Source organism: Thalassorhabdus alkalitolerans (assembly GCF_042656525.1).
GTDB lineage: Bacteria > Bacillota > Bacilli > Bacillales > Marinococcaceae > Thalassorhabdus > Thalassorhabdus alkalitolerans.
The window spans coordinates 71,737-129,142 of the sequence record NZ_JBHSOZ010000004.1 but is presented as its reverse complement, the minus strand read 5'-3'; the positions used below and the strand labels follow the sequence as shown (position 1 = coordinate 129,142).

The following is a 57,406-nucleotide window of genomic DNA, read 5'->3' as shown; positions in this document are numbered from 1 at the left end:
AGCACATCCTGTAACATCTGCATTCTCGTTTTTAAAATCCCTTATCAGTCAGAGAAACATAGTCCTACGTAAACATTTTTTCTAATTTATCTTTTAGGGTGATTATGACTTACATCATCACCTTCTTCTCATCCACCTGAGATGAGTGTAAGTGTAAAAACTTCCTCACTTCTTCTACTGTGTACCCTTTATCCCTTGCCTTCACAAGCAGCTCTAACCATTCTCTCCTATCAGGTGTTTGATTTTCCAGGTGGTTCTTGCTCATTTTTCATGCACATCCTTACTTCCTAAATATGAACCCTCTTCAAGCAGATAATCTTGCATAATGCAAACTGTATAAATTAACGAGACATTTAAGCATTGGGTAGAAATCAGAACTTTTGACGCACTCCTATACTCTTGGATACTTCATACTATACAGGGGTCCCATATGTAATTCTGTAGAAAGCTGTCACCTAAAATGTTTTTTTATTTTCTTTTTCTAACAAAATTCCTCTTTATACAAACTTCTTTGACTAGCAATACATGACAGCTTATCTGTTTTAAAGAACCTCTTTCTCTCCGCGTCTGGTCAAAAAGCACTGCTACAGGTCCTTGAAGGCGCAATTTCCCTCAAAAGACAAGCAACCATTTGATGCATAATACCTACGCAAATAGACTGCTGAGATAACTTTCTCAACAGCCTTCTTAAAGCTCATTTCTTTATCTTCGGGAGTTTCCTACTAAGAAAGAAAATTGTTTTGATACGACGTTGATTTCCACCGGTGTCTCAGCATAAATTTCACCGTCCATGTCTACCTTTTGAGGGACAGAGGTATCTAAATGCAGCGAAGAAGCCTGAAAATGTACTACCTGTGATTTATCCTGGTTCCATTCAAAGGTTCTTTTTGCAACTAGGAAATCCTTTAATAACGGGAGTCCTGCCTCGTATACAATAAAAACATCAAGAAGACCATCAGCAGGACTTATCGAGCCTCCTGGAATTTCCTGTCCGCCAAGATACTTTCCATTAGCAATCAGTATCATCACAGCTTCGTCTTCAACTACTGTTTCACCATGTTTTAAAACGAAAGAAAAAGTATTCCCCTCTGTTAAATGCTGGAATGCACTTAAGTAATAACCAGCTTTACCAAACAGATTTTTAATATTTTCATTAACACTTTCCGAGGTATCTGATACCAGCCCAACCCCTAGAAAATTAGTAAATACCCGATCATCTGCCTGTCCAACATCTATATTTATAGGCTTGCTGTCATTCATTAACGCTTCAGCAGCTTTTTTTATATTTTGAGGAACATTCAAAGATCTGGAGAAGTCATTAGCCGTCCCGCCTGGCAGCACTCCGATCACAGGGGAAGGGTTAATTTCCTTTAAGCCATTGAGACATTCATGAACAGTGCCATCTCCCCCATAAATCAGTATAAGCTCAACCTCGTTTCCATGCGCCTTGCATATTTCTTCTCCCTCTCCTTCTTCTTCTGTTTTAACTATGACCAATTCTTTTATATGGAGCATGAAGGTGGAGATCGCTTCGTTAAGCTCATTTCCTATTTCTTTTTCACTTACGTTCCCTTTATACACAAGCAGGGCTTTTTTAAACATAACCTCCACTCACTTTCTAGGAGTATTCTTTATTCATTCGTAATATTATTAAGGTCATACCAGTATATCGTAAATAAACTGGGGATTACTCATTTTCCCCCTTGATATAATAAAAAAACACTCTATACCCAAAACTGGGGTATAAAGTGTTATTGGTTATTGATCTTCCACTTATTGAATTCTAAAAAATCTTTAAATTCTTCTTTAGACACACCAGATTCCATTGCCTCCTGAACAAGCTTCATCCACTCACTATCAAGCTCTTGTTCCATTTCCTCTGTCTCTTCCTTGAGTAAAAAATCTATTGGAATGTTTAATTGTTTGGAAATTTTCTCTAAAAACTGAATGGAGGGGTTAGTTTGGATGTTCCTTTCTATTGCGCTTAAATATGACTTGGCAACGCCTGCCTTTTCAGCAAGCTCTGTTAATGAAAGGTTCCTTTCTAACCGATATTTTTTTACGCGGTCACCAATCATCCTTCTAGTCTCCTTTATATATCTAGTCATGTTTTATATTATACCATCGAAATGATATATGTATGTTATAGTGAACAAAAAAACCAAGAAAGACCTAGTAAAAAGGGATACCTTACCAATTATTTGTGAGTCTTAATTTCAATATATCACAATTATTTCAATATATCTTTACATACGCCAAAAAAGCAGAAAACTAGTTTTCTGCTCTCCCTTAACAAGAATTACCTGTATGATTTTTTTAAATGTCTGCCAGTGGTTAACATAATTATATTCAGCTTCCATTCTTCTCCATTACACTCTTTTTTCATTACGTTTTCTGCCTTTATCAGGAGAGCTTTAGTTACTTCTCTTTTATCCCCTATAAATAACCACGCTTCTTTTTGAGAAATATTATGAGAATTGTCTTCTATATATAAGGTTACTTCTTCATTTAGCTTTAGTTTTTTTGAAACATGAATGGTGTAGAGAACCGGCAAAAAATTCAGCAGATAATCAGTGAAGGCAGCTGTGGTAAGTAAGTATGCTTTATGACTTGAAAAACAAGCAGAAGGGATCTGCTTCCAATAAAAATTAATATTGTAAAGTACTTTTTTTATCGTTGTTTTTGGATTGTCCAGTATTGTTTCTATTATGCATTCAGCAGCTGTTTGAATAGAGAGTTCCGTAAGATGTGTATCTAAAACCAGATCCATTCTCCTCATATCCTTTTACCTCCACTTTTGTTATTTCACCGCTCCTCCTTCATCAGTGGGCATTGCTCACAAAAGGAATCACAATGAGAAAGAGCTTTATATATCGAACACCAGGACCTTTTGGCATAACAAACTGGCACAGATTGTTTACTTGCTTTCTCTTTCAGTTTTTTAGATAAGTTGTGGTTAATAAAGTCTGTTAATACAAGAATTAATTCAACGTGCTCCGGTATTTCTCTTTGCACTTGCTTAACCTTTCTCCCGTTAATATGTATGATGTTTTTAACTCCCAGCTTTTGCAAATGGTCAGGGATGGCACCTAATCGATCTGCCCCTACAATCATTAAAGCCTCCACGCTTCTCACTCTCCTTTAAATGAAATCTATTCTCAATTACATTCTAATTGACAAAGATTATCAATGTCAATTAATTGTTTGGTTTTATTGCCGCCTATTAGAGGAATTAAATTATTACCTTACCTTTTGTTCCAAGGAGGAATAACATTGGTTTACTCTTTACATGACTTTCAAGTGAAAGCAGTTTTTTTTAACGAGGACGGCAATATTCCTAACAATCCTACACTGCCTATGCTCTATTACCCGATGGTGTTAGACGAAGATGATAGCATTATGGAAATTTTCGAGAGAAATAATTGGAGGAACAGCTGGACAGGCAGTGTTCTCCCTTATCACCATTATCACAGCAATTCACATGAGGTCCTGGGAGTACAAAAGGGCACAGCCGCTATTATGTTTGGTGGAGAACACGGGGAAGAGATGCACGTAAAAAGAGGAGATGTTGTGATTCTCCCTGCTGGATGCGGGCATAAAAAGCTGAAAGCAAGTACAGATTTTGAAGTAGTGGGGGCTTATCCAGATGGAAAAGATTATGATATGAAAACCCAGAAAGATCCTGTAAGTCAGGAAGTGTGGAATAATATAAAAGATGTAAAACTGCCGAAGGCCGATCCAGTCTTTGGAAAGGATGGACCTCTAATTGAGCGTTGGCATCAAGATTAAAAAAGGATGTCTTGGTATTCAAGACATCCTCTGCTTTTATTATTTTAATTATACACGAACTACGTTAGCAGCTTGTGGTCCACGTTGTCCTTCAACGATCTCAAATTCAACCTCTTGTCCTTCATCTAAAGTTTTGAATCCTTCAGATTGAATAGCAGAAAAATGGACGAATACATCGTCTCCGCCTTCACGCTCAATAAATCCAAAACCTTTTTCAGAATTAAACCATTTTACTTTGCCAGTCATGTTAACGGCCTCCTTAGATAATAAAAAAATTGCTTCAGTGAATACCAGGAAAACAAATCTTTTTACGTCCTTACTGAGGCCGATAAAAACTGTTTTACGATGTTACTCACTTTCGCCTTCTTAAATGTATCACACGAAGGAAGCGATTGCAAACCTAACTGGAAAATTTTTAATGTTGATGAATCCTCCGTATGCCAAGGGTTCTGGGATTTCGACTTCACTTATCCTCCCTGTATTCTACTGAGATGGATTTCCTCGTTTTCTATCGTTCGCTGAAGAAATCTTTAGCAAGAGGGACAACATAGCCGCTTCCACCACGACCTTCTACTTGCTCCAGCATCATGGTTACCATAAGGTCTTTATTTTCATAATCAAACCCGACAAACCAGCCTAACTGTTCCCCATCTTCATCGTCTAGCGATTGTTTTAATTCAGCAGTGCCGGTTTTCCCTGCGAGAGGCATTCCCTCTTCATAAATATCATGGGCGGTTCCACCTGAGTCCTCCACCACAGCAATTAAAGAATTCAGAATGGTTTCAGCTGTTGTTGGAGATATAATATCTTCCTTCCAGTATCTCCCTTCATCTCTTTTAAGCAATGTTGGTTCTATCATGCTTCCATCGTGAAGAAAGGCTGTATAAACAGCAGAAAGGTGCACTGGGTTTGTCAGTACTTCTCCTTGTCCATACCCAGTGTCTGACAATAAGGCTTCGGCATCTATTCCATCATTTGAAAGTCTTGAAGTATAAACCGGATACTCGAAAGGAAGAGTTTCTTCAAAACCAAAGTCTTCTATACGGTCTTGAAAAGCCTCTTCACCTATTCTTAATGCTTGCTGAGCAAAATAAATGTTATCAGAGTAAAGCATTGCCCGGCGTAAATCGACTTCCTCTATATCCTCATTCACTCTCCTTACACGATAGCTTCCCCAATCTTCTCTTTCCTGCCAGTGTTCACCTTCAATGGTCATTACTTCTTCAGGATGTAAGGTTCCTTCTTCAATGCCTATGGCTGCTGTCACAGGCTTAAATACTGAACCGGGTGAATAACGCTGGCCAAATCGGTTTAAAAAAGGTTCATCTTCATTTTCCTGCCACTCTTCCCACTGCTCGCTGCTAACACCGAGGCTCATGAGGTTGGGATCATAGGATGGTGTATTGTACATGGCTAATACTTCTCCTGTTACAGGATTCATAACAACTCCCGTGCCTGTATCTCCTCCCAGACTGTCCGATAGCTGCTTTTGCAAAGTAGCATCAACACTCAACTCAAAGGTCTCACCTGCTTCTGCCTCTTTCTTTAACACAACCTCTCTGACCTCGTCATTTTCATTTAGGATTTTAACCCTTGCTCCGACTTCTCCTCGAAGTTCTTCTTCCCATACCGCTTCCAGACCGGATTTACCAATTCTTGAGTTTTCGTGGTAGCCTTTCCATTCCCTTTCCTCTAATTCCTCAGCAGTAATTCCTCCAGTATATCCAGTTAAGTGGGCAGCCATTTCTCCCATTGGATACTCTCTTCCTTCTTCTGTACTGATTCCAACACCTGGAATATCCAACAGTTCACTTTCACGGTCATCTTCTACAGGTATGTCTTTTATGGGGACACTTAAATGGTCCTCTACCCAGCTTTGATTTAAGAGTTCCTCAATTCTTTCCTCTGTAAGGTCCAGGACACCTGCCAGCTCTTGAACTCCCTGGTCTTGATCTTCCATCCGTTCAGGCACGACATACACGCTGGCCACCTCACCATTTACAGCAATCCCATTTCCATTTCTGTCAAGGATTTCACCCCTGTCGGGTGTTTCAATCTCAGCTTTCACCCGCTCATTTTCTGATTCAAGCCCTAAAAACAAATGTTCATAATCCCAGTCAACAAACCAGGATATACCATCATCTCCCTCTTCCTTTACAAGGGTCACTTCACTCTCGTAAGATAGGTCACCAGCTATGGTCTCCATAGTAATAAATACAGGGTAGGTCAGGCTTTCCATTTCTCTAAGCTCATCGTCTTCCAGTTCAAGGCTTTCATAAGTAAAAGACAGATCCTGTTGCTCAATACTCGTATGTATGTTACTTGCATAGGCAGTAAATTCATCTTCTGTTAACGCCAATTCATTGCTGCCATTTGCTAATTCATAGATTTCCTCATACTCATATGTTTCATGGGCGTGAATGTAATCATTTAAAAAAGACTCAGGATCAGGTACATCCTCTGAGCACGCCGCGCATAACCCTATTAAAATAGTAAACATTAAAAAACGGCAGACCTTCAACGTTATACCTCCTTTTTTTCCATTTCTCGGCTTATTTTAACATTTTTCTACTATTTGTTGTTAGATAGGTCTCTATTTTATGTACGAGGAAAAGAAAAGAGCTGATCTTTCCCTCTTTTTTGCCGACTACAGTGAAATAGTGTTAAGGAATTCTTTGAAGCCTGGGACTTTTTCCATATCTTCTTTTTGAATCACTTCTATCATTTTCATTACGATCTCCTGATTTACATCCTCTCTATGTTGAAAGGGGATAAGCTTTAGTGAACTTTTTATTTTTGGCTCAAAGCGATATATAATTTGTTGAATAGCTTCCTGGTCACTTTTTTGTGCTTTTTCTACTAGACGATAGATTTCAGTCATTTCTCTTATCTCCTTCCTTTCGAATATCAGCTCTCAATTCATACATTGCTGCTTCCCATTTTAATAATCGATGTTCGAGACGCAACAGCAAGAACAACGATACAATGATGGGAAAGCCGAAGTTGGCTAGTGCATGAATGAGCATAGGAACCTCCTCAACCACCCCAATACTAACACCCCCTTTTAATTGAGACCTTTAATTTTTTTAATATCCTATTTCTCTTTTTTGAGATTGCCTGTTGAGAAACACTCAGCCTTTTTGCAATTTCTTTATCGGTATATCCGTATGCATAATAGTCTCTCAGCACAAGTTTCTCTTGTTTTTCCAATTTCGACAGTCCTTCTATTAAAGAAGTAGAGGATACTGCGTCATCCAGATTCTTTGAATAATCAAATACACGCTGGTTAACATCCGCATTTTCATCCTTTACAAAGTCTATAAGCAAAAGCTCACCGTCTTCTTCGTGGCCAGCCTTCTGATGCAAGTATAATGCGTTTCTCTCTCGGTGCTGCTTTTCTTTTTTTCCATGACCCAGAGCTGTCCAATAAATGCATTTGGATAAATATTTAGTAAAACGAAGCTCACCATAATGAAGCTGAAATTCCTTATTTAATTTACTTTCATTTTCTTTTGTCGGAAAACAGACTGCTTCCCTCAATAGCTCCCTTCTCTTGACGTCATTTATAAAAGATTTCAACACCGGATTTTTAAATGCATTTTGGTGTTTGTATTGAAAGGCCACCCATTGTTCGCATGCTGCTTCATTACAGCTTGCACATGATCTTTCTTTCATCTTTTCATCACCTCTCTTTACTATTTAAAAGTCATTTCCCAATAAAAATTACAACTCTTGAGAGAACGTGTGTTCTTATTTTATTGTAAGGTTTTTTATTTTTCAAAGGGCTAAAGACATGGGAATAGTTTGCCGACAAAGCTGGATGCAAAAAAAGCCCTGTTATTCCGAAGATATCGAAATAACAGGACCTCTTATTAAAACGGTAAAAAGTCAGATAAAACTGCTTTTTATCTCCCTTCTCTATTTTTCTCCACATTCTCCTTATTTATAAACTCCAGTATATTATATAAAGTAGTTAAAACGGGTGTTTCTATCCCAAGCTCTTTACTTTTCTCCACAAAGTAACCACAGAGCGGATATACTTCCATTGGCTTTCCTTTTTCAAAGTCCTGTAGCATGGAAGTCTTATGGTTTCTTACTGTTTCCGCACTTTTGAAGACATTTCCGGCCGATTTTTCCGAGACAGGATACCCTTTTTTTTCACTGATTAAGGCAGCTTCTTTCAAGACACTGTCACAAGTATTTCTTAATAAAGGGTCGTCTAATAGGTCACTAACCTTTGCTCCTGTTATAGCGGATAAAGGATTGAACGTAAGATTCCATAAGCTCTTTTCCCATTTCTTAGCCATAATATCTTCTGACCGTACACAGCTGATCCCTGCCGCTTTCCATTCATCCACAATGTTTTCAAGTAATTGATTGTTATCCCGATCCAAAGCACCAAGATGGAATTTATGAGGCCCATGCTGAGCTACTTTTCCCGGCTCTCTTATACTGGCAGACAAATAGGCCGAGGCTGGAATGATCTTATCTTTCCCGAAGGCCCCAGACAACTGTTCTTCATTGCTGACTCCATTTTGAAGAGTGATAATCCGTGTGTCCTTATTCAAATATGGCTTCACCTTTTCAATGATACTGGCCATCTCTGTACCCTTCACGCCCAGTATCCAGGTATCTGCAGAAGAAATGTCGTGCATATCACTGCTAAACTCTCTATCTACCGTAAAGGTCTGCTCATCTCTTTCTACCGTTAGCCCTTCTTCTTTCATGGCTTCTAAATGGCTTCCGCGGGCAATAAAGGTTACGCTTCTGCCAGCATGCTGCAGTAATCCACCAATAAAGCTTCCTACTGCTCCTGCACCAATGACGGCATAGTTCATTCTTATCCCTCCATTATGTATAATTCCTTCTATACGATTCGTTTATAAAATAACAATATTATATCCAGCACCTACCTGTACAGTCTAATGAAATATAAATACTGTCCATGATTGATAAAGAGATAATTAGGCTATAACACTAGAAAGAAACATTCTGGGCTCACTGGGGGGACTTGCTAAATGTATCTTAAATACGCGCGCTCTTTAATGAAACGATTTGCTGACCATGATTTAATAAGTTTAGGTGCCCAGTGCGCTTATTTCCTGCTCTTATCTTTGTTTCCTTTCCTGATTTTCATTGTTACCCTTCTTACTTACCTCCCATTTACATTTCAAGACGTCTACAATCTTCTGGAGGAAGATTATGTACCTCCTGAAGTGCTAGGTATTGTGGAGAATCAATGGGAAGTATTAACTGCCCACCAAAACACAGGGCTATTATCTTTTAGTATTATTTTTACCATATGGACAGCTTCTCTTGCTTTGAATTCAATTTTGCGAACGTTAAACCTTGCTTATCATGTCACAGAAAGAAGAGGAATGGTCAAAGCCCGTATCGTTTCCATTTCTTTAACCATAAGCATGTTTTTGGTTGTTCTAACCGCCCTGGTAGTTCAAGTAATCGGGAGCAACCTCCTCGAATACATCGAAATAGAGCCGGTCATTTTGGACTACGATGTTCTCCGATGGCTGGTAAGTTCAGTCATTTTGTTCATTGTCTTCTCCATTTTATATCTGGTTGGTCCAAACACCAGGCTAAATATAAAAGAAGTGTATACAGGAGCCATATTTGCTACAGTAGGGTGGCAGTTAACCTCTTTGGGGTTTTCCTATTACCTCAATAACTTTGCTAATTATACCGCCACCTATGGAAGTATTGGAGCTGTTATCGCCCTTATGGTCTGGTTTCACCTTTCCTCGGTGATCATTTTGTTTGGCGGAGAAATAAATGCTGCAAGAAAAGAAGATTTCACTTAAGCTTTGGCTCGGACAGCTTCGTTTTCACTGCTGCCTGTTTCCGCAGTAAAGAATGACCGGGCAGCTGACCAGCTGCTATAAGCGTACAAAACCTCCCCATTTACAACAATGAGGGCATAAAAAAGACAGGTTAAATGGCACCTGTCTTTTTAGCCGGCATTTCCACGCACGCTCACCACTTTGGCTGATATATTCAAAAAATCAGAGAGCCTGTTCATATAGGCAAGCACTATCTCATTAATTTGTTCTTCCTTATGTAGGGTTGTAATTTTTCGTTCAATCCTCTTGGCAATGCTGGCGCATAGAACCAGCTCCTGGGCCGGAGCAGAAAAAGTGACAGAACCATTCATTTGTCTGACTTCCTTTTGATACGTATCAATTAATGTTTCCAGCTTATCAATCCTATCCTTTTTTACCTTGAATACAGCTGATTCCCTAATATTAGATAAGTCACTTGCACAATCAAATATTTCATGCTGAATGGCAGTCAAATCGTCCCTTATATCCAAGTGCTCGGTCTGTGTCAATAGAGAAACAGCACGGCCTACAAAGCAATTGAGTTCGTCACAGCTCCCGTAAGCTTCCACGCGCACCGAATCCTTGGCTCTCTTACCACCTTTTACTCGTGTCATCCCTTCATCTCCAGTACGGGTATACAGTCTCATATCGCCCCTCCTTTACTGGCATTCTCATTTTTTTTCATAACATTAATCAATTTATCAAGGTCTAGATACTGCTCGATTGCTTCTGCAGCAACTTCATATTGATCCTCTCTGATTTTGGTGTAAGAAACCTTTTCTTGAACAGGAATGCCTTTTTTGATACGAAGCTGGTTTAGCCACCAGGTACGCCAGTCATCGTTATGGAAGACATGATGAAGGTAAGTACCGATTATTTGACCGTCTTTGGCGTAAACACCGTCGTGATTTCCATTTGCTTCTACCATGAACGGTGGTTCGTTACCACGATCCACTAGGGTACTTCCTAAATGGATTTCAAACCCGTCTAACGGAAAGGATTGCCCAGAAGCATGCGTGAACAAGCCTGGCTTTCTCCTCGTTGTTTTTGTGCTGATAAATGAAGTAACAAATGGCAAAAAAGATAAACCAGGCTCTTCTTTCCCTATTACTCCTGTTTCTGTCCCCTCTTTGTCTATCAGTTTCTCACCCATTATTTGGTAACCTCCACAGATACCAAATAAGATCCCGCCTTGTTCAACATGCCCTTTAATCAGATCTCCGACTCCAGTTTGAGTAATCGCATGAAGATCAGCAAACGTACTTTTTGTGCCTGGCAGAAGCACCACATCAGGATCTCCCCAATCTTCAGGCTTTCTTATGATTCGCAAAGAAAGATCCTTTTCTGCCAATAGGGGCTCAACGTCTGTATAATTCGATAAGTAAGGAAAATGAACCACTCCTATATCTAACTGAGCACCAGGCTTATAGCCTCTTTTTTCTATTTCAGGCAAGGACAATGAATCCTCTTTTTCCATGGAAATTTCTAACTTAGGAAAGACATGAACAGCAGATCCCGTTTTCTCCTCAAGCCATTTTTTTCCATCAATAAAAAGTTCAGGATCCCCTCTAAAACGGTTAACAATAAGACACTCTACCCTTTGTTGGTGTTCAGGCGGAAGAAGTTCCATTGTTCCAACAAGACTTGCAAATACTCCACCTCTCTCTATATCCCCAACTAGTATGGCTGGCACGTCAGCAAGCTCTGCTGCCTTTAAATTCGCAAGGTCTTTGTCCATTAAATTAACCTCAGCCGGGCTTCCCGCTCCTTCCATAATGATATATTCATATTCGTTTTTTAACTCATCTAAGGATTCTGCCATCGCCCCCTCAGCTACGGAAAAAAAATCTCTTCTATAAGACTTGGCAGAAGGATTCCCCATGGATTTGCCCTGAATCAAAACTTCAGCCCGGCGGTCACTTCTCGGCTTCAATAATACCGGGTTCATATGCACGGTTGGTTCCACTCGGCACGCCTCAGCCTGCATCCCTTGTGACCTTCCAATTTCGTGGCCCGATAACGTAACATAAGAGTTATTGGACATGTTCTGAGCTTTGAAAGGAGCCACTTTATAACCTCTGTTAGAGAGTGCTCGGCATAAGCCAGTTACGATAAAACTTTTACCAGCATCTGAGGTGGTTCCCCATACAATAATTCCTTTCATAGCATTTCTCCTTTTAAGCGTTAAGCCTTATACTATTCATCTGTAATAAGCACACACAAGCAGCTGTATTACTGAGGTCTTCTCTACAGCAGAAGACAACCATTCAAATGTCTACAAACTGTTTAATGTGCTTTTCCATGCTTGACATACTGATACAAAACGGCTTGCTATGGCAGGATTCGAACCAAAATGTATATGGGTATATCCTGCTGTAATATTCGAACGATGGTATCCCTCATTCTGCTCTTTTCGAAATGCCACTGCTCTATATGCGTGAGGATAGTCCCCCTTAGGATTTAAAGTAGAATAATGAAATTCGTGGCCCCTTGCTGTTTCCCCTGCTTTAAGAATCATCGTGTCTTTCGCTGCTGTAATATCCCGGTATCCAAGAGCAGCTCTTTTCTCTTGCATTTCTACGTCGGCCGGTATTAAACCCACCATAGAATGAACCTTCCCATCAGTAGTAGTGATTGTATCTGCTAAATACATATATCCACCGCATTCTGCAAAAATAGGAAGACCCTTTTCACCCAATTCTTTTATTTGTTCCTTGGTCTTTTTTTGCTCCGCCAGCTCTGCTGCAAATTCTTCAGGGAACCCTCCGCCGATATACAGACCGTCAATCTTCTCTGGTATACTCTCTCCTTGCAGCGGGCTAAATGGTACTATTTCTGCTCCTTCTTCCTCAAGAAGCTCAATATTTTCCGGATAATAAAAATTAAACGCAGCATCGACTGCCACGGCAATTCTCGTATTTTTGCTCTTACCTTTAGAAGAAAACAACAAATTAGAAGGATGAACATTCTCGCACTTACGAGCAAGCTCCATAAGCCTCTCAATATCGACCTGTGCCGATATCACTTGGCTTAATTCCTCGAAGAACCCATCAAGCTCTCCTCTCTCTATGGCGGGGATCAAACCCAGATGCCGTTCAGGAATTGACGGAACATCACCTTTTTTTAAGTAACCCAACACCGGAATTCCGCACTCTTTTTCAATAGCAGTTTTACATAGCTTGTAATGGCCTTCACTGCCTGCCTGGTTCACTACAACCCCTGCAATATACACTTGCGGCTCAAGATTCTGAAACCCTTTGACTATTGCAGCAGCGCTCCTGGCCATACTGCTTATATTTACCATCAGGATGACCGGCGCTTTTAACAGCATGCTGATTTCCGCTGTGCTGCCCGTGTTCTCGTCCGGTCTTTTTCCATCATAAAGTCCCATTACACCTTCGATGATTGAAATATCGGCCCCTTGGCTGCCTTTCACAAACACATCGAGCATTTTCTCCTTATCCAGCATCCAGCTGTCCAGGTTTCTGGAATTCCTGCCTGTGATAGCAGTATGATAGCTTGGATCAATATAATCAGGCCCACACTTAAACCCTTGCACGTTATATCCTCTTTGCTTTAAAGCTCCCATTAAACCAATTGAGAATGTAGTTTTCCCTACACCGCTCCCTGTCCCTGCAACGACGAGTCTAGGCTGCATCTTTACACCTTCCTTTGTAATTCTTTCGCATGATGCTGTGAGATTCCAATGGAAACTGTAACATTTCCTGACTTTTTTTTCTCTAAAAACAATTCATCCGTACCGGCTGACAGCAGTGCCGCTGGTTCGCTTACCCCGTAGGCCCCTGTATATTTATATACAGTCTCTGAAGGATTCTTCATTGGCTGTTTGTTCAATTGCTCTGGTGAATAATACGTAAACGACCAATTATTATCTTTACATACCTTTTGAAGGCCTTCCTCATCTTTCTTTAAATCAATTGTGGCGATTCCATTAACAGAAAGAGAAGAAAGTTCAAGCTCCTGTAATGTTTCATCTATGACTTGCTGTATTTCTTCTGCACTTGTCCCACGGTTACAGCCCACACCCAGATGAATTGTCTTTGGCCGGTAAATAACACTTGCAGATAACAAGTCCTTATAACGGTCTGCACCCAGTACTCGGTGGGTGATAAGTAAAGCTGCATGAAAGGTTTCCCCCAGCGCCTCTTCACATGAATGAACAACCTTCATATGAGAAGGCAATTCTCTGTTATGCTTCCACCAACCCTTTTCCCCTGATTCCTGAACGATTACAATAGGCTCTTCATTTACTACCGAAGCACTGACAGGGGTGACATGAGTAAAATCCTCTATTGTCCACCCATATTCCCGGCCAAATATATCTACTGGTATTGTTTGCTGAACATCCGAGGCTGTTGTAATAACCGACTGTGCTTGTAATTCTCTTGCCACCACTTTTGTCAGTTCATTTGCCCCTCCGATGTGGCCCGATAAAACGCTGATCACATACTCGCCTTTGTCATCAATAACCACTACAGCAGGGTCCACTTTTTTATCTTTTACGTGCGGGGCGATCATTCGTACAACAGCCCCTAGCGAAATCACAAACACAATCCCGTCGTACTCTTTAAAAAAATGCTCCATTTGCAGCCGCACAGAACCCTCAAATAAAGTAATTCCAAGCTCTTCTTCGTCCCCTTTGGCATGTTTCTTCATGTAATAAACATCTGCATTTGCCATTCTTTTTTTCAGCTGTCTCACATGCTCAATTCCGTGCTTGGTGATGGCCACTAATGCTACCTTATCCATCAGCCTTCACTCCCTTACGATAGCCATGAGTAAATGTTTTATCATATAACTTTGACTCAAACTTTCCTTCTCTGACTAACTTCCTGTCAGCAGCTCTGCTGACAATTACCATAGCCTGCTTTGTTATTCCTGCACTTCTCATGTCTTCATGAAGGCTGCCAAGTGTAGTTCTTACTATCTTTTCATCAGGCCAGGTTGCTTTGTAGACTACCACAACCGAATCTTCTTCCCTCCAGCCTGCCTCAATAAATTCTCTGACGACTTTTTTAATAAGGGTGGCACTAAGAAATAAAGCAATACTGCATTGGTGAGATGCAAGGTCGATAAGTTTTTCCTTGTCAGGCATAGGAGTCCGGCCTTCGGCTCTGGTCAAAATAACCGTTTGAGTAAGCTCCGGGACAGTCAGTTCTATGTTTGCGCTTGCTGCAGCTGCAAATACAGAGCTAACCCCCGGCACGATCACCGTATCGATTCCTTTTTCTGACAGGCGGTTCATTTGTTCTACGATCGCCCCGTAAACGGTGGGATCCCCTGTGTGAACCCTGGCCACACTCTCTCCATTTCGAACAGCATTGACCATTACCTCAACCATTTCATCTAAGTCCATTCCGGCACTTTTTAGTACTCGTGAACCCTCTTTTACCTCTTCAAAAAGCTTTTTGTTCACAAGGGAATCTGCATATAAGATGAGGTCTGCAGAGTCAATAATTTGTTTTCCTTTTACTGTAATTAAGTCAGGATCCCCTGGCCCGGCGCCTATAATATATACTTTAGGATTCATCCTGCCACCACCTTCTCTTTTCTGACCATCATTAGTGTTAAATACTCCAATTCTGCCGTGCGCAGTTCGCGGATATCCTTCCATATATACTCTTCTGAGGAAGTGACCTTTGTAGCCACAAAAGCCTGGTCAATTAAATTCATTTCTTCAAGAATTTCAATCATCATAGGAAGAACCTTTGCCACTTTTATGAAGACCATCCCATCATGCTTCCGTAAAGCTTCTTTCATTTTTTCCCGGTTATCATTGGCTGGAATGACAGCCGTCCATTCATCTCCATCCGCAAGAGGAACCATTACTTGTGAAGCCATGGCATGAATAGAAGAAATACCAGGAATGGAGGTGATTGTTACTTGTGGGTACTCTGCCCTCATTGTGTTTAAGAGATGAATAAAAGTACTGTAGAGCATCGGATCTCCCTCTGTCACGAACGCTACCTTATGCCCTGCTTCTACTTCACTATAGATGGTATCAGTGATTTTTTTCCATTCCCTTTCTAAAATACTTTGATCCTTTGTCATTGGAAAAACGAGTCCCAGTTTCCTGGTCTCTTCCGGAAGAAAAGGTTCAACAATTTGGTGAGCATAGCTTTTAGCCCCCTGGCGTTTTTTAGGGTAGGCAATGACGTCTGCTTCTTTCAATGCCCGGTAGGCTTTTATAGTTAACAGTTCCGGATCTCCAGGACCGACTCCAACTCCAATAACGCTTCCTAATCTATTCATTCTTGTCCCTCCTTGTATTTGGCTGTAATGATGTAAATGGGATTCAGGCTGTCAAACCGGGTCATATGTAAAATAGGTTTACTGCGGGAGATCTGAGCCAGCGTAATATCTGTGGTGAAACCATTTTTATTAAAAATAGAAGTTGCATTTCCAAGATTCTCGATAGTCACTGCATTCAAAACGATGGTTCCGCCTGCCTTCAAGCGTTGGCAGCACACACCTAGAAGAGCTTCCATGTCCCCTCCTGATCCTCCGATAAAAATGGCATCGGGATCTGGCCATTCATCTATCCCTTCCGGAGCTTTTCCGTGTTGTAAATGTATATCTGTCCTGAATTTCTTTGTGTTCTCCCAGGCATTATTGAGATCAGCTTCATTTTTCTCGATTCCATAAACCATTCCATATTTTGCAATCCTGGCCGATTCTATCGCTACAGAAGCCGTACATGTGCCAATATCCCACACAATACTGTGTTCATGAAGTTCCAAAGCAGCAATGCTTAGGATTCTCACTTCTTTTTTTGTGATCAGCCCTTTATCAGGCTTTCTTTGAGAAAACTCGTCATCAGGTATGCCTAAAGTCCAGGCTGGTGATGAATGGGTTTGTTTTAATACAACCACGTTAAGGGAAGAGGCCTTATAAGAAGAGAGCTTTTCTAAGGAAAACCATTCAGTTTTCTCTTCCATTCCTCCTAAATTTTCACCTACAAATGCCTTATACTCGGTCATCTGATAATCCAGCAGATAGTCTGCAATTCTTGAAGGAGTATTCTCTTTATCAGTCAAAAGCAAAATTTTCTTTTTACCATTAATCTTTTGGGCGAGCCCTTTCATCGTACGCCCATGAACACTAATTACTTCGCAGTCCTGCCAGCTTTCTTTCATTCGGGCAAAAGCAAGCTGTATAGAACTTAAAGAAGGATAAATTTCAACATCACTCAGTTTTTTTGCGAGGTACCCTCCAACCCCAAAAAACATAGGATCCCCCGAAGCAAGAACCACCGTTGATCCTTCCTTCTCTTTCAGTGTTTCTATGACAGACTTAAGGCCGCCTTCTAAAATCAGTTTTTCCCCTTTGTGTTCCGGAAAGTTTGCTAGCTGTCTTTTTCCTCCCACAAGAATGTCGCAGGAAAGAACCCAGTCTTGATAGACAGGCAGCAGCCCTTCCCTCCCTTCATCTCCTATTCCAATCACTTTTACAGTCATCCTATATCCTCTCTTTCCATATTTTTTCCTCAATACCAGCCTTCTTCAGCCTTGTTAAAGCAAAAAAGGATAATAGGGCGTTGATAGAAGAGGCAATGAGTAAAGCAGGAACCATGCCGGCATAAAAGGCCGGGCTAATCAAAAACCAGAAGGGAAGAGGCGCGAGGATTGCGTTGCCAAGGATAAAAAAAACAACGCTGATCTTATGCCAGCCTTTTTTATAGAGGGAAGAAAATATATACACCAGCACCGCCATTTCGGCAGCTATTACTATATGAAAAGGTCCTAGAGGCAATCCGCCAAAAAAACTTGAAGCAAGATGGCCAAATAATCCTACTGCCGCCCCAATGCCAGGACCCATTATTCCCCCGGCAATCAAAGCTGCTGTACTATCCAGTGATACACTGGTGAGGATAAAAGGGACCTTGACTGCGGCTCCAAGGACTGATAACGCCACAAACATTGCGATCAAAGTCCAAACCACCGTGCTTTTCTTTAACTCTGACTGTTTTATAACTTTATGGCTCACCTGCGTAAACTTCCCTTCCTAACAATTCGTTTTTCATCGTAATTAAAATGACTTCCACTTCCATATTCCCTCTCACATGTTTAAACCCGGCTTTGGCAGCATCTTTGCACAAGTAAGAAAAAAATGTCGTTAATTCTCTTTCCTGCATCATTTTGGCCACCTCTGACGCCGTGTTGGCTTGTAAGACGGAATTCTTCAAATCTTCATCTGCCCCTGCCTTTCCTGCCATTTCAGCAAGATAACCAAAATCCACTGGGGCGCTTTTAGAATGAACCATCATTATTCCTTGCGCTACCTTGGAAAACTTCCCGATCATACCGACTAATGTTGCTCTTTTCATCTTCTTGGCTTTACATTGTTTTAAAGAGAACCCGACAAAGTCACCCATTTCTATAAACGACTCTTCCGGTCTCTCTGAAAAAATTTCTAACGCGTATTTCTCGCTCCGCCCTCCTGTTGAAAGCACCGCATGCTCGCATCCCCCTTCTTTTGCAACGCTCACAGCCTGAGCAATACTTGCCCGAAAAGCAGCAGTAGAAAATGGAACGACCGTCCCTCGTGTTCCAAGGATTGAAATGCCGCCTATAATTCCAATACGGCTGTTCATCGTTTTCTCAGCAATCGTTTCACCCTCGGGGACGGAAATAGTCACTTCAGCCCCTTTATGGGTAGTTTCTCCAAGCACCTCTTTGGTAATTTCAGTCAGCATTTTCATAGGTACCGGATTTATTGCAGGTCTTCCCACTTCTACAGGCAAACCAGTTTTTGTTACACGACCGACACCTTTTCCTCCCTCAATAACAATTTCATCAGCCCATTTTACAGTGGAGACAATTTCAGCTTTGTGCGTTACATCCGGGTCATCTCCTGCATCTTTGATCACTACAGCCTGCGCCTCGGTAGGAGAAAACGAGACACTTTCCATGTGAAAAGTAACTCGTTCACCGATCGGCAGCGTAATTTCCACCTCTTTTACTTCAGTTTGTCCTGCTAAACTGAGCAACGCCGCCTTGGTGGCCGCTGTGGCATTAGCACCTGTAGTATATCCATGCCGCATATCTTTAGGATCTTTTTTAGGCTTTGTTGATTTCATTGTTATCCCTGCTGTTCAGCAATGAGCGATAAAGCATTCACTGCTGCAACTGTAACCGGGCTTCCTCCTTTTCTCCCTAAGTTTGTAATAAAGGGAATATCCAATTTGGCCAGCTCTTCCTTTGATTCTTTTGCAGACACAAAGCCCACTGGCATTCCTACAACCAACCCTGGCCTTGCTTCCCCGTTCTTAACTAATCGAATAAGTTCAAGAAGGGCAGTCGGAGCGTTTCCGATCGCAAAAATCCCTCCATCTGCTTCTTTTATCGCTTTTCTCATAGAAATAATGGCTCTGGTTGTATTTAACTGTTTTGCTTCTTCGATAACATCCGGATCTGAAATATAGACATCAACTCCACCGCCAAACTGCTCTAACCTTGGTTTGCTTATTCCAACCTGTACCATCTGCACATCAGCAACAACTTTTTTACCCTGACGGATAGCATGAACTCCTGACCTCACTGCATCCGGATGAAAACGAACGCTTCTTCCCAGCTCAAAGTCAGCTGAAGCGTGTATAATCCGCTGGACAACAGGATACTGCTCTTCCGTAAAAGAATGCTCTCCTATCTCCTCGGTAATCATTTCAAAGCTTTTTCCTTCTATTTCTTTAGGCTGAACCGTTAACGGTTTAAAATCTGTGGAGAAGTCCATTTTTCTGTTCCCCTTTCATAGGAAGATTCAATTTTATTTAAAATTTCTTCAGTTGTGCTCCCTTTGTCGCCATAGTAAATATCAGGTCTTTCTATTAAAATAACTTCAATTCCAAGTTCAAGGGCGGAGGTCACTTTTTCATCGAATGAACCTCTTTTTCCGCTTTCTTTCGTAATCATTGTTGTAATGCCAAACTGCTCATAAAGTGCTTTATTTAAGTCTTTAGTGAAAGGACCCTGCAAAGCGATAATGTTCTTTTGTTCTACCCCAAGCTCCTTGCATTTTTCCATGTTTTCTATTCTTGGCAGCATTCTGCACACAAGTCTTACCCCGTCCAAACCTATCAATCGTTTGGCGAATATATCCAGGGTCTTGCTGCCCGTCGTCAGCATGATATTGCCTCCACGCTTTGCTGCAAATTCTGCAGCTTCTTGGTAACTTTCAACTTTAACTACTAATTTATCGTAAGTATTGATAGAAGCACGCTCATATCGTATGTAATGAAGTCCGCTGTTTTGTGCAGCTTCTATCGCATTCTTGGAAGCTTCTTCAGCAAAAGGGTGAGAGGCATCGACAATTAAAGAAATTTCTTCTTCATAAAAAACTTTTTCCATGTTTTCTACGTCAAGTCTTCCTGTACGTACTTGAATATCTTCTTTTTCCAATTCCTTTGCTGCTTCTTCTGTAACCACTGAGGCAAGAACCTTATAACCGTCCTTTTTCACTTTCACTGCCAGTTCTCTGGCATCACTTGTTCCGGCTAAGAAAAATATCATGAGCGGGCCTCCTTTGTTTAGTGGGAGTGTTCATGATCATGGTCATGGTGATGACTGTGGTCGTGATCATGGTGGATATCCATATGCTCTAAAGCGAATAAACGATATTGACACATGTCACAGTTTAATTTCGCGTTACCACCAACAGCTTCTTCAGCCCGGTCGAGTAATACCTTCTCCAAGCGCTTGTGGAGGCCAATTGGGTCTGTCATATAAAACTCCTGCTCTGTATATTTTTCTTTAAAGGCTTTCAGTTTGGCATCCATTCGGTCCATTAAGATACCAGCAAAGAAAAAGTAAGGAACCATCAAAATATTACTTGCTCCCAGACGAATGCATCTCTCCACGCCTTCCTCTACTGTGGGGGTTGTCACTCCAATAAAGGATACTTCTACCGCTGCCATCTCCAGCTTTTCTGAGAGAATTCTAGAAAGCTTGAACAGTTCACTATTTGCATCTACATCACTGCTTCCTCTCCCAACCAATAAGATAGAGGTATCTTTGTTATACAACGTTTCTTTTTCCACTCCAGCGTCAAGCTTTTCTTTTAACAGCTGAAACATTTCTTCGTGAATCCCAATCGGCCGCCCGTAATGAAACCGGATTAAAGGATAAAGCTTTCTTGCTTTATCAATCGCTTGGGGAATATGAATCTTAGAATGTCCCGCTGGAAAAAACATAATAGGTACTAGCGCAACCTCAGTCGCCCCTCTTTTTACACATGTCTCAATGCCCGAAGCAAGCCCCGGAGAAGCAAATTCCAAAAAACAAGTCTCCACAATCGGAGCAGGCACCTTTTGTTTAAGATTATCTACAAACTGGATGATCCCTTCATTGCCCTCTTTCTTCTTGCTTCCGTGTCCGATAAACAGCACAGCTTTCATATTTTCTCCCTCCTTATTCACATGGATTATCTACGATAACCGGCACTGGCATCTCTTGATACTTAAACCCTTGGATCTCCTGCACTCTCTTAAAAAACTTATGGAACCTTTCATTAGGCAGTCCTTTTTCCTTGTACTCATCTACAACAGCTGTAATGAGGGGAATTAACTTGTCCACTTCCATCCCCTCAGCCACTGGCTGTGCTACATGCGCATTTCTGCCCGTCGTTTTTGCTCCTAAAAATACATCAAAAGCTCCTCTTCTATAAATAATGCCAATATCATCAGTAATTGCGCCGTAGCATGCCATGCCGCACCCATTAAAGCCTATGTTCATAACTTTGGGAACAACCATTCCGCCTAGAGCTTCTTGTAGTTCTTCAGCATATGGGATTGAATCACGCTTCTCACCGTCACAAAAATCACAGGCCTTTACGTGAATCACATTACCTACCGGAGAAACGAGCCAGCCCGCTTCTTTAAGCTCTTTCACAATTTCCTGTGCACGATCTGTTTCAAGGGATACTTTGAAGTAATGGCTGGGGGTATACTCTACCTCACCGTCTTCCCCGATTACTTCTGTCAGCTGAAGAAGCTGTTTTGAGCTTATTTTCTTGTTTGCTGTTCCCGGAGAAACCGCAAATTCAAAAATCTCTGTTTGCTTAAATGAGATAGAATCTTCTGATACTTGTTTGTTTTCTGAATAAGTGGTGCCCAGCTTGCTTAACGCTTCTTCTGCAAGACCTTTAACATTTATACTTTCGGCAGCTTTTACCGTCTCTTCTTTTCCCCCATGCATCGCCCATGGCTCTGCCTCACTTCTTAGTCTCTGGGCAGGTTTTAACTTTTGTTTCTCCTCGCCCAGGGTATATTTACGCTGGTAGCCTCTTGGGGTAATCATTTTGCCGTCATAATAAAATGTAGAATTATTTCCTATTACTACTGTTGTAAGCATGCCAATCTCATGGTCAAGCATGTGCTCCAAATCAGTCATCACTATGTTCTGCCGCTCTCTATATGCGCTTTTTACAAGGCCGACAGGCGTTTCTTTATCTCTATACTTCATTAAAATCCTTTGTGTCTCTTCTATTTGTCTTGTTCTCTTGCCGCTTTTTGGGTTATAAAGTGCAATGACAAAATCAGCCTGGGCGGCCGCTTCCACTCGCTTTACTATTAAATCCCAAGGGGTTAGGTGGTCACTCAAGCTGATCGTACAGGCATCATGCATTACCGGCGCCCCTAAAAGCGAGGCACAAGAATTGATTGCAGATACCCCAGGAATGATTTCTACTTCTACGCCTTCGTCCTCTTTCCATCCCTTTTCAATTAACACTTCATAAACTAATCCCGCCATGCCGTATAGACCAGCATCTCCGCTGGAAATGACAGCCACTGTTTTTCCTTGCTCAGCCTGCTTGACTGCTTCCTGTGCTCTGCTTACTTCTTCAGTCATTCCCGTCCTTACTATGTCCTGATCGGTAAGCAATGGTTTAATTAAATCTATATATGTTTTATAGCCAATAATAGAATCTGACTCAAGAATTGCTTCTTTTGCACGATATGTCATTTGTTCTTCACTTCCTGGGCCGAAACCTACGACAAGAAGTTTTCCTTTTTCATTTGTCACACTATCACTCCTTATATAGAATAAAGACGAACGCACTGCAAAAGGCTCTATTCCATTTGGTCTCTTTCAGACTGCTTATAAAAGCTGCACGCATCCCCCAGCCAGGATATATCGTACAAGCACTCCTTGAACAGAGAATTTACTAAAAGATTTACCTCTCACCTACGCATACACAACTAAACAGCAAAAAAGCGCCCCTAACCTGCATGTGGAGGTTAGAGGCGCTCTTCCGGCATAATATAAACGGCTTTTTAACAGCCCATAATTAATCGGAAACCTGCTCTAACACCCCCCCATGACCCGTAGGTTACTGGTGTTGTTGAAAAAGGCAGGTCTCCTGGCTCTTGGTTTCCATCTATTTCTTCCTTCCCATCGATTTGTACCGACAGTGGCAGCAAAACAGACAACCCAATTACAGTGGCGGGACCGCGCCGGCTTCACACCGGTCTTCCCTTTTAAGAAAACTGTTAGAACAGCTTTCACCTTTTCCCCTAATATTCTTCTCCTTTAAAGCTATCTGATCCTCCACTCTCTGTCAATCTCTTTTTGGCTTTCTATCCGCTAAGGAATTTATCCTTTTCCATTCTATTTTTGTTTGTGAGATTAAAAAAGAAAAATTCAGGAATAGAGTAGGAGAACGAATTAATAAGAGAAAGGGAGGTCACTAATTTGGCACATCAACAAGAAACCGGTACATCATCAGAAACACCTTTAAAAACAAATGGAAAGTCAATTACAGCCCTGGTCCTTGGTGTAGTGGGACTCGTATCTTCTATTCTGATTCCGTTAGCCGGCTTTGCTCTAGGGTTGGTTGGCCTTATTCTTGGAATTTTATCAATAAGGGAGATTAAAAGAAGAGGAGAGTCCGGAAAGGGACTCGCAATTGGCGGTATCGCCTGCAGTGTAGCAGCTCTCGTTCTAACAGTGATACTCATGGCGCTCGCTGCAGCTATGCTGACGCTATAGTCCTCCTTGCTGACACAGTAATTAGTAGTATTTGTGATATAAACGTTTAGATTGCCCAAGGATGGGAATTAGAGGATCATAATTACTTTAAGGAGGAATATAAGATGGCAGATCCAAAGAAACAAGCTGAAGAAAAACTTGACAACATGTCCGAAAGCAAAAAGGAAGACATTTTAGAAAGCTTTAGTGAGTTCCAGCAATACCTTAAAGGAAAAGTAGAAAAAGGTGAATCTCTAGGCCTCAGTGAAGAGCAAATGGCAAAAGGCGCTGAGCGTGTAGCAGAATACCTCAAAAACCATGAATCACCTAAAAATACAGAAGAAAAGCTATTACAAGAGATGTGGCAGGTAGCTGAGGATGACGAAAAGCATAAAATGGCTCACGTCCTGGTAAAACTAGCGAAGAAAGCTGGTTAATGGCAAAGTCACAGCTATAAAAAACAAGCAGTTCTCTGGAGGTACCAGAATGCTGCTTGTTTTTACATATATTATTCCTTTATCTACAGGTAATTTTCAATTCTTTTTTTCAAATTTCTTGCACTTTCAAAGGGGCTTGGTGCAGAAGCAATCGCTGAAATTATTGATATGCCGTCGCTTCCTGATTTCATCACTTCGTCGATATTATCTTCATAAATTCCACCAATCCCAACAATCGGTGTCTTGATCCCCATTTTACGAAACAGAGTGATCACTTGAGGACCTGTTTCTTCAGCAGCATCGTCTTTAGAACCTGTCGCATATATAGGCCCTAAACCAAGGTAATCAGCCCCGTCCTCGGCGGCTTCCAGGCCTTCGTCAATCGTATATGCAGAAACCCCCAGAATTTTATCACCCATCATTTTTCTTGCTTCTTTTGCTCCAATATCTTCTTGTCCAATATGAAGACCGTCTGCATTAAGTTGCACCGCTAAATCAATATCATCATTAACTATAAAAGGAATTCCATTCTGCCGGCAGATCTCTTGCAATTTACGTGCCAGCTCTTCCTTTTCAGCACCTGCTTTTGAACCTTCTCCTTTTTCACGGTATTGAAAAAGAGTAATCCCGCCTGCGATTGCTTCCTTTACTACTTGTTCAGGAAGCTGAGTAGTATTTTGACTGCCAAATATAAAATATAATTTTAAGTACTGTATCATCTCAGCTCTTGTTATACGTCCCAAAGTTTCCCCACTTCCTTTTTGGTGCCAGGCACCTTGCAGGTTACGTAACAAAGAAAACGTGAATGACGCTGTTGCTTAAAGAAAATCACAATTTTAATGTTACAGCCCGCAGTGGTGCCAGGCACCTTTTGTGAATGTGAATCCTCCTCATACTGATAATTGTTATTTCAATAGATCGGTTAACTTAAAGATATTGAAGCTAAGGAATCGACTTCCTTTGAAGTTATCTTATAAAGCTGATCCAAAAAAGCAATCTGAAAGCTGCCTGGACCCTCACTTTCCTGAGCAGCCTTTTCTCCTGCTATTCCGTATGCAGCAAGAGCCGCCGCTCCCGCAATTAAAATGTCCTTTTCAATTGCTGCAAACGAACCAATCACTGAACTTAATAAACATCCGGCACCCGTGATTTTCGTAAACATGGGTGTCCCGTTATTTACAATATAGGTTTTTTCCCCATCTGTAATAACATCCTCTTTCCCCGTCACACAAACAACGGTATCGAGCTTCCGCGCAGCCTCTTTGGCTAGTTCAAGTATGTCTCCCTCTCCTTCTTCAGCATCTACTCCTTTTATTTTCCACTCAAGTCCTACCACATTTGCCACCTCTGCTGCATTTCCTCTTAGAAGGGAGAGATTCAGTTCTTTTACGATCCTTTTGGATGCTTCTGTTCGATATGGTGTGGCTCCCGCTCCAACGGGATCAAATATAATTGGCACCCCCTGCTGGTTTGCTGCGTTACCCGCATGTATCATAGCCTCGACCTCCTCAGCAGATAATGTACCAATATTTAAAACGAGAGCCCCGGCAATCCTGGCCATATCAGCAACCTCTTCCTTGGCATACGCCATGACCGGAGAAGCTCCTAAGGCGAGAAGTCCATTGGCCGTAAAATTCGTGACTACTACGTTTGTAATGTTGTGAACGAGCGGCATTTCCTCTCTCATTTTTCCAAGAAACCTTCCCCAACCTGATGGTTCCATACTATCCCTCCTCCTGTGAATTCTGTATTTATTCCCTTACCCTTCTTTCTTTATGCTCAATATTCCCTAATCTCCTCTTTAATCTTTTCGCCAAGGTGACGGCCAGGTTCATCGACCATACAGAGCACACGATCTCCTGAAGCTAACTGCTGAACAGGGACAGAGTTCCCTTCTTCACCGGCAAGCTGCACACTATCAGCATCTTGCAGTGTTGCCGAAATGATCTTGTTCTGCACCCTGCATTCCACTCGAAGTAAATCCCTTTGTTCTGCCTTCACTCTACCAAGCGGCACAATTCTCGGTTCTCCTGATAAGGAAAAAACCGGTGTCTGCTCCCCTCCTCTTAGCTCAGATAAGTATTTTGTATTCTCTCCCTCATAAATGTACTGATGGACCGCGCCGCAATTTACACGGAACGCACGGGAGGGGTAGGTTTCTGTTTTTCGGTTTTCCGAAAGCACTAATATGTATCCGTCCCCAGTATTCCCAACCAGCATTCCTTCTTCAGGAGACAGCTCGTCTGCACAATCTACACATACTCTAGTGCCCTTTCCTACAGCTTTTATACTTATCACTTCGCCAGCTATATACTCTACCTTATTTTTTTTGCTATTCAATTCGTTCCCTCCTCATTTATTACCTTTAACTAAAATAGTATAAGGTTACACGGAAGAGAGCAAGAATAGTAATGGGTATGATAGGACTATTTACTCACTTGTCAAGGGAGAAAGCCCATTATCATTATTTTGTATTCATCCTCAAAGCAGACTTGCCTATCCAACCCTTCTGTAGAGGAGGGGCATTCCCAATGGGGGAGCAGGCTATCAGCTGCCTCTTCTAAACATGGATTGACAGAACCCTTATGACTAGAGGAAAGAAGTGCACCCTTGTCTACTTTTAATCTTATATTTCCCCTTATGATATTTTCCCCAGTTCTGTAATTTTCTTTGCCATTGTACAAAAAAGCACCCTACAGATTGACTTATTAAGTCCTGCTCTATAGGGTGCTTTAAGTTTCAGGAATTAAATCCTTTCTTCCTGAATCCTCTAATATTTATCTAACTGACGATATATTTCTGCTAAAACTTTCTTAAGAGGAACTCCATGGTGCAGAGCTGCTTGCTTGATATCCTCAAACTCTGGAGACCTTTGATAAACCTTGTTTTTCTCATAACCATTTTTAATACGAATATCACCGTAAATGGTATCTATGTGGCTTATACTTCGTGATAATGCTCTTCGCTGCCAAAGAGAGGAACGGACTCCAAAGGTAGAAGTTTCCTGTAACAACAACTCTTCCAGTCGATTTGCTTGCTCTTGTTTGGAAAGGACGGTGATTAGAGTCCCAGGCCGGTTTTTTTTCATTTGGATAGGCGTGTAATACACGTCTAAGGCCCCGGCTTCAAATAAGCTCTCCATCACATATCCCAGTACTTCTCCAGGCAAGTCATCAATCTGGCATTCTAACAGGACAACCTCTTCAGTAATCCTTTCTTCCTGACTCTCCAGCATGATTGCTCGAAGGATGTTAGGGTGTGAATCAAAATCCTTTTTTCCTGCTCCATAGCCTATTGATGATATAACATAGGGAGGCAAGCTTCTTACCTCACTCACTAAAGCATGGATAAAGCCTGCTCCAGTTGGAGTAGTAAGTTCCCCCTTTGCCTCTAAAGGAGAAATAGGGATTCCTTTTAATAACTCCGCCGTAGCAGGGGCTGGAACAGGATATATCCCATGGTCTATCTTTATCAGACCGGTTCCTGTAGGAACGGGTGAAGAATAAATCGTTTCTATTTCAAGATCTTCCAAAGCCACGCAAACTCCGATGATATCAATAATTGAGTCCATTGCTCCTACTTCATGAAAGTGGACCTTTTCAGGGGGTATTCCGTGGATTTTCCCTTCTGCTGCAGCAATAGCTTCAAAGACTTTGGTACTTTGTTCCTTTACTCTCTCTGAAAGACTGCTTTCTTGTATCATTTTCAAGATATGAGAGGCATGACGGTGACTATGGGCATGATGATCTTTGTGATCATGAGCATGGTGATGATCATGATGCTCTAATTCTTGTGAAAGCGAAATATCTAAAAGCGAGGAAGAAATCCCGCACTTATTCACTCTTTTAATCGTTAAATCAAATTCTCCAATAGGAAGTTTTTTTAGCTCTTGTTTCACATACTGCAAGCTTGCACCAGCGTCTATTAACGCTGATAATGTCATGTCACCTGAGATCCCTGATACACAGTCCAAATACAATGTTTTCATTTTACTTTTCCTCATTTGCTACTTTTAAAATTAAGGCAGCCTGGTATGCTGCTCCAAAGCCATTGTCAATATTGACCACACTCATACCGGAAGCACATGCTGTCAGCATGCCTAATAAAGGTGTTAAGCCTTCTAAATGAGCTCCATACCCTACTGAAGTAGGAACAGCGATCACAGGGCGTTTTACCAATCCAGTAACCACACTTGGTAACGCACCTTCCATACCAGCCACTACAACCAGTACACTAGCTGTTTGTAAATATTCACGATAAGAAAGTAATCGGTCAATGCCTGCTACCCCTACGTCATTAATTGCTTCCACTTCACACCCCATCCACTGAGCTGTCAAAAGCGCTTCCTCAGCTACAGGAAGATCGGAGGTCCCTGCACTAAGCACCATTACTTTGCCGCGATATAATTTTTCAGGCTTCCCTACACTAAAGATACGGGAAACAGAATGGTAAAAAGAATCAGCAAACGCTTCCTTTAAGTCAGCTGCTTTTTCTTCCGAAACCCTTGTGACAAGAACCTTACCATGGCGTTCCACCAGTTTCTCAGCGATTAAGGTAATTTGTTCAGCCGTTTTCCCTTCACCATAAATGATTTCAGGATAGCCCGTCCTCTCTTCTCGATCATAATCTACTTTAGAAAACCCTAGGTCTTCATACATGATGGCAACCACCCTCTAAGTTGTTTTAACTTTTTCCAATACTGCATTCATGCTCCCGCTCTTGTACCCTGACAGATCTAACGTGACATATTTAAAACCTAATTCTGTTAATTCCCTTTGAAGAGTTCCATGCATTTGTAAAATTATAGACATATCCTCTGGCATGACTTCAATTCTTGCCATCTCACCATGCATTCTCACACGTACTTGCCTGACTCCGTAATCCCGAATGATCTCTTCTGCTTTGTCTACCATTTTAAGCTTTTTGATCGTGATAGTCTCTTGATAACTTATTCGGGAAGCTAAACAAGCATAGGAAGGCTTATCCCAATTTGGTAATCCAATTTCCCGTGCTAATTCACGTATTTCCTGCTTATATAACTCAACTTCCTGTAGAGGTCCGCGCACGCCATGCTCACGAGCTGCAATGATCCCGGGACGATGCTCACCCATATCGTCTGCAATCAGTCCGAAGACGATATTACTATAATTTTTTTGTTCTAAAAGAGGCTTTAAATTTTCAAAAAGGTTATCCCGGCATAAATAGCAGCGATCGCTTTTGTTTTCTGTGTACCCCGGTATAGCAAATTCGGAAGTTGATATTACTTCATGCTTTACATCTAATTTTTTTGCTAATTCCCTGCAATCTTCCAATTCTCTTTGTGGGAATGTTTCTGAGTCCGCAGTCACTGCTAATACGTTTTCTTTTCCGAGGGTATCACGAGCAACATACAAAAGAAATGTACTATCAATACCACCTGAGAAAGCAACTACTACCCTTCCCATCTCTTGTAGAGTTTCTTGTAGTTTTGTAAGTTTAGTGTAGGACATACATCTTACTCCTCTCTAATATAGGGGATCGTTAAGGGGCCTTGTGGTAGAACAGCCACGCTCATATCCTCTCCATATGTTGCTGTAAGGTTTTCTAATGTTGCTTCTATATCATTACAAGGAGTTAACATCGCTTGGTTAATTTGCTCTTTTGTCAATTTAGAATACACGTGAACATCCGACCAAACTTGAATGACTGCTTGCTTTTGAACTTGCCACTGATCGAACATTTTAAATGCAGGGTCGTTAATCATATCTAATAACTGTTGCGGGGTCTCAGCTAATGTAAATATTTCTGCAAAATTCCCGTGATTTGGGATGCCGTCAGAACACTCCGCTGCAACGATTATGGTGCCGCCTTTTTTTACGATTTTTTGTGCTGCGCTCATTCCTTTAACAGCCTGATATAAATTCTGATCCAGCGGATACCCTGAATTCGAGGTAATCACTACGTCAAATCTTTCTTCACAAGGAACCATAGCATGTTCTTTCGTATACTCACAGCCTTTTTCATGAGCTGGGAAAAGGTCTCCAGCAAAGACTTCAGTAATCTCTTTATTTCCATTTAAGGTGACGTTAAGGAGAAAATGTGGTGGACACATACGGTTGATTTCTCTTGTCATCTCTTGAACTGGATTATTATCCATATTACCCCAGGTTGCCTTTGGATCTCCAATCATTCTTGCATTATGAAAGGTCATAATCGTTTCGATTCCTGCGATTCCTGGCATGTTTCCCTTGGGACCTCCTGAAAAACCAGCAAAGAAATGTGGTTCTATAAAACCTGTCGTAATACGAAAATCCGCCTCTACATATTCTTTATTTAAATATACTCCACAGCCGAATTCACTCTCTCCGACATACGATAATTCCTCTTTAGCATGGCAATGATTATTAACAATGCGAATGTTATTAACCGTCCACTCACCAAGCATTTCAATAAACTCTTCTCTTGTTTGGTCACGGTGAGTACCCGTCCCATTTATTACTACAAATTGTTCCAATGGTACGTGAGGAAGCTCCTCGATTAGGGCAGGAACAAGAATATGATTTGGTGTTGGTCTGGTAATATCACTAATCACTATAGCAACTGAATCAGTTGACTTTACCATTTCTTTTAAAGGAGGGGTGCCAATCGGGCTTTGTAATGCATCAACTACAGCCTGCCTTTGATCTTTCTTTCCTTCTACATGTTTAGGTTCAATAATTTTAGCATGATCTGGAACCTCTACCTGAATTTCTCCTTTTCCGTAAAGCAGTGAAACGTCCATTTGTTACCCTCCTATACATCCATTTTTGTGCTTGTATTTTTTGAATCATTTATTTCACTTGTCACATCTTCTTCTGTACCAATTATACCTCTTTTCCGTTGATAACGATCAACAATTATTACAGCTATTGGACATAATATAGCCGTAACAAGAACGGAAATTGAAATTTGAGCGGTGGCTAGAGGTACAATGTCTTGATAAGCAGCGGCTTGAGATTGACTCATTCCCCCTGCTGCTGCAGCTGTGGCCGCGGCGGCGGCGATAGCTGCTGGCGTACCTACCGCATTTCCAGCCGTAGATGCTTCTGCTACCGGAGCAATATAACTTCTTTCTTTAAATAGCTTAAAGACGAAGATTCCGGTTAAGCCAGTTAAGACCGTTGTCAAAAGCCCTAAGAGAATGCCCGCCCCTACTACTTCCGGGTTGAAAAATAAAGCAAAATTCATTCCGGCGCCCAAGGCAAAGGCAAAGAAAGGAACCGGCAGAATTTCCCCGGGCTTTAAGAAAGATCGTATATCTTCGTCTAGATTACCTAACAACATGCCTATACCAATTGGCAGCAATACAGCCAAGAACGTAGCAAACGGAAAGGTAGCCCCTAAGAGCCCCAAAGACATCATCGTAAAAAATGGACCGTCATTTATGGACAAAACTGCTACCCCGCCAACGTCAGAACGATTTCCGTACTGACTTGTCAAGGCGGCGTACATTCCCCCGTTGCCATTGGTCATTGCTGCAATGATAGCGACCGTTGATAAGCCTAGTAACCCTTCCATTGGATCAAAAAAGTATCCGAAAGAAATACCTATTACAAGACCAGTAAGATATTTAGAAGTAGTTAGCAAAGAACCTTTTTTTAATGCTTTCCCGCCAAGCTTCAAATTCATTTGACTCCCTGCACAAAACAAGAACAGTGCGATTAAGACAAGAGCCCCATCTTTGAATAACTCCTGAGAGAATCCACCGATCCGTAAAAATTCATATGTACCGTCTTCTGTCTGGGGGGCACCGATAAACTGTAAAAACCTCACTATAAAAGGAATTTGCAACTGATCTATAGTGTTTAATAAAGCCCCTAGCATTAACGGAACAATCATTAATCCACCAGGAACCCTTTCTATTGTCTGTTTAATCTTCATAATAAACTCCCCTCTTTGAATAATTGTAGAAATCGCTTACAAAAAATCTTTATATTTCTAGTTCTTCTACATATTCGCTTCTATCACTATTGACATAATAGTGGAAACTTTTATAATAATTGTGACAAAAACTATTTAAAAAAACAACAATAAATAAGAAAGCGTTTAAATTTTAAACAGTTTGTTACTTTTGGGAGATTGATGATTGATATGCCAATAAAAATTGGGGTTCTAGCCCCTTACCCACACTTAAAGAAAGTGATCCAAATGGAAGCTGCCGCTGTCTCAGACATAGAGGTGGAAGTTGTAGTGTGCGATGTAGTGGATGCCGTACAGCCTGCCAAGAGAATGGAACAAAATGGAGTTCTGGTTTTAATCAGCCGGGGGGCTACAGCTGACACCTTACGAAAACACGTAAAAGTACCCATTATAGACATTGAGGTTTCTGCTTACGACATTCTAAGAACTTTATTACTAATCAAGGACTCCGAAGAGAAAATTAAACTAATCGGTTATCCAAGTGTCTGCCAAGGGGTTGTAGAAGTTTCCAAGCTTCTAGATATGCAAATCCCATACACGGAAGTAAGAACATCGGAGGAGGTAAGGAAAGCTGTTAAGGATGCATGGAAGAATGGATACAACACTATTCTTGGGGATGCTGTTGCATTGAATTACATAGAAGAATTCACCCTGCAAGGTATAATGATTACTTCTGGGAAAGAAGCTGTCCATCAATCATTAGTCCGGGCCAAAGAAGTGGCTCAAGCCATAAATGAAACGAGGAAAGAGGTTTCTTCTTTTCATGCGCTTATTGATACCCAATCCGAAGGAGTCATTATCTTTGAGTTAGATGGCACAGTGAATTTTGCTAACAGAGAATTCTATTCTCTGTTTTCCTTAGACTCTGCCATTCACTCTGTTTATGACCTGGGACAAAACTACCCAGGGGTCTTTAGGAGGATTATAGAAGCTCCTCTTTCAATGAAAACAGCGGAGGTTAATGGCAAGAAACTCCTTATCGAGGTGCTATTTTTGGAGGAAAGCTCTTCTTATTTTGTGGTAAAATTCACTGAAGAAAATAAGTATTATATTCACAGCGATGAACTTTCTCTTTCTCATCTTCGTTCTACTATTTTTTCCTTTTCTCAGCTGTGCCAGGTGAACCAAAAGGTACGTGAGGTAATTAAACAATTAAAATCCAGTGTACATAAGCCAGTATTGTTACTTGCCGGTGAGGAAGGTACAGGTAAAAAGTCTTTGACTAGTGCTTTTCATTACTATAAAAATGGGTACACTGAAGAGCAGTGGGCAGTTACTATTGGGAAAGTGATCAGCGAAGGTGAGTTAGGTAAATTACACGCCACCATACAAAAATTAAAAGGCACTTTTTATATCCGAGGGTGGGAGGAATTATCTCCTTGTCAAATAAAGAAGCTTGTCAAGAGCTTTTCCTGTTGTAAGGAAAACACCGCTGTCTTCTCTACAAATAACTGTAACCTCTCTGAACGTATTACTGAAAATTTTGATATCTCCGTACATCTCCCTCCTTTAAGGGACCAATTAGAAACCTTTGAGGAATATACACGCAAGTTCATTGCTCGATATAATAATTTATACGGAAAACAAGTGGTGGGCCTTTCCGAGAACCTATTATGTACATGGAAACAAAAAGAATGGAAGAGTAACCTGGCAGAATTAAACGAAGGCTTAGAAGCAGGCGTATATAACGCCGAAGGTCCATATATTCAAAAAAAAGAAGCTCTGCATACAAAAAAGGATATGTCACTACATTCACGTGACAACATAGATTTAACAAAAACACTGGTGGAAATAGAAGAGGAAATTATCCGTAAAGTTGTAGAAGAAGAAAACTATAACCAAACACGGGCGGCAAAGCGACTGGGAATAAATCGAGCGACTTTATGGAGGAAATTAAAAAATATATAAGCACCCCATATGTAATTAAATCCCAGCTAAAAAGCTGGGATTCTTCGTTTATTGTTGTTTGCCGCTTTCAATTTCTTCAATCATCAGGGAAAGTTCAGTCCAGCGTTCAATGGTTTTCTCAAGCTCAGCTTCCACTTCTGCCTGCTTTTTCATTGATTCTTGTATTTTGTCAAAATCACTGCCGGCTTCACCTATTTCTGCCTCAAGCTCTTCCTTTTTCATTTCCAATTCCATAATTTTGTCTTCAATCTGGTTCCATTCCTGCTGTTCTTTATAAGAGAGCTTTTTTCTCGACTGCCTGGCTTGTTTCGGGGCGTGTCCTGCCCCTGCCTTTGTCTCTTTTTGAAGGGAAGCTTCCTTCTTTTGGTTATTTATATAGGCAGAATAACTTCCCTGAAAGCGTTCAATTTCTCCGCTGCCGCCTTTACAAACTAATAGGCGGTCAACGACCCGGTCTAAAAAATACCGGTCGTGTGATACGGTAATTACCACACCAGGAAATTGATCCAGGTAATCCTCTAATATGCTTAAGGTCTGAGTATCCAAGTCATTTGTCGGCTCGTCCAAAAAGAGGACGTTGGGCTCTTCCATTAAGACACTGAGTAAATACAAACGTCGTCTTTCACCACCAGAAAGGCGGCGGATATAGGTCCACTGCATCTCTCTGGAAAACAAAAAACGTTCAAGCATCTGTTCTGCTGTGATCACCTGGCCATCAACAGTGTGAACTACTTCTGCCACTTCTCTGATGTACTCAATCAACCGAAGATTTTCATCCATTTCTTCATATTCCTGGATGTAGTATCCTATTTTCACTGTCTGTCCAAAATCTACTTTACCCGCCTGGGGCTGCGTGCGGTCCGCCAGTATATTTAATAATGTAGATTTCCCGGCTCCATTAGGGCCAATAATCCCCAGTCGTTCTCCAGGCACTACTAAATAACTAAAATCTTTGACTAGCGGCTTCTGGTCAGCTGCATAGGAAAACGTAATATCCTGTGCTTCAATGACCTGCTTTCCCAGGCGAATCGAACCGATGGAAAAGTCGACGTCTTTTATGGCCTCTGGCCCTTTTTGTTCCTTTAGGCCTTCCACTCGTTGCTTCCGTGCCTTTTGCTTTGTGGTTCTGGCCTTTGCTCCTCTTTGCAGCCAGGCAAGTTCTCTGCGCAGTAAGTTCTGTCTTTTTTCTTCACTTTTTTGTGTTGCTGCTTCTCTTTCAGCTTTCTTTTCTAAGTAAGTCTCATAATTCCCTTCATACGTATAAAGACTGCCATTTTCCAATTCAAAAATTTGATTAGTGACACGATTGAGGAAATAGCGGTCATGGGTAACGACAATTAATGATCCTTTATATGCTGCTAAGTATCCTTCCAGCCACTCTATAGACATATTGTCCAAATGGTTTGTCGGCTCATCCAATATTAAGAGATCTGCAGGCTGGATCAACGCTTTAGCTATGGCAACTCTTTTCTTTTGGCCCCCAGACAGAAATTTCACTTTCTTATCAAAGTCTGAAATACCAAGCTTCGTTAATACCGTCTTTGCTGCTGTGTTCGCATCCCAGGCATCAGCTTCGTCCATTTTTTGCTGCATACTCATTACCAGCTCTTGAGCACTTTGCTTTTCCGGGTTATGTTCCAGCTTTTGTAATGCTTTTTCATACTCTCTCATGACTTTCATCATGACAGAATCACCGTAATATATTTGTTCTAAAACGGTCAATTCAGGATCTAATTCAGGTTGCTGGGGAAGGTATTCGATCTGAAGAGAATTGGCATGAAGCATTTCTCCTCGTTCAGCACTTTCTATTCCTGCAATTACTTTAAGGAGTGTAGACTTTCCAGTTCCATTAACACCTAGCAAACCAATTCTTTCGTTCTCCTTTATGGAAAAGGAGATATCATTAAACAACACTTTTTCACCATAAGTTTTATATAAGTTCTCAACATGTAAAACGCTCATCTCTTATCAACCTTTACTATCTGTATTACTTACATTGTAAACTATATTTAGAGAAGGCACATAGCTATCAGCCACTAATCAAAAAAACTCTCTATATTGCTTCATTATATTTGTAATCTTACTCGATAAAAAGGGACTCTCCTTTCACTGGAGAGTCCCTTTTACTTATGCTTTGTTATCGTCTTGCTTTGCGGTCTCGGCCGCCTTTACGTCCTTGCTTATCAAACGAAAATTTATTATTTCTCCCTCTGCCTTTGTTACCTTTGTTATTTCCACTTTTACCTCTGAAAGAGCTTTTCTTCGGCCGCAAGGAGGCTTCTTCTGTCAGCTTGATGTTTTTGTCGTCCGGTTCCTTCGTTGCCATTTTTAATGCTGCAGCTACGAGTGTTTCAGCACCGTATTCATCAAGCAGTCCTTTTGCTGCTTCATCCAGGTCCTCATATCCGCCTTTTCGGACAGTTTCTCTTAGTTGGTCAATTGCCTGCTGGTAACGGCCTGCCATTGCTTCCGCGTAGGTTGGAAGACTTTGACGCTTCATTTTACTTTTTGTAGTCGCCTCAATGTCTTTTAGGTGTTCCATTTCACGAGGGGTAACAAAGGTAAATGCCACTCCTTTTTCCCCCGCACGGCCTGTCCTGCCAATACGGTGGACATAGCTTTCAGAGTCCTGTGGCAGGTCAAAATTATAAACATGGGTGACGCCAGTTACGTCTAGCCCTCTTGCCGCCACGTCAGTTGCCACCAGAATATTTATGGTGCCTTTTTTAAATTTACGAAGTACTTTATCCCGTCTTTCTTGCCTTAAGTCACCATGAATACCTTCTACAGCATAACCAACCTGGCTGAGAGCTTCTGATAACTCATCAACTCTTCTCTTTGTGCGGCCAAAGATAATGGAGAGTTCAGGAGGATCAATATCAAGCAAATACCTGAGCGTATCAAGCTTCTGTTTTTCAGGAACTTCAATATAACGCTGTTCGATACTGGATACAGTCAGGCCCTTGCTTTTAATAGCGACCACTTCAGGGTCTTTCATGAAATTTTTCGTAACGGATTGTAATCTCTTTGGCATGGTTGCTGAAAAAAGAAGGGTCTGCCTTTCTTTTGGAACTTCCGCCAAGATGGTTTCAATATCTTCAATAAAGCCCATGCTCAGCATTTCATCAGCTTCGTCCAATACAATCATTTTCAAGGTCTGTGGACGAATAGTTTTTCTTCTCATGTGATCCATAAAACGTCCTGGTGTTGCCACAATAATTTGCGGTCTGCGCTTTAAAGCTTTAATCTGCCGGCCAATTTCTTGTCCTCCGTAAATAGGTAAAGCTTCTATTCCTTTAAAACGACCGAGCTTATTTAACTCTTCAGCAACCTGATTGGCAAGTTCCCGGGTAGGAGCCAGCACCAGGCCCTGTGTAACCTTTTCTTCTGTATCAATGTTTTCAAGAAGCGGAATCCCAAACGCTGCTGTTTTCCCTGTACCCGTTTGGGCCTGACCTATAAGATCTTTTCCTTCTTTAACAAAAGGGATAACTTTTTCCTGAATCGGTGTAGCTTCAGTAAACCCCATTTGTTCAACTGCTCGAAGAATTTGTTGATCTAAATTTAACTCTTTAAATAATGTCAATAACATCTATCTCCTTTAATCATTTATATTTCACTATAGGATATCCCCGTTATGATGAACCTTAAAAATACTTCTTCGTGTATTCATATCCTCAACCTAACAAAAGGTATATGTGTGAATTTCTATTTTTTAACGAACCAATCAACTTTACCACATATTGTATTGCAATGCTACTTCTTTCCTTATAAGATGCTTTCTGCACTTATCAATAGAGTGCCCAAAAACAATTGATATAAGCATATAACGTTACTTACTATCTAAAAGAAAAAATAAACAGGAAGAAACTCCTGTTTATCACTGGGCTTTTTTTGCTTTATTCTTCTGAGCCTTCAAGGATCCAGGTGATGAATTCTTTTCATGTTTGCTTGGGAGAGCCAACCCGTTTAACCCATTTCCTAAAGACCCGTACACCACCGCCTTTTTCGGGTCAATCAGTTCATCTTTTTCAAAATAAACACGTGGTGTTTTCCATAGAAGGGCCAATGCTTTTTGCATAGGCATTTCGTGATAACGTTCTGGCCACATTTCCTTGATTTTTGCTTTTACCAGCGGATAATACTTAGGGTTAACACCTGGGAATAAGTGATGTTCTGTATGATAAGAAAAATTAAAGTGAAGAACATCCACCCATTTTGGAACGGTAACCGTTAAGCTGTTCGCCAGTGGATCATTCACAGGCACTAAAGGGTTCAGCCTGTGATTTGTAGAAATATATGCCATCACAATAGCATTTGCAATAAGGACAGGTATGACAAATGCAAACAGCCACTTCAAAGGTCCTATCCATAACAATAACCCGATCCAGCTCGCCCATGGTAAAACAAACTGAAGCCATACTGCTGGTTGTTTGCCAGGTTTGAAATCCTTTATATAAGAAAAAAACATTTTGATGGAATGTGCTGTGAAAGTAACAGCTAATGAAAGCATGCTGAAAAAAGCACGGACGACAAAAGGAAGACGGTAAATTAAGCGTATTAGCTTACTTTTGTTGTAAGCTTCTACCGTAAACCAGGCATCCGGGTCCTTGTGTTCATCCTGAGTATGACGGTGATGCTCAATGTTATGCCATTTTTTCCAGAGTCTTGGTCCCGTAGTTAACGGCCAAAAAGCGACAGCGCCTAATAAACTGCTAATCATTTTATTTCTTACAACCGTTCCATGGAGGATTTCATGTCCCAAGAAACCCATCGCGGCAAAACATGCACCTAACACTCCAGAAATCATTAAATAAATCCATAAATTCATATCATAAAGACTAATGGTCATAATGCCGGCAATGCTGATTAAAAGATATGCCAGGCCTCCAAACAATCTCATGGGAACTGGTTTAAATGCCTTTTTAGGTAAATGCGGAGTCACACGGGCAGCGTACCACCCAAACGTTTTATATTGATTCATTCATTGTCCTTTCCTAAACAAGCTATTGATAAATTGTAGTAGTTTATACTATTATCCCTCATACCTCCAAAGTATACCACATTAATTAAGATTTACAACCAATTGTTATTACCAGGTACCAATAGGGAAAAAGACGAAAGAAGATTTTCATTCTCAAGAGAAGCAACCGTGGCAGTACCTGTCAAAAAGCCAGTACCCCTTTCAATGACCTTGTAACTAGAAAAGGGAAGAACTTGTCCTCATCCCTCCATCATGGTAAATTATAGAAATGAAATTTAAAAATCCTGAAAATAAGGTGAGAAATATATGACATATATGAAAGATGAAACCCTGTTAGACGCACTTTTTAAAGCTTTAACTTTGAATTTAGATTCAAACTTTATCCACTTATTAAAACAGGAGGCTGATCGCAGGGATATATTGCTTAATCAAAGCTGCAAATTATCTTCTGCACCCAAATTTAAACAAGAGGGATAGCTTATGTAGAGCTCCCCCTCCATCTGCCCGAAAAAGCCCTCTTCCTTTTTTCATACCTCTTTATTCATCCACGATGTTTCCCTTGTAAAGCTTCTTTCTTACAATTTTAATTTTGAGCCTGCTGCTTATTTTCTTTAAATCCTGTTCTTCTCTTTTCGTTACTAACGATACAACCGTACCACTTGCCCCTGCTCTCCCTGTCCTGCCGGCACGGTGAGAATACTGGTCTGCATTTCTAGGCAGGTCAAGCTGAATAACATGTGAAAGTTCCTTGATATCCAGCCCGCGAGCTGCTACATCTGTAGCCAGCAGCAGGGTCGTCTCTCCATTACGAAAGCGTGTAATCGCATTTTTTCGTTCATCCTTGTTTGAATCCCCATGCAAAGCTTCTGTTGAGACCCCTCTGTAAGCGAGCTTATCGCTCATTTCTGTTAACTGCTCTACGTTGTTTACAAAGGTTAATGCTCTAATATTTTCCGTCCTTATATACCGGCGAAGAATATCAATTTTCTCTCTTTGTTCACATACAAAATAGATATGATTGACCTTTTCAACCTCTTCTTTTCCTTTACTAATTCTTAGCTCTTCTGCTTCTCCTAACAGCTCCTTAGCCTTTTTGGCTGTACCCGTTGAGATGGTGGCAGAGGTAAACAGAATTTGTGTATCTTTTAGGGAGGCTTTCCTGATCTTTTGCAGCGACTTTTCGTGTTCCTGAGTGATCAATTGATCTCCCTCATCTAATACCAGAGTCGATACTTTATGCATTTTCAGCTTTTTTAGCTCAATCAGTTCCAGTACCCTCCCAGGAGTCCCTACCGCTACATGCACAGTTTTCTTTAATTTTTCAATTTGGCGTTTAATATTAGCCCCGCCTATGAAAGCTGCCCCCTCAATACCGCTCCCTTTTGTCCATTGATTTAGCTCTTCAAGAACTTGCATCACAAGCTCCCGGCTTGGAGCAATAATCACTGCCTGTGTATTTTTCATCTCAGGATCTATTTTTTGTAACAGAGGGATAAGATATGCGATGGTCTTTCCTGTTCCGGTTGGTGCTTCAACAACCATATTCTGCCCTTCCAAGAGGGAAGGAACGGCTCGTTCCTGAACTTTTGTCGGAGCATTAAATCCCGCTTCCTTCCATGCATTCTGAATAAAAGGGGAAGTCTTTTCCAATAAAGGCCATGTTATACTTTGTTTGTCGTCCATAGTTGTTTCCTTTCTTTTCCATACTACTTGTCTTTGTTTAAATTAAGCTTAGCTAATGCATCTGCCAAAGCTGGATTTGTAAATTCCTCTTCTTTCTTCTGCTGCTTCTTCAGATATTTATTAACGTCTCCTTTTGAAGCTTTGCTGGTTTTCTCTTTTTGCTTTCTTTTATTAAAGGCTGACAATTTTTCCTTGTGACCGCATCTGCAGACAAAGATCTGCCCTTCACCTTCTCCTCTCAATTCAAGCTTCTTCCGGCAATTTGGACACCTTGCGTTTGTCACTTTCGCCACGTTCTTTTTATACCCGCAGTCCCGGTCCTGACAGACATGCATTTTTCCTTTCTTGCCTTTCACTTCAAGCAAAAACTTTCCACATTCCGGGCATTTGCTGCCTGTCATATTGTCGTGCTTGAATTTCTTATCGCTTTTCTTAATTTCTTTAACTACGCTGCCAGCATAACTTTTCATTTCATTAATAAAGGTTTCCTTTGGAAGCTTTCCTTTTGTGATATCTTCCAGCTTCAATTCCCATTCCGCAGTCAACGCAGGCGACCTTAATTCCTCCGGCACTAACTCTAGAAGCTGCCTGCCTTTTGAAGTAAGCACAAGGTCTTTTCCTTTCTTTTCGATTAAAAAACTGTTTAATAGTTTTTCAATAATATCAGCTCTGGTCGCTACGGTTCCAATGCCTCCTGTTTTCCCTAATGTTTTAAGCAGCTGTTTGTCTTCTCCTGCCATGTAATGTGCCGGATTTTCCATTGCTGACAGCAGTGTTCCTTCATTAAATGGAGAAGGGGGTTTTGTTTCTCCCTCTGTTTTTGTGACCTTAAGCAGAGAAAGAAGCTCCCCTTTTTTCAGAGAAGATACGTTGTGAGAGGAGATTGTTTCTCCCTTCGTGGTACCGGGCACATCCTCATACACTTTCTTCCACCCCTGAGCTGTCACTTTTGCTTCTTTCCCAACAAAATTTTCGTTATTAATTGCAGCTTTCACAGTTGTAATTTCCTTTTCATGAGGTGGAAAAAATACTGAGATAAACCTTCTTACAACTAAATCATAAATGTTTCTTTCTTTAGCAGTGAACTCATCCACAAAGGGGGGTTCCTCTGTTGGAATAATAGCATGGTGGTCTGAAACCCTAGAGTCATCTACAAAAGATTTATTCGTCTTAATCGGGCTTTGTAAAAGGATATTGACATATTTAGCGTACGGCTTCACGCTGCATGCCTTCAACCTCTCCCTTAAGGTTTCCACAATATCTGAAGAAAGATGTCTTGAATCCGTACGAGGATACGTAAGCACTTTGTAGTGTTCATACAGCCTTTGCATAATGGATAAGGTTTCTTTAGCTGAGTACCCGAACACTTTGTTGGCATCTCTTTGAAGCTCTGTTAAGTCATAGAGCTGTGGAGCATGGCTCTTCTTCGGAGATACCTGAATATCAGTGATCAAAGCTTTCTTTCCCTGGATTTCTTTTATCACTTTCTCTGCTTTCTCTTTATGAAAGATTCTTGTCTCACCATTATTAAGGTCAGACCAGGATAAAGTGAATTGATTGTCTGTTAACACTGTAATGCCGTAATAGCTTTTAGGAGTGAATGCTCGAATCTCCTCTTCCTTTTTAGCAATCATTGCTAATGTAGGGGTTTGGACTCTTCCACAAGAAAGCTGCGCGTTATATTTTGTAGTTAAAGCACGAGTAGCATTCATGCCAACATACCAATCGGCCTCAGACCGGGCAACAGCGGAAGCATATAGATCTTCAAATTGCTTTCCATCTTTTAAGCTGTTAAACCCATTTTTGATCGCCTTATCGGTGACAGAAGAAATCCACAAACGCTTTAAAGGCTTTTTCGTTTTGGATTTTTCAATGATCCACCTTGCTACGAGCTCTCCTTCTCTTCCTGCATCTGTAGCGATAATGATCTTGTTTACATCGTTACGGTTCATTTGCGTTTTCACAGTCTGAAATTGCTTTCCGCTCTGTTTGATTACCACAAGCTTTAATGAAGGGGGAAGCATTGGCAGGTCATCAAGATTCCAGGTTCTATATTTCTCTCCATAAGCTTCAGGGTCTGCTAATGTCACCAGGTGTCCTAAGGCCCAGGTAACAATATGATCCTTTCCCTCAAAATAACCATTTCCTTTTTTATCACAATTTAATACTCTTGCGATATCTCTTCCCACTGAAGGTTTTTCTGCTAATACGAGCGCTTTCGTCATCATTGTTTCCTCATTTCCAATCTTATTAACGATAAAAACTATTATGGTCTTTGTTTTTCAGATATGCTCTATGTATCTTACCCCTCGCATCCTTATCATTCAAGGGGCTTGCCATGAAACTTCTTGTCTTTGTCCATTGTTTTCAGCATCTTTTTTTATATTCCTTAATACACTGTAAATGCAATCAAAAGGAGGTGCTGGCATGAAGCCTGCTTTCACTAAGCCAGTAAATAAACGGCTCATCACAGTAAACGGAAGTGCAGTCATTACCGCTCCTCCAGACCGGGTCAACATACAGGCAGGAGCGATCACCGAAGATGTGAGCCTTGAGCAAGCTCAAAGGGAGAATGCAGACATTATAGCCGCTGTAACGCAATCTTTCCTTGAACTGGGCATAGCGGAAGAAAATATACAAACGATACAATTAACAGTTTTGCCTATGTATGAATTCGTAGACAACGTACAAGTCTTACGCGGATATCAGGTTACCCATTTGCTGGAGGTTAGCTCTGATGATATAGAGGCAGCCGGTATGCTTGTTGATACCGCTGTCTCGCAGGGAGCAAATTATATTTCCAGTATTAATTTTTCCTTAGCTGATCAAACACCCTATTATCTTGAAGCACTATCTCTTGCGATGAGTAACGCTTCAGAAAAGGCCGCGATACTTGCTGATACCATACAAGTTACTCTTTCAAGAATCCCTAATCACGTTCGAGAGCTGCCTGTCGGTATTTCACCATTCCCTCGTCAAGGAATGTTTATGGCTCAAGAAGGAGTTCCTACTCCTGTGCAGCCTGGATTACTGCAGATTCCAGCTTCAGTTGAAGCTTCTTACACTTACTTTAACCAGGGGGAACAAAACATTTTGCAAAGAAAATCCCCTCGCGTGTAAAAAGGAAGCTACTTTAAAGCTATGTAAAATTTATTTTATTTCAGTAAATATTCCCCCTCCTCTTTCTGATTAAAGTATATTTTTGATAGATGAAAAGGAGGGGCCACTTTGCACAAAAATGAAATACTGCTTAAGCTTTCATGGCGCGAAAGGGAAGTCTATCTCTATATGCAAGAAGCAAAACTTGCTTTGAAAAAAAGAAGCTTTTGCTATGAGCACTACCTGGAACTCCTCTCCCTTACTTCTCCTCCTGTGGAATCCGCTTCCAGGTATTTTGGAATTCCGAGGGAGGATATCATTATAATAGAAAAAATTATTTCTTATAAGATACGTTCTTCCCTCATGCATTCAGAAGAATACAAATAGGCTGTTCCCATGGGAACAGCCTATTTCATCTATATCCGTAAATTTCATTTTTATTAATACACTGGTTCGTTTTCTGGCGGCTTAGGTTTTCTCACTAGAGCCATTATTCCTGCTATCAGAAATAATATTGCAGGTACAAAAGCAAACCCAAGCGTTCCAATTCCAACAATCACTGCAGTTATCAAAAATAATATCCCAGCAAGAATTCTCCTTTTTCCTCCTCTGATATTAATAACAGCAATGATTCCCAAAACTGCGCCTAAAATACTGGAAATGATTATCGCCCAGCCAAATGTTCCAAGCATACCTATAACCATGTTTACTTCTTCCGTTCCCATAGCTGGATCCTGAGCCATTTCTTGAGACAACTGCTGTTGAAATTCTTGAGAGTCCATAAAGGTAGTTAATGTGAAACCCAGAATGGAAACCAATCCGCTTAAAACCACTCCAATGATTCCTAATGTTACTTCACCTGTTCTTTTCATAATGATCCTCCTTTGCCTATCCATGTAAAACATACGCCGAGAAACCCTATTGGTTTCAACTATACCAATATTTCTATTATTCTTTCCATTTCTTTAAATTTATTTAATAAAATATTTTTTCTGAAAAATGTTGTTTTTATTAGTTTACCGCGTTAAAATATCAATTATCTTTAGCTCGTTACACAACAGGAGGAACAAAACATGCTTACCTTTTTGCTCGCTATCATTTTGCTGGTCGTTGGATATATATTTTATTCTAAGTTCGTGGAAAAAGTTTTTGGAATAAATGATAAAAACGAGACTCCAGCCTATACAAAAAACGATAATATGGATTATGTGCCTATGAGCTGGTGGAAAGGCAGCTTAATTCAGCTATTGAACATAGCAGGTCTTGGACCCATTTTTGGAGCCGTTACAGGGGCTCTTTATGGTCCTGTTGCTTTTATTTGGATCGTCATTGGATGTATATTCGCCGGAGCTGTCCATGATTACTTTTCCGGAATGCTTTCATTAAGGCACAAAGGGGCTCAATTCCCTACACTTGTTGGACGTTATTTAGGAAAGACCATGCAATCAGCAATAAATATTGTTTCTATTGTCCTTATGATTTTAGTAGCCGCTGCCTTTACAGCCGGGCCGGCCCAATTAATTGCTGAGCTCACTCCTCTTACTTTCTTAACTGCCATTATTATTATTTTTGCATACTTTCTACTTGCTGCGGTACTTCCGGTTAACCGCATTATCGGTAAGGTGTACCCGGTGTTTGGAGGCATTCTGATCTTTATGGCTGTTTCCATTGCCATCGCATTACTTTTCTCTGAACATCAGATTCCAAACCTTACTGTCAGCAATCTGCATCCTCAGGATCTGCCAATTTGGCCTTTGTTAATGGTTACTATTTCCTGCGGGGCTATCTCAGGATTCCATAGCACCCAGAGTCCCATTATTGCAAGGACTCTAAAAAAAGAGTCAGATGGAAGAAAAGTTTTCTACGGAGCAATGATTGCAGAAGGAATTATTGCAATGATTTGGGCTGCAGCTGCCATGACCTTTTTTGGTAACACAGGAGGACTTCAAGAAGCCTTTGCTGCAGGAGGACCAGCTGGAATTGTAAATGAAATTTCAACCAGTCTTCTTGGAACACTTGGTGGAATATTAGCTATTCTTGGCGTTATCATTTTGCCAATCACGACCGGGGATACGGCTTTACGATCTTCCCGTATGATGCTTACCGAGCTTTTTAGTTCGCTCTTTAAAAATTTATCAGGAAAATGGAAAGTGGTTCTTGCGACCATCCCTGTCACCATTCCATGTTTCCTGCTGTCTACCATTGATTATACATTTCTATGGAGATATGTCGGGTTTACAAATCAGACAGTAGCAACCATTATGCTCTGGACAGCCACCATGTATCTTCTTACCAATAACAAGCTGCACTGGATTACCGGTATCCCTGCTCTATTCATGACCGGAATGGTCTCCACCTATGTGTTTTACGCTCCGGAAGGCTTGAATATGGATTATTATGTATCTCTCGTAATTGGTGCAGTCATTACCGTTTTCGTCTGCATATGGTACATCCGCAAAATTGTATCCAACAGGAAAAACCGCTCACAAGATTCGTATACATCAGCGGCATAGAGAAAAAGATCTGCTCCCTTTGACTTGGGGCAGATCTTTTTATTTGGCAATCTTTAGTATGATCTTCAAAAGGAAGGGAAGGACCAAGAACAACACCATCACTCTGATCACGTGAAGACTTGAAACAAGTGTTGGTTCAAGCTGCAGTGCAAAAGCCGTGGAAGCCATCTCAGCGGCCCCTGCCGGAACGGTGCTCAAAAGACTAGTCATATAAGGAAGCGGTGTAAGGAGAAAGAAAATGAGTGCCAGACACAAACTAAACAGAAAAAATAACTGAATAACCCCCACACTTGGAAGGCCAATCAACTTTAGGCGATGAAGCGTAACCTTATCAAATCTAATCCCAATCATGGCCCCAATCAGACCTTGGCCAATGCCTGCTATGTAAGAGGGCGATTCAAGAGGGACCAGAAACTCACCTACTAGAAAACCGATAAATATAGAATACAAAAGAGCTCCCGCGGGGATTTTGACCTTTCGATTCAGAATAATAGAAAGAGAAATGACAACAAATAGAATAGGAAGCAGTAAAGCAAGATTCGTATAAGACCCGTTTACTTGAGCTTCTGTTTCTATTACAGGGTAAAAAATGCCAGCTGCAAATGGTATGACAAGGACAAAGAAGGTAATTCTCGCTGTGTGAAAAGCTGCAACGATACGGTCATCTGCCCCGTATTCCCTGCTGACACTGATCACTTCTGATGCTCCCCCGGGGACACAACAAAAAAAGGCTGTTAATATATCCAAGTCTGTCCATTTATACATCAGCCACCCGAATAAAAGACCTGCAGCCAAGGTCAAGCTAAGCGTTACTAACAATGGAAATAAATAAGTATGTAAGGTAAAAAACAGTTCTTGATCCATCATAAAGCCTATACTTGTCCCAACCATTGCTAGAGCCATTTGAAAAGGAAGGCCTTCAAATGGAAGCTTTTTATAAATAAGACCAATTATGATGCCGAAAAGAAGGGATCCAAGCAGCCACCCAGCGGGAATCCCTAAATATGAAAAAAAACCTCCTGCAATAAGTGCAAGGATTATATATATGATTTGCTGCCATATCATAGTGCTCACCCTCTTTACCTTCCAAACACAGTGTTTCCGCGTAAAAAGAGCCACTTTAATAGTGACTCTTACTTCCGGTTCTTAAGATACTTAATAAAACGTATAACAAATGGTGCGAAAAGAGAAATAGCAGCCAGACTTAGAAGAGCTAAAGAAATAGGTTTTGCAGTAAATATTGCCCAGTCCCCGTTTGAAATCTGTAATGCTCTTCTCATATTTTCTTCCATAATTGATCCTAATATCAGTGCTAGAATCAGGGGTGCTGCCGGAAACTCGTAAAGTCTCATAAACAAACCGATCACACCGAAAATTAGTACAAGAGTAAGGTCAAACGTACTAAAGCTGAGTCCATACACCCCTATCATACAAAATACTACAATAAGTGATAATAGCATAGCTCTTGGTAAATTGAGTATTTTTGAAATAAAAGGTATTAACGGTAAATTTAGTATCAGGAGAACAATGTTTCCTATATACATACTGGCGATAACACCCCAGAAAACATCTGGCCTGTCTTCGAGCATTAATGGTCCTGGTGTAACTCCCATGACAAGAAGGGCTCCGAGTAATATAGCTGTGGTTCCTGAACCTGGGACCCCTAAGGTAAGAAGCGGGACAAAGGAACCACCTGATGCAGCATTATTTGCAGCCTCTGGAGCTGCTACACCCTTAATGTTTCCTTTTCCAAACGTATGACCATCTTTTGCAATTCGTTTTTCCATACTATAGCCAAGAAATGAACCTATTGTTGCTCCTGCTCCTGGCAAAACTCCTGTAAAGAAACCTAAAATGGAACTTCTTCCGATTGGTCCGGAAATTTCCTTTACCTCTTTTTTAGAGAGTTTTAGAGAACCTAAATGATTTTGCTTTTTTGCTTTTCCTCCTCGAAGAAGCATAACAAAAACTTCTGCTAAAGCAAATACACCTAAAGCAACAATTAAAAAGTCAATTCCCTCTAACAATCTTACATTATCAAAAGTATATCTTGGAGTTCCTGTCTGGCGATCAATACCTATGATTGCTACCATGACTCCAAAAACTGCTGCAATTAGGCCTTTAACAACCGACTTATCGGATAGGCTAACCACTGCAGTCAAACCAAGGACCATTAAAGCAAAATACTCTGTAGGGCCGAAAGCAACAGCCACGGTGGATAATAGGGGAGCAATAAACATTAAGCCTACCACACTGATCGTTCCCCCAATAAAGGATGCATAGGCAGCAAGGGCGAGAGCCTTTCCTGCTTTCCCCTGCTTTGATAAAGGGTAGCCATCAAAGGACGTTGCAACCGTCCCTGCAACACCTGGAGCATTTAATAATATAGAGGAGGTAGAACCACCAAAAATAGCTCCATAATACACACCTGCCATCAGAATTAATCCTGAGGCTGGATCTAACCCGTAAGTGATAGGAATCATCAGTGCTAGAGCACTAATAGGTCCAAGCCCTGGGAGCATTCCTATTACCGTCCCCGCTATTACCCCGATAAACACAAACATTAAATTTTCCGGCTGAAGTGCTACACTAAAACCATACATAAGTAAATCAAAAGCTTCCACTGGTCAAGCACCTCCTTTCTAAAACGGCAGAAAACCAGGCGGCAAAAATACACCCAGTGCTCTTGTTAATATAAAATAAAATCCAATGCTGACACTTATAGCAACAATAAAGTTAATTAGGTGTTTTCTATATCCGTAATATAGTGTCATAAGAAAAATAAATAGCATTGTGGTCAGAACAAATCCCGCTAATTCTAGAAGAAAAATGTACAAAAGGACACCGGTTATCGTCACAACCACTTGTACTTTCGGATGCATCCACCAGGATTCAGACTGATCTTGGGTTGGTGTTGTAACATTTTCCTCTGTTTTATCGCTTACCGAATCCTCCCCATCCTTTCCCAGGTCTTTTGTTTCCTGGGTTTCATCTTCTGTTTCTTCCTGAGGTATATCTCCTTTGTCCTTTTCAAAAAATAATAAGACGGAAAGAAACAGCATAGTGAAACCTAGTACTTTTGGAAACAAATCTGCATCTACTGGTCGAGGTATGGGATAAATTGGTATTTGAAAAGCGTAAAAAGTATAGCCAATTGATAAAATAAAAAGAATAATTGCTATTACCTGGTTTGCCCTTAAAGTCTTAAACATCTTTCCATCACCTCTCTGCTCCTAGGTGCGTTACTTTTTATTCACTTTCTGTCATTTCGGTTTACACTCTATGCAGTTGACTCAAATCGTCTATTGGTTGATTAAAAAAGAGGGTGAATTGAAAGACTAAGGTCCTGCCACCCACCCTCTTTTTATTTAGTAGTTTTTAATAATTACTCTTCTACGATGCCAATATCGGTAAGGACATCCTCAAATTGCTCATATTGCTCATCTAAGAATTCACCAAACTCATTGCTGTCCTGATAGGCGTCAATCCACCCATGACTTTCTCTTGTTTCCTCCCAGGACTCCGTTTCCAGCATTTCTGCATACATATTTTCGTAGTATGCTACGGCGCTAGCCGGCATTTCTGGCGGCCCCATGATTCCTCTCCAAATATCAAACGTATAATCGATACCCTGGTCGATATAGGTTTCAGCGTCAGGCATACTATCAAGAGGCTCTTCTGAGGATACGGCAATCGGACGAAGCTCGCCTGCTTCCACTTGTCCCATCGCTTCCCCTACACCAGTAGACACCACATCAACGTGTCCTCCTAAAAGGTTAGTCATAGCCTCCCCACCGCCATCAAACGGCACGTAGTTAACATCACCTGCATTCAACCCTGCTTCAGAGGCAGCACCGGCAAAGGAGATATGGTCCATACTTCCAGCTGAAGAGCCTCCTCCTACACTTACAGATCCTGGATCTTCTTCAATTGCATCGAAAACATCTTGAATAGACTCAAATTCAGAATCATTTCTGACAAGGACAATTGAATAATCCGTGATTAAACGAGAAACTGGCGTAAAGTCATTATGATCGTATTGTGAAGTCCCGCTCAATGGCACTAAGATAATCGGCGGACTTGCTGCAAACAGTAGGTCATCACTCTCCGCCTGAGCTGCAATTTCAGCCCATGCGACCGCGCCCCCGCTTCCAGGTACGTTTACTGGCGCAAAATTCACTGGAGCTAAATCTTCCTCATCAATCACCTGGGCCGTGGTACGTATTAAGGTGTCCCAGCCTCCTCCGGCATCTGCGGGTGCAATATACTCAACATTACTGGTTGGCTCCCAATCTTCATCTACCTCTTCTTCAGTGTCATTGGCAGCAGACTCACCATTTCCATTATCTGCTTCGTCTCCTCCTGCTTGTTCATCGCCGTCACCACAGGCGGCTAATAACAAGACTGTTAAGATAGCTAAAATAGCAATTAAGTTAAAGCGCTTACAAATTTTACTCACCTTGTTTCACCCCTTATATATATTTCTTCACCAATGATATCTGAAAATAAAAAAAATTGAAGATTATCCAAATAATCTTCAATTAGTTCTTTATTCTCTTTTTGTTCATTTTGTTTACGAGAAGACATACCTTCGTTCTGGCCTACCCACTTCTCCATAAGTGACCTGGACGTGAGCTTTTTCTGTTGAAATCATATACTCTAAGTATCTTCTGGCAGTAGACCTGCTGGCTCCAATATCCTTTGCAACTGTCACTGCAGTGGCTCCTTCAGCACCCATTTTCTCTAAAGATGCGTAAACTTTTTCCAAAGTCAGTCGGTCTATTCCTTTCGGTAGGGTGGTCTGCTGTACTGACGCTACAGCAGATGCAGTTCCTCCTCCTATCAAACCATCTACAATTTCCTGGTCCAATTCTTCTTTTTTTGTGAAAAACTTTCTCTTGTTTTTAAGACGAACCAGGGTCTTCTCCAGTCTTTCTGCATTCACCGGTTTTATAATATAATCGAAGATTCCTCCTTTTAATGCTTCCTGAATTGTATTGGCTTCTTTGGCGGCAGTCATCATTATAATTTCCGTTTGACGGTACTTTTCCCTTAGCATCCACATTAATTCCAAACCTTCTACATCAGGAATAAACACATCTAATAATATGACATCTATTTCATAGTCAATTTCTTTTAAAAACTCACTAGTTTCTACTCCACTCCTCGTCATGCCGGCTACCTTAAATCCCGGGACCCGTTCTACAAAAGCTTTATTTATCTCTGCTATCCTGAAATCATCTTCTACTATCAATACCGTGTAATTATCTGCTGTCATCTATACCCCTCTCTTTCTATTCTTCCAGGTTCAGCCTTTGGAATAGATACAATAAAACAAGCTCCCCCCAACTCACTTTTTTCTAATGTAACCATTCCCCCTAAATTATTAATGGCCTTCATGGTTAGGGCTAAGCCAATCCCTCTATGTTTATCACTTTTCGTAGAGTACCCTTCCATGAAAATCTTTTCCATTATAAGAGGGGAAACCCCTGGGCCGCTGTCTTCTATTTCAAATACAATTTCTTCTCCCAAATCAGTAAATGATACATGAATTAAACGATTTTTCTTGTCATTTTCAAGCAAGGATTCACAAGCGTTTTCTATCAAATTTCCAAGAATAGTAATCAAGGCTTCTCGTTGTTTATCTGTTAAGACAGAGGACAGCTGGCTGTATTTATCAACAGAAAAAGTGATTCCTAATTCATGAGCCCTGTTCATTTTCCCTAATAAAACAGCGCTTACCATTGAATCGGTTACATTCTCGATGAAGAAGTGAAGCCATCCCTGTTGAGTTTTACTTTCTTGATCAATTAATTCAATAGCTTCAGGGACCTTTCCAAGCTGGAGAAGGCCAGAAATTGTATAAAGCTTGTTAGAAAACTCATGGGTTTGCGCTCTAAGGCCTTCTGCATACTCTCTTACCTTTGATAACTCTCTTGAAAGCTCCATTATCTCAGTTTTATTACGGAAAGTAGAGACAGCTCCTAGTACTTTATTCTGGCTTTTGATAGGAACTCTATTTACAACCAGATGATGATCCTGTAGCCACAGCTCTTTGTTAAAATGGGCTCTTCCTGTAGCCAGAACTTCTATTAAGCCTGTATTTTTTATAATTTCTTGAATGGGTGCCCCTATCACGTCTTTTTGGTTTTTTTTATCGGATAAATACTCCATCGCTGTTTGATTTATCATTGTAACTGTCCCTTGCTCATTAACTGCTATAATGCCCTCATGGATCGACTGGAGAATAGCTTCTTTTTCCTCAAACATGCGGCCAATCTCCGCCGGCTCCAATCCATGAATCGATCGTTTGACATGGTAAGAAATTAGAACAGAACCAGCTAACCCTCCAAAAGTGATCATCGCTAACAAAATCCATGTGTCCGAGATATACTCTTGAGCAGTCACCTGCACCTCGTCCTCTAAAAAACCAACCGAAACAACTCCAATGACAGCGCCTTCATCTGAAAGTACAGGAACCTTCCCTCTTATGGAAAGGCCTAGTGATCCTTCAGCCTGAGACACATACGATTCCCCGTGTAATAAAGCTGGATCGTTATCGCCGCCGACCATTTTTTGGCCAATCCGTTCCTCAATAGGATGAGAATACCTTATACTGTCCGTGTTCCCAACGACTATAAATTGAGCGCCGACTTCCTCTCTAATATCCTCAGCAATTGGCTGAATTATTTCTTCAGGAGACTGTTCATTAAAAGCTGAACGTAATTCCGGAATCATCGCCACACTTTGAGCAACACTTAACGCCCTGTTGCCCATATGTTGTTCGACATATTGGGAATATTGCTGATGATAATAGTACCCCATAAGTAATATCGTAATTAAAATTAATGAACTTGTTAATAAAATCATTTTTTGCAGGAGACTCAACTGGGGTTTCCAGAGAGGAGTTAAGTTGAAATTTTTCATGGTGCTTCCTCCCTGTATCAGTTATCTTTTTTCAATTTTTTTCAATCTTTTGTCACTATTATGACATATTTCCTACCAAACATAAATTTTATTTTTTTCTAAATTAGTTTGCATTCTGGAAAATACCATGATAAGATGTAATTAATTATCTTGACTCGTTGCGATGTAAAGATGAAGTTTTTTCTCTTGAAAGTAATGCAAGATAGTAATAATGCGTGCGGCAATCCGCACATATAGGAGGATTTATTCACATGGAACAAGGTACAGTTAAATGGTTTAATGCAGAAAAAGGTTTTGGTTTTATCGAGCGTGAAGGTGCAGACGACGTATTCGTACACTTCTCTGCTATTCAAGAGGAAGGCTTCAAAACTTTGGAAGAAGGCCAACAAGTTAGCTTCGAAATCGTTGAAGGTAACCGTGGACCACAAGCTGCTAACGTTCAAAAAGCGTAATAGCATATATTAAAAGGGACTCGTCAGAGTCCTTTTTTTATTGCGTATACAGTTTTCTTTTCAGAATAAACAGACCAGATTATTAAAATGACTGAAAAAGCCACCGCTTCTAGAGCGGTGGCTTTTTCTGAAGCCCTTAAGAAGTATTCATTGGAGCAAGGATAGAAGGATCCACAAAGATGGTACACTTAAAACGGTGGTAACCAATGTAATGGATGAAACAAGTTTCGGGTTTGCATCAAATTGCACTGCCAGCATAGCTGTCGTTGCAGCTGAAGGCATAGATGCAGAAACGATCAGCACAGCAGCAAGCGTTGGACTGGCTGGCATCATCAGCGTAAGTACGTAAGCAATTATTGGAGATAGCACTAAACGCAGTATGGTGCCATACCCCACTAGGCCCCACTGAAAGCTTTTCACCGATATTGTCGCCAACTGCATCCCCAGGATAACCATTACCACCGGGATTGCTGAATCAGCTAATAAATCAATTGCACCTAAATAGGAATCTCCCATTTGAATATTTAAGTATTGCAGAGCTAAACCAAGGAACAAGGCATACATAACTGGCATTTTTAAAGAAATCCGTATAGCTCCCCTTGCATCCATATTACTCCTATTAGCTACATAAACACCAAATGTATTCATAAGCAAAGACTGAACAACCATATAAATAACAGCAAAGGCAAAGGCTTCTTCCCCAAAGGCAAAAAGAATAAGGGGAGCTCCGTAATTTCCTGCGTTTGTAAATATTGTCGCAAGGTTCATCCCACTTACCGTTTTACTGTCCCATTTATATATCTTGGCGACAATGAAATTACAAAGAAGCATAATCACCAAAAAGACAATGGAGAAAACCACAATAATTAAGTAATTGCGGTCAGGCACTGTTGTGTAAAACGTCCTGAATACTAATGCTGGTGTTAATATGTATAATGCCACCGCAGAAATAGACCTAATTTCCAGAACCTGCTTTTTCTGCAGCCAATATCCTCCCATAAATATAAGAGCAATTGGGAGCAGCACTTCTATAAATATCTCCAAAACTCCCTCACTCCTTGTCTGTAGTGTAAAGGGGCTGCCCTAAAGGCTTTTTCAGCTGCAATCATTCATTAAAGGAACAATTACAACAACCATTCAATCTAGACTTCATTCGGCCCACCGTATACCCTGGCCTGAGCTTTACCTTCCTCGTAAGCAACAACTGCTCACTATGGTACCTTTTGCTGCTGTTTTTACAGGTATGTTAACTGAAGTTAATTAACAATGAAGCTGACTTGACTTAATGGGTTACTCTTTTTTTCATCATATTCTTTTGCACCTACGAAAGACCTCATATGTATGAATGACAATTTACTCATTTGCCAAGTATTCTATCGTATCTTTTAGTACTGCTATTCCACCCAGGCAGTCACTTAGGTTGGTAAACTCTTCTGGACTATGACTTTTCCCTGCTTTGCTTGGAACAAAGATCATACCTGCGGAAACCTTCTTCCCAATATTCATGGCATCATGCCCTGCTCCGCTTGGAAGCAGACGGTAAGCAAGACCATGTCTTTGGGCCGCTTCCTCTGTAATCCTTTGAATATTCTTTGAAAGAGGGACAGGAGGGAGTGTAAGGAGCGTCTTCCATTCCATCTCTAATTCTCTATTTTCAGCAATGGCTTCAGCTGTATTTTTCACTCTTGCAATTACCTCATTACGAGCCTCTTCCTTTATATCTCTAATATCTATAGTCAATTCTGTCTGGCCGGAAATTACATTCGAACCGTTAGGAAGTACATGAACCTTACCCACAGTCGCTACAGCAGAGTCGCTCACTGCTGTAGGCACTTTTTCTATTTCAGTAATCAATTCCCCTGCGGCTGCTACGGTATCTTTTCTTAAATTCATTGGTGTATTTCCAGCGTGGTCTGTTTCTCCATAAAAGGTTACAGTTTGCCAGGAAGGACCAGCGATACCGTTTACGATACCGATTTTTTCCTGGTTATACTCCAGCTGTTTTCCTTGTTCAATGTGGAGTTCGATGAAAGCGTGAATACTGTTTTCCGGGTACTTGCTTTCTTCAACTTTGGCGGGCATAAAGCCCATATCCTCCATCGCCTCATAAATTGTAATTCCTTTGTTGTCTTTTACTTGATGAAGCTCCTCCTTCGAAACTTCTCCAATCATCGCTCGACTGCCAAGAAGGCCGCTTCCAAAACGAGTTCCTTCCTCATCTGCAAAAACGACAATTTCTATGGGACGGATATGTTTCTTTTCTGAATTTCTAAGTGCTTCTACAGCCATTAGCGAGCTGATGCATCCCAAAGCTCCATCAAATGCTCCACCTTCAGGAACGGTATCCAGATGAGACCCCGTCATAACAACAGGCATTTCTGGATTCTCCCCTTCAAACCTGGCGATCATATTTCCGACTGAATCTTCCCAAACGAGTCCCCCTATATCTTCAAGCCAGCTCTTAAACAATTCCTTTGCTTCTTTTTCTTCTTCCGTGTAGACATATCTGGAAACTCCCCTATTAGGAAGGCCTCCAATCTGAGCCATTTCAGAAAGCCTGGAAGCAAGTACTTCTGCATTCACACCAGGATAACTACCACAATTGTAAAGATCTGTTAGAAGCCTTTCTTTTAAAGAAGTCATTTTACTCTCTCCCTAGATAAATATTATGTAAAAAAAGGAGCCGATCCTTCCCATATCAGTCTTAGGGCAACAAGAATGAGGACCAGTCTGAGAAGAAAAACAATGGACTCACTGTTAAGTCTTTGATTAAGGTTTGCTCCTATTTTTGCTCCAACCCATGCTCCCGCGGTTAAAAGAAAGACGTAAAGCCATTCAACATTACCCATTGCCACATGGGTAATTGAACCAGTAATCGCGGAAAGAAAGATCATAAACATGGAGGTAGCCACAGCAACGTGAGGAGGGAAAAGAAAAATCATAATCATTACCGGAACCATAATTGTTCCGCCGCCAATACCAAACAACCCTGATACTCCCCCAACAAAAAAAGCAATAGGTATCGCTACTTTTAAGCTGTATCCATATATAGTTTTTTCTCCTGTATCACTTTCCCATTCCCTTTGGATGGACTGTTTGAGTGGGAAAGGCTTTAAGCGATGACGAAGCATCAGGAGAATGGATATTCCTAAAATAAAAAATCCAAAAATAATAGAAAAGCCTTCAAAATCAAAAAAACTATTCACATACGCCCCAAGAATTGCCCCAGGGCCGCTGCCCATAAAAAAATAAAGGCCGCTTTTGTAATCAACTTTTTTTTGCTTCATGTAAGCCAGGGTAGAAGAAAGTCCTGTTGCTAATACAACGACCATTGACGTTCCTACAGCCAGCTGAGGACTTATTTCGGGAATAATCAATGTATATGTACCTAAAAAAAGGAGTGCTGGTACAATAATCAGCCCTCCCCCAATACCTACAAGACTTGCCAACACTCCTGCCAGCAGTCCGATAAGTAATAAGATAATTATCATTGCCATCAATCATACACTTCCTGTCTTTATAATGGGAAAGTCACCATTTTTTTCGTTTCTTTCTATATTGGATGCATTTTAACTTTTTTGCAAATGATTTAAAGATTTAGATTTCGTTTTGTTTGACCTATTGATTCTCAATCATGTAATTCTAATCACTTCAATTTTTTGAATTAAATGTACCTTGACTGTTTTATAATCTTTTCAGAATATTTAGTTGACACCGAAAATTGAAGCGGTTACAATTAATCTGTGTTTTTGAATGCGTATTCAAAAGTGTGACTGTGTTTTAATATCTCCTACCGTTGCAAAAACAAAGCAAAACTGAAAGTTTAAAACTCATATGTTCCATTTGCCTTTTTGAAT

Annotated in this window: 56 protein-coding genes and 2 riboswitches (1 of these 58 cut by a window edge); of the genes, 9 read left to right on the top strand and 47 right to left on the bottom strand. The window is 40.9% G+C overall.

Annotated features, from left to right (window positions below):
- Position 1: riboswitch (cyclic di-GMP riboswitch) on the bottom strand (it extends 82 nt beyond the left edge of the window).
- Between the two features lie 108 nt (positions 2-109).
- The 5 genes from ACFPU1_RS10145 to ACFPU1_RS10125 all read right to left on the bottom strand — a co-directional run bounded on the left by ACFPU1_RS10145 (position 110) and on the right by ACFPU1_RS10125 (position 3,126).
- Positions 110-265: a hypothetical protein gene (locus ACFPU1_RS10145; protein ID WP_385940711.1), complete on the bottom strand. Its 156-nt coding sequence runs from the start codon at positions 263-265 to the stop codon at positions 110-112.
- Positions 266-702: 437 nt separating this feature from the next.
- Positions 703-1,602, bottom strand: coding sequence for a diacylglycerol/lipid kinase family protein (locus ACFPU1_RS10140; protein ID WP_385940709.1), 900 nt, complete (start codon positions 1,600-1,602; stop codon positions 703-705).
- A gap of 149 nt (positions 1,603-1,751) precedes the next feature.
- Positions 1,752-2,078 (bottom strand): helix-turn-helix domain-containing protein, encoded by a 327-nt coding sequence (locus ACFPU1_RS10135; protein ID WP_100397940.1) that lies wholly within the window; start codon positions 2,076-2,078, stop codon positions 1,752-1,754.
- Between the two features lie 221 nt (positions 2,079-2,299).
- Positions 2,300-2,779: a hypothetical protein gene (locus tag ACFPU1_RS10130; RefSeq protein ID WP_385940707.1), complete on the bottom strand. Its 480-nt coding sequence runs from the start codon at positions 2,777-2,779 to the stop codon at positions 2,300-2,302.
- 26 nt (positions 2,780-2,805) lie between these two features.
- Positions 2,806-3,126, bottom strand: coding sequence for a DUF2325 domain-containing protein (locus ACFPU1_RS10125; protein ID WP_054637249.1), 321 nt, complete (start codon positions 3,124-3,126; stop codon positions 2,806-2,808).
- Between the two features lie 147 nt (positions 3,127-3,273).
- On the opposite strand from ACFPU1_RS10125, the gene ACFPU1_RS10120 reads away from it, so the two are divergent.
- Positions 3,274-3,789, top strand: coding sequence for a cupin domain-containing protein (locus ACFPU1_RS10120; RefSeq protein ID WP_269758335.1), 516 nt, complete (start codon positions 3,274-3,276; stop codon positions 3,787-3,789).
- A gap of 48 nt (positions 3,790-3,837) precedes the next feature.
- On the opposite strand, the gene ACFPU1_RS10115 is transcribed toward ACFPU1_RS10120, so the two are convergent.
- From ACFPU1_RS10115 to ACFPU1_RS10090, 6 genes are all read right to left on the bottom strand, one after another.
- The gene (locus ACFPU1_RS10115; RefSeq protein WP_054637248.1) at positions 3,838-4,035 is read right to left on the bottom strand and encodes a cold shock domain-containing protein; all 198 of its coding nucleotides are present in this window, start codon (positions 4,033-4,035) and stop codon (positions 3,838-3,840) included.
- A gap of 262 nt (positions 4,036-4,297) precedes the next feature.
- A complete protein-coding gene (locus ACFPU1_RS10110; RefSeq protein WP_385940704.1) occupies positions 4,298-6,310 on the bottom strand; it encodes a peptidoglycan D,D-transpeptidase FtsI family protein in 2,013 nt (670 codons plus the stop codon).
- A gap of 126 nt (positions 6,311-6,436) precedes the next feature.
- Positions 6,437-6,670, bottom strand: coding sequence for a helix-turn-helix domain-containing protein (locus tag ACFPU1_RS10105; protein WP_385940703.1), 234 nt, complete (start codon positions 6,668-6,670; stop codon positions 6,437-6,439).
- Positions 6,663-6,815 (bottom strand): YvrJ family protein, encoded by a 153-nt coding sequence (locus tag ACFPU1_RS10100; protein WP_083465543.1) that lies wholly within the window; start codon positions 6,813-6,815, stop codon positions 6,663-6,665. Before ACFPU1_RS10100 ends, ACFPU1_RS10105 begins: the two co-directional genes overlap by 8 nt.
- A gap of 25 nt (positions 6,816-6,840) precedes the next feature.
- Complete coding sequence (locus ACFPU1_RS10095) at positions 6,841-7,464, bottom strand: sigma-70 family RNA polymerase sigma factor (protein ID WP_385940701.1); 624 nt, start codon at positions 7,462-7,464, stop codon at positions 6,841-6,843.
- 230 nt (positions 7,465-7,694) lie between these two features.
- Positions 7,695-8,627, bottom strand: a complete 933-nt coding sequence (locus ACFPU1_RS10090) for a ketopantoate reductase family protein (protein ID WP_385940699.1) — start codon at positions 8,625-8,627, stop codon at positions 7,695-7,697.
- Positions 8,628-8,807: 180 nt separating this feature from the next.
- Between ACFPU1_RS10090 and ACFPU1_RS10085 the strand changes: the two genes are divergently transcribed.
- The gene (locus ACFPU1_RS10085; protein WP_385940697.1) at positions 8,808-9,605 is read left to right on the top strand and encodes a YihY/virulence factor BrkB family protein; all 798 of its coding nucleotides are present in this window, start codon (positions 8,808-8,810) and stop codon (positions 9,603-9,605) included.
- A 149-nt stretch (positions 9,606-9,754) separates the two neighbouring features.
- Here ACFPU1_RS10085 and ACFPU1_RS10080 read toward each other — a convergent pair whose 3' ends face one another.
- The 13 genes from ACFPU1_RS10080 to cobJ form a co-directional block, all read right to left on the bottom strand.
- Complete coding sequence (locus ACFPU1_RS10080; protein WP_385940695.1) at positions 9,755-10,270, bottom strand: cob(I)yrinic acid a,c-diamide adenosyltransferase; 516 nt, start codon at positions 10,268-10,270, stop codon at positions 9,755-9,757.
- Positions 10,267-11,787, bottom strand: coding sequence for a cobyric acid synthase (locus ACFPU1_RS10075; protein ID WP_385940693.1), 1,521 nt, complete (start codon positions 11,785-11,787; stop codon positions 10,267-10,269). Before ACFPU1_RS10075 ends, ACFPU1_RS10080 begins: the two co-directional genes overlap by 4 nt.
- Positions 11,788-11,898: 111 nt before the next feature.
- Complete coding sequence (locus ACFPU1_RS10070; protein WP_385940691.1) at positions 11,899-13,281, bottom strand: cobyrinate a,c-diamide synthase; 1,383 nt, start codon at positions 13,279-13,281, stop codon at positions 11,899-11,901.
- A 2-nt stretch (positions 13,282-13,283) separates the two neighbouring features.
- Positions 13,284-14,393 (bottom strand): cobalt-precorrin 5A hydrolase, encoded by a 1,110-nt coding sequence (locus tag ACFPU1_RS10065; RefSeq protein WP_385940689.1) that lies wholly within the window; start codon positions 14,391-14,393, stop codon positions 13,284-13,286.
- Positions 14,386-15,174 carry a precorrin-4 C(11)-methyltransferase gene (gene cobM, locus ACFPU1_RS10060; RefSeq protein WP_385940687.1) on the bottom strand — a complete coding sequence of 263 codons (789 nt, stop codon included), beginning with the start codon at positions 15,172-15,174 and terminating at the stop codon, positions 14,386-14,388. The genes ACFPU1_RS10065 and cobM overlap by 8 nt, the downstream gene beginning before the upstream one ends.
- Complete coding sequence (gene cobI / locus ACFPU1_RS10055) at positions 15,171-15,896, bottom strand: precorrin-2 C(20)-methyltransferase (RefSeq protein ID WP_385940685.1); 726 nt, start codon at positions 15,894-15,896, stop codon at positions 15,171-15,173. The genes cobM and cobI overlap by 4 nt, the downstream gene beginning before the upstream one ends.
- Positions 15,893-17,101: a precorrin-6y C5,15-methyltransferase (decarboxylating) subunit CbiE gene (gene cbiE, locus ACFPU1_RS10050; RefSeq protein WP_385940683.1), complete on the bottom strand. Its 1,209-nt coding sequence runs from the start codon at positions 17,099-17,101 to the stop codon at positions 15,893-15,895. The genes cobI and cbiE overlap by 4 nt, the downstream gene beginning before the upstream one ends.
- 1 nt (position 17,102) lies before the next feature.
- A complete protein-coding gene (locus tag ACFPU1_RS10045; protein WP_385940681.1) occupies positions 17,103-17,630 on the bottom strand; it encodes an ECF transporter S component in 528 nt (175 codons plus the stop codon).
- A complete protein-coding gene (locus ACFPU1_RS10040; protein ID WP_385940679.1) occupies positions 17,620-18,723 on the bottom strand; it encodes a cobalt-precorrin-5B (C(1))-methyltransferase in 1,104 nt (367 codons plus the stop codon). Before ACFPU1_RS10040 ends, ACFPU1_RS10045 begins: the two co-directional genes overlap by 11 nt.
- A 2-nt stretch (positions 18,724-18,725) precedes the next feature.
- The gene (locus ACFPU1_RS10035; protein ID WP_100397922.1) at positions 18,726-19,376 is read right to left on the bottom strand and encodes a precorrin-8X methylmutase; all 651 of its coding nucleotides are present in this window, start codon (positions 19,374-19,376) and stop codon (positions 18,726-18,728) included.
- Complete coding sequence (cobK, locus tag ACFPU1_RS10030) at positions 19,346-20,152, bottom strand: precorrin-6A reductase (RefSeq protein WP_054637241.1); 807 nt, start codon at positions 20,150-20,152, stop codon at positions 19,346-19,348. Before cobK ends, ACFPU1_RS10035 begins: the two co-directional genes overlap by 31 nt.
- Before the next feature lie 17 nt (positions 20,153-20,169).
- On the bottom strand, positions 20,170-21,036 hold the full coding sequence (locus ACFPU1_RS10025) for a sirohydrochlorin chelatase (protein ID WP_385940677.1): 867 nt from the start codon (positions 21,034-21,036) through the stop codon (positions 20,170-20,172).
- 13 nt (positions 21,037-21,049) lie between these two features.
- Positions 21,050-22,663, bottom strand: a complete 1,614-nt coding sequence (cobJ, locus tag ACFPU1_RS10020; protein WP_385940675.1) for a precorrin-3B C(17)-methyltransferase — start codon at positions 22,661-22,663, stop codon at positions 21,050-21,052.
- A gap of 310 nt (positions 22,664-22,973) precedes the next feature.
- Positions 22,974-23,165: riboswitch (cobalamin riboswitch) on the bottom strand.
- 167 nt (positions 23,166-23,332) lie between these two features.
- Here cobJ and ACFPU1_RS10015 point away from each other — a divergent pair.
- Positions 23,333-23,629 carry a DUF4190 domain-containing protein gene (locus ACFPU1_RS10015; RefSeq protein ID WP_385940673.1) on the top strand — a complete coding sequence of 99 codons (297 nt, stop codon included), beginning with the start codon at positions 23,333-23,335 and terminating at the stop codon, positions 23,627-23,629.
- Positions 23,630-23,733: 104 nt separating this feature from the next.
- Complete coding sequence (locus ACFPU1_RS10010; protein ID WP_100397918.1) at positions 23,734-24,045, top strand: DUF3243 family protein; 312 nt, start codon at positions 23,734-23,736, stop codon at positions 24,043-24,045.
- Between the two features lie 83 nt (positions 24,046-24,128).
- Here the strand turns inward: ACFPU1_RS10010 and thiE are convergent, their stop codons facing one another.
- The 8 genes from thiE to ACFPU1_RS09970 all read right to left on the bottom strand — a co-directional run bounded on the left by thiE (position 24,129) and on the right by ACFPU1_RS09970 (position 31,944).
- Complete coding sequence (thiE, locus tag ACFPU1_RS10005) at positions 24,129-24,788, bottom strand: thiamine phosphate synthase (protein WP_385940671.1); 660 nt, start codon at positions 24,786-24,788, stop codon at positions 24,129-24,131.
- Positions 24,789-24,967: 179 nt separating this feature from the next.
- A complete protein-coding gene (thiM, locus tag ACFPU1_RS10000; protein ID WP_385940669.1) occupies positions 24,968-25,768 on the bottom strand; it encodes a hydroxyethylthiazole kinase in 801 nt (266 codons plus the stop codon).
- Positions 25,769-25,824: 56 nt separating this feature from the next.
- Positions 25,825-26,385 (bottom strand): 3-dehydroquinate synthase II domain-containing protein, encoded by a 561-nt coding sequence (locus tag ACFPU1_RS09995; RefSeq protein WP_385940667.1) that lies wholly within the window; start codon positions 26,383-26,385, stop codon positions 25,825-25,827.
- 430 nt (positions 26,386-26,815) lie between these two features.
- On the bottom strand, positions 26,816-28,033 hold the full coding sequence (larC, locus tag ACFPU1_RS09990; RefSeq protein ID WP_385940665.1) for a nickel pincer cofactor biosynthesis protein LarC: 1,218 nt from the start codon (positions 28,031-28,033) through the stop codon (positions 26,816-26,818).
- A gap of 1 nt (position 28,034) precedes the next feature.
- The gene (gene larB, locus ACFPU1_RS09985) at positions 28,035-28,703 is read right to left on the bottom strand and encodes a nickel pincer cofactor biosynthesis protein LarB (RefSeq protein WP_385940663.1); all 669 of its coding nucleotides are present in this window, start codon (positions 28,701-28,703) and stop codon (positions 28,035-28,037) included.
- A gap of 15 nt (positions 28,704-28,718) precedes the next feature.
- Positions 28,719-29,534 (bottom strand): ATP-dependent sacrificial sulfur transferase LarE, encoded by an 816-nt coding sequence (larE, locus tag ACFPU1_RS09980; RefSeq protein WP_054637233.1) that lies wholly within the window; start codon positions 29,532-29,534, stop codon positions 28,719-28,721.
- 5 nt (positions 29,535-29,539) lie between these two features.
- Complete coding sequence (gene larA, locus ACFPU1_RS09975) at positions 29,540-30,805, bottom strand: nickel-dependent lactate racemase (RefSeq protein WP_385940660.1); 1,266 nt, start codon at positions 30,803-30,805, stop codon at positions 29,540-29,542.
- A gap of 11 nt (positions 30,806-30,816) precedes the next feature.
- Complete coding sequence (locus ACFPU1_RS09970) at positions 30,817-31,944, bottom strand: 2-keto-3-deoxygluconate permease (RefSeq protein WP_385940658.1); 1,128 nt, start codon at positions 31,942-31,944, stop codon at positions 30,817-30,819.
- A 210-nt stretch (positions 31,945-32,154) separates the two neighbouring features.
- Between ACFPU1_RS09970 and ACFPU1_RS09965 the strand changes: the two genes are divergently transcribed.
- Positions 32,155-33,891: a PrpR N-terminal domain-containing protein gene (locus ACFPU1_RS09965; RefSeq protein WP_385940656.1), complete on the top strand. Its 1,737-nt coding sequence runs from the start codon at positions 32,155-32,157 to the stop codon at positions 33,889-33,891.
- A gap of 48 nt (positions 33,892-33,939) precedes the next feature.
- Here the strand turns inward: ACFPU1_RS09965 and ACFPU1_RS09960 are convergent, their stop codons facing one another.
- From ACFPU1_RS09960 to desB, 3 genes are all read right to left on the bottom strand, one after another.
- Positions 33,940-35,853 (bottom strand): ABC-F family ATP-binding cassette domain-containing protein, encoded by a 1,914-nt coding sequence (locus ACFPU1_RS09960; protein ID WP_385940654.1) that lies wholly within the window; start codon positions 35,851-35,853, stop codon positions 33,940-33,942.
- Between the two features lie 175 nt (positions 35,854-36,028).
- Positions 36,029-37,477 (bottom strand): degradosome RNA helicase CshA, encoded by a 1,449-nt coding sequence (cshA, locus tag ACFPU1_RS09955; RefSeq protein WP_385940653.1) that lies wholly within the window; start codon positions 37,475-37,477, stop codon positions 36,029-36,031.
- Positions 37,478-37,771: 294 nt separating this feature from the next.
- On the bottom strand, positions 37,772-38,875 hold the full coding sequence (gene desB / locus ACFPU1_RS09950) for a Delta(10) desaturase DesB (protein ID WP_385940651.1): 1,104 nt from the start codon (positions 38,873-38,875) through the stop codon (positions 37,772-37,774).
- Positions 38,876-39,181: 306 nt separating this feature from the next.
- Between desB and sda the strand changes: the two genes are divergently transcribed.
- On the top strand, positions 39,182-39,352 hold the full coding sequence (gene sda / locus ACFPU1_RS09945; protein WP_385940649.1) for a sporulation histidine kinase inhibitor Sda: 171 nt from the start codon (positions 39,182-39,184) through the stop codon (positions 39,350-39,352).
- Between the two features lie 60 nt (positions 39,353-39,412).
- Here the strand turns inward: sda and ACFPU1_RS09940 are convergent, their stop codons facing one another.
- Together ACFPU1_RS09940 and ACFPU1_RS09935 are read right to left on the bottom strand one after the other, a co-directional pair.
- Positions 39,413-40,558: a DEAD/DEAH box helicase gene (locus ACFPU1_RS09940; RefSeq protein ID WP_385940647.1), complete on the bottom strand. Its 1,146-nt coding sequence runs from the start codon at positions 40,556-40,558 to the stop codon at positions 39,413-39,415.
- A 23-nt stretch (positions 40,559-40,581) separates the two neighbouring features.
- Positions 40,582-42,783, bottom strand: coding sequence for a DNA topoisomerase III (locus ACFPU1_RS09935; protein ID WP_385940931.1), 2,202 nt, complete (start codon positions 42,781-42,783; stop codon positions 40,582-40,584).
- Between the two features lie 202 nt (positions 42,784-42,985).
- Between ACFPU1_RS09935 and ACFPU1_RS09930 the strand changes: the two genes are divergently transcribed.
- Complete coding sequence (locus tag ACFPU1_RS09930; RefSeq protein WP_385940645.1) at positions 42,986-43,678, top strand: SIMPL domain-containing protein; 693 nt, start codon at positions 42,986-42,988, stop codon at positions 43,676-43,678.
- Positions 43,679-44,097: 419 nt separating this feature from the next.
- Here ACFPU1_RS09930 and ACFPU1_RS09925 read toward each other — a convergent pair whose 3' ends face one another.
- Entirely contained in the window at positions 44,098-44,529 is a 432-nt protein-coding gene (locus ACFPU1_RS09925) for a DUF4064 domain-containing protein (protein WP_157842885.1), read from the bottom strand.
- Positions 44,530-44,730: 201 nt separating this feature from the next.
- On the opposite strand from ACFPU1_RS09925, the gene ACFPU1_RS09920 reads away from it, so the two are divergent.
- The gene (locus ACFPU1_RS09920) at positions 44,731-46,170 is read left to right on the top strand and encodes a carbon starvation CstA family protein (RefSeq protein WP_385940643.1); all 1,440 of its coding nucleotides are present in this window, start codon (positions 44,731-44,733) and stop codon (positions 46,168-46,170) included.
- 39 nt (positions 46,171-46,209) lie between these two features.
- Here ACFPU1_RS09920 and ACFPU1_RS09915 read toward each other — a convergent pair whose 3' ends face one another.
- From ACFPU1_RS09915 to ACFPU1_RS09890, 6 genes are all read right to left on the bottom strand, one after another.
- The gene (locus ACFPU1_RS09915; RefSeq protein ID WP_385940641.1) at positions 46,210-47,235 is read right to left on the bottom strand and encodes an AbrB family transcriptional regulator; all 1,026 of its coding nucleotides are present in this window, start codon (positions 47,233-47,235) and stop codon (positions 46,210-46,212) included.
- A gap of 68 nt (positions 47,236-47,303) precedes the next feature.
- Positions 47,304-48,773, bottom strand: a complete 1,470-nt coding sequence (locus ACFPU1_RS09910; RefSeq protein ID WP_385940928.1) for a tripartite tricarboxylate transporter permease — start codon at positions 48,771-48,773, stop codon at positions 47,304-47,306.
- Positions 48,774-48,812: 39 nt separating this feature from the next.
- On the bottom strand, positions 48,813-49,382 hold the full coding sequence (locus ACFPU1_RS09905; protein WP_054637481.1) for a tripartite tricarboxylate transporter TctB family protein: 570 nt from the start codon (positions 49,380-49,382) through the stop codon (positions 48,813-48,815).
- Between the two features lie 173 nt (positions 49,383-49,555).
- Complete coding sequence (locus tag ACFPU1_RS09900) at positions 49,556-50,629, bottom strand: Bug family tripartite tricarboxylate transporter substrate binding protein (protein WP_054637482.1); 1,074 nt, start codon at positions 50,627-50,629, stop codon at positions 49,556-49,558.
- Positions 50,630-50,743: 114 nt separating this feature from the next.
- On the bottom strand, positions 50,744-51,448 hold the full coding sequence (locus tag ACFPU1_RS09895) for a response regulator (RefSeq protein ID WP_385940638.1): 705 nt from the start codon (positions 51,446-51,448) through the stop codon (positions 50,744-50,746).
- On the bottom strand, positions 51,445-53,097 hold the full coding sequence (locus ACFPU1_RS09890) for an ATP-binding protein (protein ID WP_385940636.1): 1,653 nt from the start codon (positions 53,095-53,097) through the stop codon (positions 51,445-51,447). The genes ACFPU1_RS09895 and ACFPU1_RS09890 overlap by 4 nt, the downstream gene beginning before the upstream one ends.
- Before the next feature lie 251 nt (positions 53,098-53,348).
- Here ACFPU1_RS09890 and ACFPU1_RS09885 point away from each other — a divergent pair, with 251 nt between their 5' ends.
- A complete protein-coding gene (locus ACFPU1_RS09885; RefSeq protein ID WP_054637484.1) occupies positions 53,349-53,549 on the top strand; it encodes a cold-shock protein in 201 nt (66 codons plus the stop codon).
- Positions 53,550-53,696: 147 nt separating this feature from the next.
- Here ACFPU1_RS09885 and ACFPU1_RS09880 read toward each other — a convergent pair whose 3' ends face one another.
- The 3 genes from ACFPU1_RS09880 to ACFPU1_RS09870 form a co-directional block, all read right to left on the bottom strand.
- Positions 53,697-54,593, bottom strand: a complete 897-nt coding sequence (locus ACFPU1_RS09880) for an AEC family transporter (RefSeq protein ID WP_385940634.1) — start codon at positions 54,591-54,593, stop codon at positions 53,697-53,699.
- A 309-nt stretch (positions 54,594-54,902) separates the two neighbouring features.
- Complete coding sequence (locus ACFPU1_RS09875) at positions 54,903-56,192, bottom strand: Zn-dependent hydrolase (RefSeq protein ID WP_385940632.1); 1,290 nt, start codon at positions 56,190-56,192, stop codon at positions 54,903-54,905.
- A 23-nt stretch (positions 56,193-56,215) separates the two neighbouring features.
- Complete coding sequence (locus ACFPU1_RS09870; RefSeq protein ID WP_385940630.1) at positions 56,216-57,046, bottom strand: sulfite exporter TauE/SafE family protein; 831 nt, start codon at positions 57,044-57,046, stop codon at positions 56,216-56,218.
- Between the last annotated feature and the right edge of the window lie 360 nt (positions 57,047-57,406).

What these genes read in the sequence shown, in the direction of transcription:
- ACFPU1_RS10145 (WP_385940711.1), bottom strand. Translation starts at nt 265, where the DNA reads ATGAGCAAGAACCACCTGGAAAATCAAACACCTGATAGGAGAGAATGG.
- ACFPU1_RS10140 (WP_385940709.1), bottom strand. Translation starts at nt 1,602, where the DNA reads ATGTTTAAAAAAGCCCTGCTTGTGTATAAAGGGAACGTAAGTGAAAAA.
- ACFPU1_RS10135 (WP_100397940.1), bottom strand. Translation starts at nt 2,078, where the DNA reads ATGATTGGTGACCGCGTAAAAAAATATCGGTTAGAAAGGAACCTTTCA.
- ACFPU1_RS10130 (WP_385940707.1), bottom strand. Translation starts at nt 2,779, where the DNA reads ATGAGGAGAATGGATCTGGTTTTAGATACACATCTTACGGAACTCTCT.
- ACFPU1_RS10115 (WP_054637248.1), bottom strand. Translation starts at nt 4,035, where the DNA reads ATGACTGGCAAAGTAAAATGGTTTAATTCTGAAAAAGGTTTTGGATTT.
- ACFPU1_RS10105 (WP_385940703.1), bottom strand. Translation starts at nt 6,670, where the DNA reads ATGACTGAAATCTATCGTCTAGTAGAAAAAGCACAAAAAAGTGACCAG.
- ACFPU1_RS10100 (WP_083465543.1), bottom strand. Translation starts at nt 6,815, where the DNA reads ATGCTCATTCATGCACTAGCCAACTTCGGCTTTCCCATCATTGTATCG.
- ACFPU1_RS10095 (WP_385940701.1), bottom strand. Translation starts at nt 7,464, where the DNA reads ATGAAAGAAAGATCATGTGCAAGCTGTAATGAAGCAGCATGCGAACAA.
- ACFPU1_RS10090 (WP_385940699.1), bottom strand. Translation starts at nt 8,627, where the DNA reads ATGAACTATGCCGTCATTGGTGCAGGAGCAGTAGGAAGCTTTATTGGT.
- ACFPU1_RS10085 (WP_385940697.1), top strand. Translation starts at nt 8,808, where the DNA reads ATGTATCTTAAATACGCGCGCTCTTTAATGAAACGATTTGCTGACCAT.
- ACFPU1_RS10080 (WP_385940695.1), bottom strand. Translation starts at nt 10,270, where the DNA reads ATGAGACTGTATACCCGTACTGGAGATGAAGGGATGACACGAGTAAAA.
- ACFPU1_RS10075 (WP_385940693.1), bottom strand. Translation starts at nt 11,787, where the DNA reads ATGAAAGGAATTATTGTATGGGGAACCACCTCAGATGCTGGTAAAAGT.
- ACFPU1_RS10070 (WP_385940691.1), bottom strand. Translation starts at nt 13,281, where the DNA reads ATGCAGCCTAGACTCGTCGTTGCAGGGACAGGGAGCGGTGTAGGGAAA.
- ACFPU1_RS10065 (WP_385940689.1), bottom strand. Translation starts at nt 14,393, where the DNA reads ATGGATAAGGTAGCATTAGTGGCCATCACCAAGCACGGAATTGAGCAT.
- cobM (WP_385940687.1), bottom strand. Translation starts at nt 15,174, where the DNA reads ATGAATCCTAAAGTATATATTATAGGCGCCGGGCCAGGGGATCCTGAC.
- cobI (WP_385940685.1), bottom strand. Translation starts at nt 15,896, where the DNA reads ATGAATAGATTAGGAAGCGTTATTGGAGTTGGAGTCGGTCCTGGAGAT.
- cbiE (WP_385940683.1), bottom strand. Translation starts at nt 17,101, where the DNA reads ATGACTGTAAAAGTGATTGGAATAGGAGATGAAGGGAGGGAAGGGCTG.
- ACFPU1_RS10040 (WP_385940679.1), bottom strand. Translation starts at nt 18,723, where the DNA reads ATGAAATCAACAAAGCCTAAAAAAGATCCTAAAGATATGCGGCATGGA.
- ACFPU1_RS10035 (WP_100397922.1), bottom strand. Translation starts at nt 19,376, where the DNA reads ATGGACTTCTCCACAGATTTTAAACCGTTAACGGTTCAGCCTAAAGAA.
- cobK (WP_054637241.1), bottom strand. Translation starts at nt 20,152, where the DNA reads ATGATATTTTTCTTAGCCGGAACAAGTGATGCCAGAGAACTGGCAGTG.
- ACFPU1_RS10025 (WP_385940677.1), bottom strand. Translation starts at nt 21,036, where the DNA reads ATGAAAGCTGTGCTGTTTATCGGACACGGAAGCAAGAAGAAAGAGGGC.
- ACFPU1_RS10010 (WP_100397918.1), top strand. Translation starts at nt 23,734, where the DNA reads ATGGCAGATCCAAAGAAACAAGCTGAAGAAAAACTTGACAACATGTCC.
- thiM (WP_385940669.1), bottom strand. Translation starts at nt 25,768, where the DNA reads ATGGAACCATCAGGTTGGGGAAGGTTTCTTGGAAAAATGAGAGAGGAA.
- larC (WP_385940665.1), bottom strand. Translation starts at nt 28,033, where the DNA reads ATGAAAACATTGTATTTGGACTGTGTATCAGGGATCTCAGGTGACATG.
- larB (WP_385940663.1), bottom strand. Translation starts at nt 28,703, where the DNA reads ATGTATGAAGACCTAGGGTTTTCTAAAGTAGATTATGATCGAGAAGAG.
- larE (WP_054637233.1), bottom strand. Translation starts at nt 29,534, where the DNA reads ATGTCCTACACTAAACTTACAAAACTACAAGAAACTCTACAAGAGATG.
- larA (WP_385940660.1), bottom strand. Translation starts at nt 30,805, where the DNA reads ATGGACGTTTCACTGCTTTACGGAAAAGGAGAAATTCAGGTAGAGGTT.
- ACFPU1_RS09970 (WP_385940658.1), bottom strand. Translation starts at nt 31,944, where the DNA reads ATGAAGATTAAACAGACAATAGAAAGGGTTCCTGGTGGATTAATGATT.
- ACFPU1_RS09965 (WP_385940656.1), top strand. Translation starts at nt 32,155, where the DNA reads ATGCCAATAAAAATTGGGGTTCTAGCCCCTTACCCACACTTAAAGAAA.
- ACFPU1_RS09960 (WP_385940654.1), bottom strand. Translation starts at nt 35,853, where the DNA reads ATGAGCGTTTTACATGTTGAGAACTTATATAAAACTTATGGTGAAAAA.
- desB (WP_385940651.1), bottom strand. Translation starts at nt 38,875, where the DNA reads ATGAATCAATATAAAACGTTTGGGTGGTACGCTGCCCGTGTGACTCCG.
- sda (WP_385940649.1), top strand. Translation starts at nt 39,182, where the DNA reads ATGACATATATGAAAGATGAAACCCTGTTAGACGCACTTTTTAAAGCT.
- ACFPU1_RS09940 (WP_385940647.1), bottom strand. Translation starts at nt 40,558, where the DNA reads ATGGACGACAAACAAAGTATAACATGGCCTTTATTGGAAAAGACTTCC.
- ACFPU1_RS09935 (WP_385940931.1), bottom strand. Translation starts at nt 42,783, where the DNA reads ATGACGAAAGCGCTCGTATTAGCAGAAAAACCTTCAGTGGGAAGAGAT.
- ACFPU1_RS09930 (WP_385940645.1), top strand. Translation starts at nt 42,986, where the DNA reads ATGAAGCCTGCTTTCACTAAGCCAGTAAATAAACGGCTCATCACAGTA.
- ACFPU1_RS09925 (WP_157842885.1), bottom strand. Translation starts at nt 44,529, where the DNA reads ATGAAAAGAACAGGTGAAGTAACATTAGGAATCATTGGAGTGGTTTTA.
- ACFPU1_RS09920 (WP_385940643.1), top strand. Translation starts at nt 44,731, where the DNA reads ATGCTTACCTTTTTGCTCGCTATCATTTTGCTGGTCGTTGGATATATA.
- ACFPU1_RS09915 (WP_385940641.1), bottom strand. Translation starts at nt 47,235, where the DNA reads ATGATATGGCAGCAAATCATATATATAATCCTTGCACTTATTGCAGGA.
- ACFPU1_RS09910 (WP_385940928.1), bottom strand. Translation starts at nt 48,773, where the DNA reads ATGTATGGTTTTAGTGTAGCACTTCAGCCGGAAAATTTAATGTTTGTG.
- ACFPU1_RS09905 (WP_054637481.1), bottom strand. Translation starts at nt 49,382, where the DNA reads ATGTTTAAGACTTTAAGGGCAAACCAGGTAATAGCAATTATTCTTTTT.
- ACFPU1_RS09895 (WP_385940638.1), bottom strand. Translation starts at nt 51,448, where the DNA reads ATGACAGCAGATAATTACACGGTATTGATAGTAGAAGATGATTTCAGG.
- ACFPU1_RS09890 (WP_385940636.1), bottom strand. Translation starts at nt 53,097, where the DNA reads ATGAAAAATTTCAACTTAACTCCTCTCTGGAAACCCCAGTTGAGTCTC.
- ACFPU1_RS09885 (WP_054637484.1), top strand. Translation starts at nt 53,349, where the DNA reads ATGGAACAAGGTACAGTTAAATGGTTTAATGCAGAAAAAGGTTTTGGT.
- ACFPU1_RS09875 (WP_385940632.1), bottom strand. Translation starts at nt 56,192, where the DNA reads ATGACTTCTTTAAAAGAAAGGCTTCTAACAGATCTTTACAATTGTGGT.
- ACFPU1_RS09870 (WP_385940630.1), bottom strand. Translation starts at nt 57,046, where the DNA reads ATGGCAATGATAATTATCTTATTACTTATCGGACTGCTGGCAGGAGTG.